Here is a 47,798-nt window from a genome sequence, read left to right on the forward strand (position 1 = left end):
GACTGCACGAAGCGCACAGACTGGCACGGCGGGGGTATCAACATGGTGTTTGCGGATGGTCATGCCCGCTGGGCGCCGCTGGGTGGCATCTACTACCGCAACTGGAAGCGGGATATGCCCGAGTGGCATCCGAACTGGAACAAGCCCATCACGCAGGACTGGTAGCTGTACCCGCAGGCAGGAAGTGTTTTCCTCCTTGTGTAAGAGTCATGTGACGCAAACATTGCACAGGGAGGACGAGCCATGGCGGTTAGGATCATCGGAGAGAACCTGCCGAACATCCCGTGGGAAGACAAGCCCAAAGGCTATTCCGGGGTCATGTGGCGCTACAGCAAAAATCCGATTATCCCTCGCAACCTGCTGCCCACTTCCAACAGCATCTTCAATAGCGCGGTGGTGCCGTATCAGGGCGAGTTTCGGGGTGTGTTCCGCTGCGATGATATGCGCCGCTACATGCAGTTGCACGCGGGGCGCAGCAAGGATGGCATCCACTGGGAAATCAACCCCGAACGCATCCACTTCGTGGGGAAGGCGGCGCAGGAGCTGGGCTGGGAGTATGGCTACGACCCGCGCGTGGTATGGATCGAAGACCGTTACTGGGTGACGTGGTGCAACGGCTACCACGGACCCACCATCGGCGTGGCGTGGACGCAGGATTTCGAGACCTTCCACCAGCTGGAGAACGCTTTCCTGCCCTACAACCGCAACGGGGTACTGTTCCCGCGCAAAATCAATGGCAAATACGCCATGCTGAGCCGTCCCAGCGACCGCGGGCACACGCCTTGGGGTGACATGTTCTATAGCGAAAGCCCCGACATGATTCACTGGGGATGCCATCGGTTCGTGATGGCGCCTGCGGGCGGATGGCAGAGCACGAAAATCGGCGCAGGTCCCGTGCCTATCGAAACGACCGAAGGCTGGTTGCTTATCTATCACGGCGTATTGACCTCGTGCAACGGCTTTGTGTACAGCGCGGGGGCGGCGCTGCTGGATTTGGAGAAACCCTGGAAGGTAATTGCCCGGACTGCCCCCTACATCATCTCCCCACAGGAGCTGTACGAGTGCGTGGGCGATGTGCCGAATGTGGTGTTTCCGTGCGCCGCGCTGGCAGATGCTGCTACGGGACGAATTGCCGTCTACTACGGCGCAGCGGATACGGTGACCGGACTGGCGTTCTGCCTGGTGGACGAGCTGGTGGAGTTTACGAAGCAAAACTCGCTGGTGTAATCACCTGCCCCTCCTGTCGCCGTTGGCGGTGGGAGGGGGTGGTTTCTTGAGCCCGGTCACCTTTGTGTGCTACTATAGAAGTGCGAGGTGATAGGAATGTCCGTCAAGGTGATTCAAGCCGAGTATGACGGGAAGGTGCTGATACCCAGTGAACCACTGGACCTGCCTGCTGGTGCGCGGGTCCGACTTGTGGTAGAAGTGGAAGCAGATGAACAGTTGCGAAGGCTCCACCGTCTATGGAAATACTTTGAAGACCATCCTGTAGATGCCCCCAGCCTATCGGACGAAGACCTTCGGCGCGAAAACCTGTATGAGGAACGGGTATGAAAGCTGTGCTGCTGGACACAGGGGTTCTACTGCGGGAAAGGCATGTCACTGATGCTAAACATGCACTGGCGGTCAGAGCCATTGAAGGTTTGGTCAAAGCCGGCTGGAGCGTTCGTGTCGCTCCGCAATGCCTGCAAGAGTACTGGGCGGTTGCGACCCGGCCCGCGGAAGCCCGTGGTGGATTGGGATTGACCCCTGAGCGAGCGGCTATGGACATTGAGCAGATCCTTTCTGTGCACAACCTGTTGACCGAGACCCCCGACCTGTTTGATGAGTGGAGAAACATTGTTACTCGTTACCGGGTCAGCGGTCGCCAGGTTTGGGACGCCCGCTTAGCGGCAATCATGCGTCTGCACGGATTACGCCATTTGCTGACATTCAACCCACAGGATTTTCATCGCTTTGATTTCCTGCGTGCATGGCTTCCTGAATCGGTGGACGCTTTAATGCAAGAGGAACCCGGTTAACACAGGAACTGATTCGCACGGGCTGGAGTCTGCTGCTACACTATCAGACAGGTTTTGAGCCCTTCAACATCGCATCCAGCAGTTTCTCTGCGCCGTAGCGGACGGCGTCCGTGCAGGGCAGTCCCGTTTCCGCCTCCACCTGAGCAATCGCCGCTTGCGCCTCGGTGTCGGACAGGTGTGCGGTGTTCAGCGCGATGCCCACCACGGGGGCAGGCGCGAACGCACCCCCTGCCGAAGCAACCATTTCGTAAAGGCGCACCACCTCGGTGAGCGGCGGGATGGGCACATGCGGATAAGTGCGGATGTGCGTCTGCCCCGCGCGATGCACCAGAATCTGGTGCGTGGGTTGTGAGCCGCGAATCAGAGGTAGGGTCGCCGTGGAAGCAGGGTTGAGCAGCGAACCCTGCCCCTCGATAAACAGTATCTCATGCTCGCGCCCATAGCGCAGCACGACCGCTTCCACCGCCCCTGCCGCAAAATCCACTCGCACGGCGTCCAGCGGCACGCCGTCTCCAGCGATCATGATGCCCGTCTGCCCCGATGCGACAAACGCCGAGCGCAGTCCCCGTCGTTTTGCTGCCTGGTGTAGTTCAAGCGCCGCCGACATCTTCCCAATCGCCATGTCGGTGCCCACGGTCAGCACGCGCAGGCAGGACAGTTCTCGCGCCGCGCCGCTGCCCAGCTGCAAGCCAGACGGTTCTTTACGGATGTCCCAGACCCACTGCCCTTCGCGCAGCTGTGGCTGGATGTCGGGGTGATCTGCCATTGGGGTGTGCAGTCCGTTGACGATGCACAGTCCCGCCGCTACTGCTTCCTTCACTTCCTGCCACCAGGCTTGGGGGAGCGCGCCTCCAGGTGGTGCGATGCCGGTGACCAGTATCTGCGGCTGGTAGCGTAACGCCTCGCGCAGAGATGCCACAATCGGCACGTCGCGGGGGATGCCGGTTAACTGCGGGATGGAACCGCCAGCGCATTCCGCGTCGATGACCGCCACTATTTGGGCTTCGCTGTAGCGTAGCAATGCCAGCCCCGTCTTGCCGAACTGCCCGCGGATGCCCCCGTGCTGCAGGATGGCGACGCGATGCTCAGGCAGTATCCTCACGGCGTTGCACCCCCAAGCCGGGCAGGTTGTTCGGCATGACTCTACCGTCCTGCCATGTTGCTCCCACGAAGGGGTCGTCCACGAGATTCAGGTGGCTGTCCAGGTCCAGATGGTCTGCCAGCGGCGAAAGGTGCGCAGCAGCCGTAATGGAAAGACTGCTGTCGGAATAGCAGCCAAACATCACCTGCAGTCCGCACGCCCGCGCCGTATGCACCATGCGGTATGCTTCGCTCAGCCCTCCACACTTCATCAGCTTGATGTTCACTCCATGTACGCGGTCGGCAAGCCGCGCTACGTCCTTACTGTGGAAACAACTCTCATCCACAAAAACAGGCAATGGAGACTGCTGATACAGTTCCATGAGGGCGTCTTCCTGACCCTTTGGCAACGGCTGCTCCACGTACTCCACGCCCCGCTCCGCCAGCCAACGGCACATGGTGATGGCGTCCGGCAGACTCCACCCGCCGTTGGCGTCCACGCGCAGCGTCACTCCCTCGGGCGCCTCTTCCCGAACCGCCTCGAACATCGCCTGGTCTGCCTCGATACCGTCCGGACTGCCCAGCTTGACCTTCAACGCTTTCGCATCGGTGAGTGCGAGCCAGTCGCGCACGCGCTGACGCGCCACGTTGGGGGGATTGATGCCGATGGTCACTGTGGTGGGCACGATGCGCTCGCGCTGCAGCCCCCAGAGCCTCCACAGGGGCAGCCCCACCCGCTTGCCCAGCCAGTCATGCAGTGCAATGTCGACCGCTGCGCGCAAGGCGTGCGGTATGGCATGGGTTTGCAAAACCTGCTCGATATGCTGCCGTTCGAGCGGATGCAGCGGTTGCAGCAGGGTAACCACCTGCCCGGCTGCTTCGAGCAGGTGTTCGGTGTTCTCGCGGTACGCACCGATGGAGAAAGGCGAGGCTTCACCCCAGCCCTCGATGCCGTCCGCCTCGATGCGCAACCAGAGATTGGTTGTCTGGGCAGTGGTGCCCCGACTGATGGTGAGCGGGAATCGCTTATGCACCGTGAAGGCTTCGTACGACACGCGCATAGTGCCTTCAGTTTTCCACATGGAGGCAGCCGGTTCCTGCAGAAGGAGGTTACACTCGGTGTACAGAATACATTGACCAGAGTAACGAAGGAGGTGAGCGAGAATGCGCAAGGTCAAAGCGGCGATTATCGGCACGGGCTTTATCGGACCGGCGCACGTGGAAGCCGCACGCCGACTGGGTTTTGTGGATATGGTGGCGCTGTGCGAGAAAGACGAGGAGACCGCGAAGGCGAAAGCGGCACAGCTGAACATCGATCGGGTTTACTGGAACGTCGACGACCTTCTCGACGACAGGGAGATCGAGGTCGTTCACAACTGCACGCCCAACAATCTGCACTTTGAGGTCAACCGCAAGATTATCGAGGCGGGCAAGCACGTGATTTCCGAGAAACCGCTGGCGATGAACTCCAGCGAGTCGCGCCAGCTGGTGGAGATGGCGAAGAAAGCTGGTGTTGTACACGCGATTAACTTCATCTATCGCTACTACCCGCTGGTGCGCCATGCCCGCTCAATGGTGCAGCGCGGGGACGTGGGCGAAATCTACCACGCGAACGGCTCGTACACGCAGGACTGGCTGTTTCTGCCCACCGACTGGAACTGGCGTCTGGTGCCCGAGCTGAGCGGCGAATCGCGGGCGGTGGCGGACGTGGGCTCGCACTGGTGCGACTGCGTGCAGTATGTCACCGGGCTGAAGATTAAGCGGGTATATGCGCATCTGCACACCATCCACAAGACCCGCATGAAGCCCAAGAAGGAGCTGGAGACCTACGCGGGCAAGGTGTTGCAGCCGGAAGACTACGAGCCGGTACCCATCCACACCGAAGACTACGCGACGGTCGCCTTCGAGTTTGAGAACGGCGCGGTGGGCTCGTTCACCGTGTCGCAATGCTTTGCCGGGCGCAAGAACCGCATGTTCTACGAAATCTCCGGCAGCAAGTGCTCGCTGGTGTGGGACCAGGAGCGACCGGACGAGTTATGGGTGGGCTACCGCGAGAAGGCAAACGAGATTGTGATGCGTGACCCGTCGCTGTTGACGCCCGACGCACGTCCCTTTGCGCACTATCCGGGCGGGCATCCAGAGGGCTACCCCGATGGGCTGAAGAACTTCCTGTGGCGCGTATACTCGGCGATTGCCGAAGGGAGCAGCGAGTGGGACTTCAGCACCTTCGAGGACGGGCACATCGAGATGGCAATCGTCGACGCGGTGCTCGCCAGCCACCGCAGCAAGCAATGGGTGGAGGTTACTCCGTAACCGAGGAAAAGCCGGTGAGGAACGCTCCTCACCGGCTCGCGTTCACTTCCACTTTACCGTGCAGCCCACCGGCTCGGTCTCTTTGACCGGCGGTTCCTGACCGTTCAAAAGGGCGTTCAGGGCGTCGCGGAGATACTGCTCCTTCACGTCAGCAGGGTTCTCCCAGTTGTCGTCCAGTCGTCCGTGGTAGCGCAGCACGCGATTCGAGTCGAACACGAAGAACTCCGGCGTGCGCGTTGCCCCGTAGGCGCGGGCGATTTCCTGCGACTCGTCGTGCAAGTAGGGGAAGGGATAGCCTTTCTCCTTTGCCCTCTGCTGCATGTGTTCGAAGCTGTCCTCAGGATACTTCACCGCGTCGTTCGCGTTGATGGCTACGAACGCCACTTTGTCTGCAAACTCCTTCGCCAGCGCGATGGTGCGGTCTTCATAGGCTTTCACATACGGACAGTGGTTGCACCAGAACACCACCACCAGCACCGGCTTGTCGGCAAAGTCGGCAGGGGAATAGGTCTTGCCGTCCACGCCCGGCAGGGCGAAGTCCACGATGGGTTTACCCAGCTCCAGCGCCATGTGTCTTGTCCTCCTCCTGTTTGACTTGACGAATGACTTCCCGAAGCATCATTCGCGACGGAAGGGGGGAAAGCCTGCCGTCCTCGTGCCGGAAGGTGCGGCAGGTGAGGCGGTAGGGCAGATGGGGCTGCGGGTCGACCTCCACTCCGTTGAAGCGGATGGTCGGCGAGCCGATGAAGCGATGTCGCTCCGCCTCTTCCTCTGTCTCGATACGGATGACCTCTATCTCCGCGTCCACGCCCTCTGCCTCCAGCGCCTCGCGCAGCAGTTCCATCGCCCGCTCATGTGATGGGCAATCCGGGTAGTAGAGTAGAGTGACCTTCATGACCGTTTTGCCTCTCCCTCTTTGTTATACCCCAAAAGGTGCTGGCATTGTGGTATGAGATGCTGCCCGATCAGTCGGAAGTCGCGGGCAACAGGTGACAATGCGTGTCTCTCTTGCCCGCCCGCGCTCCATCGTGATACAATAGGCTTGCATTCCCGAAACGGAGGCGACGGATGAACGAGAAGGAAGCGCGACAGATTTGTGAGAAAGCGCTTGCCTTGAGCGAGGCGGAACATGTGCAGGTGAACCTGACAGGCACGCGCGAGGCGTCTACCCGCTATGCCAACAACGAGATTACGCAAAACGTCGCGAAGGCGCAAACCACCCTGCGCGTGCTGTGCGCGTATGGCAACAAGGTCGGACGGTGCAGCACGAACCGTCTGGATACCGATTCCATCCGCGAGGCGGTGAAGCGCGCGGAGGAGATGGCGCGGGTTGCGGAACCCGATACCGAGTTTCTTCCCCCGCCGGAGCCTGCCGTATATCGCCCGGTGCCGGCGTACGCGGACAGTACCGCACACGCCACCCCCGAGGACCGCGCCCGTGTGGTGCGTCAGGTGATTGCCGAGGCGAACGCGCGCGGTCTGAAAACGGCGGGCAGCTTCGCCACCAACACTTACGTCAGTGCCGTTGCCAATAACTGTGGGCTGTTCGGCTTCCACACCGCCACGCAAGCTTCGCTCATCTGCACGATGATGACCGAAGACGGCAGCGGCTGGGCGGAGCAGACGCATGAGGATATGGTTACCATTGTGCCGCAAGCAGTTGCGCGGCGGGCAGCGGACAAGGCGGAGGCAGCGCGCCATCCACAGGAGGTCTCCGCCGGCGATTACACCGTGGTCCTGGAGCCCGCGGCGGTCGCGGAGCTGCTTGCCTATATGGCGTGGAGCATGGACGCTAAGGCAGCGGACGAGGGAAGGTCGGCGTTCTCCGGCAAAGAGGGAAGCGCAGTCGGCAATGCCCTGATAACCCTGCAATCTCTGCCCACGCATCCAGAATGTCCTGCAGAACCGTTCTTTGAGGACGGGATGCCCACGCCGGACGTCACGTGGATAGAGAACGGTGTTCTCAAAACGCTGGTTTACAGTCGCTACTGGGCGCAGAAGCAGGGCAAGCCCTTCACCGGCTATCCGTCCAATCTCATCCTGCAGGGCGGAAGCCATTCGCTGCAGGATCTTATTGCACAGGTAGATGATGGGCTGCTCATCACCCGTTTCTGGTATATCCGTTACGTAGACCCCATGCAGCTGCTGCTGACCGGTATGACGCGCGATGGGGTCTACCGGATACAGGGTGGTAAGGTCACCCACGCGGTCAAGAACCTGCGGTTCAACGAAAGCCCGCTGGTGGTGATGCAAAACGTGCGATTGCTGGGTACACCGCAGCGGGTGGAGGGCAGTATGCTCGTGCCGCCGATGGTGGTGGAGAATTTCACCTTCAGCAGCACGACCACCTTCTGAGGAGGGCACAAAGGGAGACCGCCTTTGCGTAACGAAACATGGTATGCATCCAAAAAGTGAGGAGGAGCCATGAACAGAATCTGGCTGAATGGCATCGTAACCGTCTCGGTATCTCTATCGGTGGTCGCTGGTGCCTGGGCGCAGGCAAAGTCCACCGCACAGAAGCCTGCAGCTGCGCCCAAGCCTGCACAGAAACCGGCTGCGACCAAAAGCGCCGCATCTGGAGCCCAGACTGTGGTCGGACGGGTGGGCAATTCGGTCATCACGCGCGACGATCTGCTGAAAACGCTGGAAGCCTGGTACGGTCCACAGGCGGTGGAGGAACTGATTTCGCTCAAAGTGGTGGAGCAAGAAGCGAAGAAGTACGGGGTAACCGTCACCCCGGCGGAGATCGGGCAGCGCTACAATGAGGCGATTGATGGGATGCGCGCCCGTGTGCCACCCGGCGCGGATGTGACTGTGGAGCTGGCGAAGCAGGGCTGGACGAAGGCGCACATGGAAGCGGTGCTGCGGCGTGCGCTGTTGCTGGAGAAGCTGGTCGCTCGCACCGTGCGGGATACGGACTTCATCCAGGCGCGGCATATCCTGATTCAGCCCCAAATGCCCACCATCACGCCCGACCAGAACGTGAGCGCGGAGGAGCGTCAGAAGATGTTTGCCGAGGCGCGCGCCAAAGCAGAGGACGAAGCCAAAGCGAAGGCAGAGAAAATATACGACGAGATCAAGGGAGGTAAGGACTTCGCCGAGGCGGCGAAGGAGTACTCGGACGACCGCTCGAACAAGGATAAAGGCGGCGATTTGGGAGCCTTTGCGCGGGGCATGATGGTGCCTGAGTTCGAGCAGGCGGCGTTTGCGCTGAAGCCGGGTGAAATCAGCCAGCCCGTGAAAACGCCCTACGGCTGGCACATCATCAAGGTAGAGAAGCTGGGCAAAGACATTCCGGCGGTGGAGAAAGCGCGGTTGACGCAGATTATCGTGCGGCAGCGCATGGCGCAGTACTATCAGGACCTGTTGAAGCGGGCGAACGGGCAAAACCTGCTGTTACCGAAGCCATCGGCATCCGGACAGCAGCCTGCGCCGTCTACTCAGACCGGACCGGGTGCTATACCTGTACCCCCGCCGCCGAGCAGATAAAACGGATGTCGCCACCGGAGGACGTGCTTCGTCGGGATGACGGAGCGCATTCCTCCGGTGAGGGCAATAGCGTTCCACAAACAACCGTATCGGCTCATTAAATCTACCTGGTGTGAGGAGGAGCAACCATGAGCAAGCGCAAGCTGAACGTGGCGCTAATCGGCTACCAGTTTATGGGGAAGGCGCACAGTAACGCCTATCGGCAGGTTGCCCGCTTTTTCGATGACCTGGAAGTGGAACCGGTGATGAAGGTTATCTGCGGGCGTAACGAGGAGAACGTGCGCAAAGCCGCGCAGAAGTACGGCTGGGAGGAGTACGACACCTCGTGGGAGCGCGTGGTAGAGCGCAAGGACATCGATCTGGTGGATGTGTCGGTACCCGGCAACATGCACGCCCCGATTGCCATCGCGGCGGCAAACGCGGGCAAGATGGTGCTATGCGAAAAGCCGCTGGCGAACACGCTGGCGGAAGCGCGGCAGATGTATGAGGCGGTGCAGAAGAACAAGGTGCCCAATGCCCTGTGTCACAATTATCGCTTCGCACCCGCCGTGCAACTCGCCAAGCAGTTGATTGACGAAGGGCGCATCGGCAAGATTTATCACTTCCGCGGTACCTACTTGCAGGACTGGATTGTAGACCCCAACTTCCCGCTGGTGTGGCGACTGCAGAAGGAGGTTGCCGGGTCAGGAGCGCATGGCGACCTGAACGCACACCTGATTGACATGGCGCGTTTCCTGGTCGGAGAAATCGCCGAAGTATCGGGTATGATGGAGACCTTCATCAAACAGCGGCCGAAGCTGGCGGCGTCCGATGACCGTTTGGGCGGAGTTGCCAGCAGCGAAATGGGCGAAGTAACTGTGGATGACGCCGCGCTGTTCCTCGTACGCTTCGAAAACGGCGCCATCGGCAGCATCGAAGCCACCCGCTTCGCGCTGGGACGCAAGAACTACAACCGCTTCGAGATTAACGGAAGCAAGGGTAGCCTCGTTTTCAACATGGAACGCATGAACGAACTCGAGGTTTACCTGCAGGACGACCCACCACACATTCGGGGATTCCGTGTGGTGCAGGCAAGCGACAGTGTACACCCCTTCATGAGCGCGTGGTGGCCCGTCGGGCACATCATCGGCTACGAACACACTTTCATTAACCTCGTCTATTCTATGCTGAAGGCGTTTGACAAGGGCGAGGAGTTCAAGCCCAACTTCGAGGACGGCGTGCGCAATCAGGCGGTGCTCGAAGCGGTAGATGTCTCCAGCCAGCAGAGACGCTGGGTAAGCATCTCCGAACTGTAGACATGGTATGGGGCTCGCGGTTCCTGCAATGCCGCGAGCCCCTGGATGCTCCTCGTAAACAGAGTGGAGTTTGGCCTTCCAGAAGGATAAAGAGGCAGGACTCCCTTTCTCCTTCGCCGAAACAAAAGGCAACATCACCATAAAGGGGGTGGTTCCCATGGCGACCGTGGTGGTCAGCGTGGACTGCGCGGCAGCGAACCAGGGGCGATGTTACACGCCCGAGCTGGTGCGCGTTGCCGAAGAGTTCCACGTGCCCATGACCTGGCTGATTACCGTTTCGGCAAACGACCCAATGAGTAACGCCATGCTCTACCACGCGGAGTACCTGCATCGTATCCCCTCCTGGCACGAAATCGGTTTGCGCGTGCACTTTCAAAGTAACGGCACCCCGATTACCGACGGGCGTGAGCGTGGTATGTTGATTCAGGAGGGTAAGGACCTGCTCAAACAGTGCCACGTCAAACCAACGGCTTTCCGCGCAGCAGACCACATGCTGCAGGTTTCGGATTTGCGCTATTTGGAAGATATCGGCATAGTGGTGGACGGTACGGTGGCTCCGGGTGTTGTGTTCGAGGGCAGAGTAGACTGGAGCGATGCTCCCACTCAGCCCTACCGTCCTGCCTACGACGATCTCAAAGCGCGTGGTGACGCCAAATTGCTGCTGGTGCCAGTGGCTACTTATGGGGGGCAGCTTGCCAGTCTGGATATGGAATGGGATGCGCTGGAGAGCATTCTGGATTACCACCTGCGGAACAGTGAGGTCATCAGCATCACCGCGCGCGACTGGGCAAACGGGGTGGCGAACTGGCGACGGTGCGCCCAGTACCTGCGTGAACGGGGTTGCCGCTTCGTCACGCTGTCGCAGCTGGCTTCGGAATGGAGCAGGTAAAAGGGAGGTTGGGGGGCTACCACGCAATGTGGAAACCGTTTTCGACTCCTGTGGCATCCCCCCACTGAACTGATACATCGGTGACTCGCGCTGCAGGAGGACCCTGTTGGAGGAGGGAGAGCAGCTGGTTCAGTGTTTTCTCGTCGCCTTCCGCGACAACTTCTACCTGACCGGAGGGCAGGTTGCGCACTGTTCCGCTCACTCCCAGCGCGCGAGCGTATCGCAACACGAAGGCGCGATAGCCGACGTTCTGCACTCGCCCTGAAACCAGTACAACCATCTTTTTGCGCATGGCGGTTAAGTTACCCCGAAGGCTGCTTGCGCCTCGATAACCTCCTTTGCCACAGCGAGGCGTATCGGTTCATATTGTTCTTCGGGGATAGCCAGAAACTCCTTCACGGTGGCGTTCATCTCGTGCTGGATACCAGGTATCAACACACCTATCTCTGCCTGATTGACCAGACAGTTCGCGGCGTGTACGAGAGCAGCAACCTCAAACAGGTCCTGTTCCGCTTGCAGGGGAGCGTGGTGCAGGGCGATGCCAGCGCGGACAGTGGCAGGCAGGTTCCACTTTTCGGCGGCAAAATCACCCAGCTCGGCATGAGTGGTACCCAGCACCCGCGTTTCCAGCGCCAGCACATCCTCTTCTGTGCCAAGGGTTATCTCGGCACTGCGCGAGATGAAAACGTCCATATCTTCTGGCAGGAACTGATCGGCAATCAGCTTGCCGATGTCGTGGAGCGGTCCGGCGAGAAACACCTCCTCGTCCCATTTAGAGCGCTTGAGGCGAGCCAGCACCCTGCCCGCGATAGCGGTAGCCAGTGAATGCCTCCAGTACTCCTGCCGGTTGAAACGCGAATTGCGCTGACGCGCGTGCACCATGGCGTGGAAGGTCAGTGACATCACGATGGTGCGAATGGTGTTCAATCCGAGCACCGCGATAGCCCGACTGATGCTGGATATTCTCCCATTCCCACCGTAGTAGGCAGAGTTCGCCATGCGCAGTACTTTGGCGGCGAGGGCGGCATCCTGAGTGATGACCCGTTCGAAGTCACGAGTGGATGCCCTGGGGTCGTCTATCAGCCGCATGACCTGCACGGTAACATGCGGCAGGGGTGGAAGACCCACCGCGCGCGATATTCGTATGCCTAAAGCCTCCTTTGCGTTCACATTCTCCATTATCGGAAGCGAAGGCGCAGGTGTGCAGAGCGAACAGAGGGTCTTCCGGATAGAATCGCAGCCTCCTGTCTCTCAGTCTGTAGGATATTTCCATTGCGTCGCGAAATCCTTATCCAGATTCCTTGTGAGAGGTGAGGAGATGCAGCCTTCTGAAGAGGTTACTGCTAAACGCTGGTATCAGGGGTTAACAGGTTATCACTGGCTGGTATTATTTGTAGCGTCGTGCGGCTGGCTGTTCGATACGATGGACCAGTGGCTGTATGTGTTGTCACGTCAGCCGGCTCTGCGTGAGCTGTTAGCCCGCGAGGGTATTGCGCCTACTGACGCCAACGTGGGTTACTATTCAGGGATTGTGCAGGCGATTTTCATCGCCGGATGGGCGACCGGCGGCTTTTTGTTCGGTATTATTGGTGACCGTCTCGGACGCACCCGCACGATGGCGATAACGGTGCTGATGTATGCGGGTTTCACGGGCTTAAGCGGTCTCTCTCAGACATGGGAGCAGTTCGCCGTGCTTCGTTTCTTGACGGGGCTGGGTGTAGGCGGTGAATTCGCCGCGGGGGCGTCTCTGGTGGCAGAGGTGTTTCCATCGCACGCGCGGGCGACGGCTCTGGGCATCATGCAGGCGTCATCCGCGCTGGGCAACATGCTTGCGGGCGTCATTAACCTGACCGTTGCTCCCACCTGGGGATGGAGATGGGTGTTTGCAGTGGGGGTAACCCCGGCCCTGCTGGTGTTTGTCATTCGTCTATTTGTCAGGGAGCCGGAACGCTGGGAGGAAGCGAAAGAGCGTGCCCGTATGGAGAAGAAGCAGTTGGGCGCACTGAGCGAAATGTGGCACACGCCCCTTTTGCGGCGCAATCTGCTGGTCGGCATCGGGCTGGGGGCAGTTGGAATCGTCGGGTTCTGGGGTATCAGCACCTGGTCGCCCGACCTGTTGCGCAATCTGTTGAACCCCAACAACCTTCCAGAGCTCAAGCCGTATACAGACCGAATGGTGAGCTATGGTGCGATGGCGCAGAACGCTGGCGCGTTTTTTGGCAGCCTGTTTGCGGCGTGGCTGGCGCAGCGCGTGGGAAGGCGTTTTGCAATAGGAACAGCGCTCCTGTTGTGTTTGGTCATTGCACCCGCTACGTTTCACCTCACCCATTCATTCCTGACCGCGATGATTTTCTTCCCGCTGCTGGGGTTCAGTATGCTGGCGTTGCTGGGGTGCTACGCGGTCTACTTCCCGGAGATTTTCCCCACACGCTTGCGGGCAACGGGCACGGGCTTTTCGTATAATGTCGCACGCTACATCGCGGCAATAGCGCCGTGGACTTTCGGCACGTTGCGTGCGCACTACGGTATTGAGCAGGCGGCTACTATTATCTCAGCGGTCTTCCTGCTGGGCTATGTGGTATTGCGCTGGGCGCCAGAGACGAAGGGCAAACCGCTGCCCGAGTAGGGCTATGGTTTTCCCAGCAGCCACTGTCTGCTGCCGCGTTGCGCCTGGGCGAAGTGCCGAAATCGCCAGCCGCCGATGGATGCCTCTGGAACACCGGCGCGACGGATAGCAACCGTCAGGGGCGTGCCGTCCGCTGCGACTGTGCGGATGAGCAGAGCGGTGTCGTTCTCTTCTACCTCCATCTCTGCCGGTGGACGGCGCGTCTTCCGGTATGGTCGCACCACGGTGAGCGTGAACACCTCGCTGTGTGGGCGGACGGTGCTGGCTTCCACGTGCCACTGGTTGGGAAAACCGCCGCGACCGACGGAGCGAAGGTATTCAGCATCTGGGGGAGGGGTGTATCCGTCCCACTGGCGCATCCGCAGCGGCGATGGGGCAATGTAATGGATGTATGCTCCTGCCTGCTCACGCTCGATCCTCAGGCGTTGCTGGCGTGGTTCCACCTCGAAAGGCGCGAGCGCGTGGAGCATCCATGCAAAGCGGCGCGGTTGGTCCGCAACCGCTTCGTCCACGAAAACGACCAGGTCGGGCTTCACGAAGACCACATGGCGGACGTAGTGACGCAGTTTGTCCGCGTAGGCTCTGGTTGCTTCACCCGCAATATAGTCCGCGCCCGACTGCAAGTCATCAGCGATAATCCTGCCAAAGGGGTCTGGCGAGTGGGATACCTGTCCTTCGCCATCCACCAGCATGGCGTTTTGGGCAACCGTGCTCCAGCACCACTGCGTGTGGAACGGGCTACCGTGTAAGTCGCGGTATACACAGTTGGTCAGCAGGCATTCGCCATACGCATTGAGTGTGAAAGAATTGTGCGGGTCGTGTCCGTGGCTTTGCCTGCCAAAGGGGCTGCTCTTAAACCGTATCTGTACGTTGTCGCGGGAGTCCATCAGATTGCTATTGAGTACGGCTACCCCGATGCCGCGGAACACTCTGGATGGCGGCAGGTCGCGCGGCGGTTTAGGAGCCACGCTGGGCAGAGTATTCCACAACAGGTTCAACACCGGTTCGCTGGATTGCAGCTGGATGTTCCACTGTTGTGTCCACCATTTCCAGTAAGGATTACCCATTTTGTGGGCAAAGTAGGCAGCGAAGCTCCAGCCCGATGAAGGGTGACCGTGCGACAGGTCACCGAATCCCATGTCGGGCGAGCCGGGCGGGGCAGTATACAGGGCATAGTCGCCAGCGCGGTTGAAGAAGGGTTTGCGGAAGGAGTCGATGCCCAGCGCTTTCTCTGCTACCTCCGTCCACCAGACAATCTTGGACATGTATCCCGCCCAGTAAGACAGTCCCTCGTGCCAGCCGCCGTCATCGTCGCTCCATACCGGGTAAGCGGCGAAGAACTTGTGCACAGCATAGTCCAGCCACATCTCCGCTTCGGGGACCTCTCCGAGCAGGGCGATGGCGCATTCCGCCAGCTTGTGCCAGGTGCGGTTGCCATGGCTATCATAAGGGCGAGACAGGTGTCCGTTGCCTTCCTGTACCTCCCAGCTGCGCCAGGCGTCGGTGGCACGGCGCAGCATGACGGCTCGCACCCGTTCGCGTTCCTGCTCGGTGAGGGCGTAGTATGCCCAGTCGTAAGCGCGTGGCAGGCGATGCAGCATCGGCTTTGCCGCCTCACAGTTGATGGCAAAGTTGTTAGGTCCGTCGGGATCCCATGCGGCAAGGTGCATCACCCATCGACGGGCAGGCTCGGCATAACGGTTATCTTCTGTAAGCAGGTACAGAAACGCCAGCAGCTCTGCCTCCATACACGCTTTCACCGTTTGCTCGCGGTTTGACCACCAGTACTGGCGCGTTTGAGGGTCGCGTGCGCTGGCTTTAACGGCAGGCTCCGGCGTGGGACCCTCCCTGAGTAGTCGTTCCGCCTGCGTCTGCAGGTTTTGCAGGAACCGCCTGCCTTCGCGCTGAGACCATTCCCGCAGGGCAGGGAGGTCCGCCGCCCGCACGAAGAGCCGGGGATGGGCGCTGCCGATGCGCTCTTTCATCTGCGCAAGCGTGGGTTGCGGAAAGAGCACAGCCCGGGAGCTCACCGTAAACTCCCGTATCTGGCTCCACGAGGAGACCTCACCGTTGCGGGTGCGTATCCGATAGCGCCAGTAGTACTTGCCGGGCTTCAGAGGCTCATGATGGGTGTATACGCACCAGCGGTGCTTTTCCACAGTCACAGCGTCGCTCACATCGCGCCGTGTCGCCCACTGCACGTCGTAGGATGCCGCCTCGCGGCGGTGTATCCATGTGAGCGAGGGCGGGTTCACCGCCACGGTGCTGCCGTTCTCTGGACGGTAGCCCCACTCGCCGGGCATGGGTTGTCTGTCCGGAGCTTGCATCGAATACCTCCCTGTTACCACTCCGCGATGGAGCCGTCGTCGTGATGGAAGAAGCCGCTGCCCGGGTCGGGCTTGGGAGCGAGCGGGTGTTCGCGCAGGTAGTCTTCGTCTACCTCGACACCCAGTCCGGGTGCGGCGGGCACGTCGATGTAGCCTTCACGCACGGTGAAGGGATTCTTCAGGTAGCCGTCGCCGAGGTGCACGAACTCCTGAATCACGAAGTTCGGTGAGCAGGCAGCGACCTGCAGACACGCGGCAAGGTTCATCGGTCCGTATGGGTTATGGGGCGCCAGCGCAACGTAGTATGCTTCCGCCATTGCGGCGATGTGGCGGGTTTCAAAGATGCCGCCGCAGATGCACGGGTCCGGCTGTAATACCTGAGCGGCTCTCTTCTCCAGCACCTCACGGAAACCAAAGCGGGTAAACAACCGCTCACCGGTCGCGATGGGGATGACCGCTTTGCTCGCGACAGATGCCAGCGCGTCCACGTTTTCGGGCAGTACCGGCTCTTCGATAAAGAATGGGCGATAGGGGCGCAGCTCATACTCCAGCTGCGTGGCAATGGCTGGGGTGGCGCGACCGTGAAAGTCCAGCAGGATATCCACTTTGTTCCCTACCGCTTCGCGCGCGGCTGCCACCAGCTCCACCGCCGTTTCAATGGCCATGGGGCTTTCCAGCGGATGCAAGGCAGGCAAAGGACAGAACTTGACGGCGGTGTATCCTTCCTCCACGCGCTGGCGCGCTTGCTCGGCGATTTGGGTCGGCTCGTAACTGCCGATGTGCCGGTAGACGCGGATACGCTCGCGCACTTTACCCCCCAGCAACTGATATACCGGCACGCCCAGCCTTTTGCCCTGAATATCCCAGAGCGCCATCTCGACGCCGCTGATGGCTGCGTTCAGCACGGGGCCGCCCCGCCAGAAGGCATGACGATACATCCGCTGTACCAGATGGATGATACGGGCGGGGTCTTCACCCAGTAACACGTGTTCGTAAGAGCGCACCGCCTCCGCAATCACGAATGCCTTGTCGCCAAGGCACTCGCCCCAACCGGCGATGTCCTCATCCGTGCTCACTTTGACGAACAGCCAGCGCGGCTCGACCGCAAAGGTTTCAATATTTGTGATACGCACCTCAGTGACTCCCCTGGAAACATCGCTAATCTTTTCCACAGACTCGCGCGTTCTCCTCTTGCCTGCTCTGCGTCTTTTCGGTAGAATGTCATCTGAAAGGTTTAAGTTCAAGGAGGGTTGGTATGTCTGTCCTGCGCTTTCCTGATGGATTTCTGTGGGGAGCCGCAACTGCTTCCTATCAGATAGAAGGTTCTCCGCTGGCTGATGGCGCCGGAGCTTCTATCTGGCATCGTTTCTCCCACACGCCGGGCACGACGCATAACGGAGACACCGGTGATGTTGCCTGCGACCATTACCGTCGGTGGCAGGAAGATGTCGCGCTCATGCGCGAAATGGGCTTGAAAGCGTATCGTTTCTCTATCAGCTGGTCTCGCGTTCTTCCCGAAGGCAAAGGTGCGGTCAACCCTGCAGGGCTGGATTTCTACGACCGTCTGGTAGATGCGCTGCTGGAGGCGGGCATCCAGCCGATGATAACGCTTTATCACTGGGACCTGCCGGGGGCGTTGCAGGACCTGGGCGGCTGGGCGAATCGTGAAATCGTCAACTGGTTCGGCGACTACACGCAGGTTGTGGCGCAGCGGCTTGGCGACCGGGTGCGCCTGTGGGCGACGCTTAACGAACCCTGGGTGTTTACGTTTCTGGGTTACGTACAGGGCTATCATGCGCCCGGCATGCGTGACCTGTGGGCGGGGCTTCGTGCCGTACATCATGCCTTGCTGGCGCACGGCGAGGCGGTTGCCCGTATGCGCACCATTTTGCCGGAGCAGGCTCGGGTGGGCATCGTGCTGAATCTCGCGCCACAGCATCCTGCAACCGACGGCGAGGAAGACAGAGCCGCGGCGGAGCGGGTACATACGATGAACAACGCCTTGTTTATGGAACCGCTGATGAAGGGTAATTATCCTGCACTGGCGGAGCAGATGTTCGGTTTCGCGTGGCCCAAGGTACAGAGTGGAGACATGGAGCGCATTGCTCAGCCTATCGATTTTATCGGCGTCAACTACTATTCGCGGGGCATTGTGAAGCATGGTGAGCACGGCTACCTGCGGGCGGAAGGCGTTGGCAACGAGGGCGCCCTGTATACCGACATGGGCTGGGAGGTGTATCCGGACGGGCTTTGCGAGATTTTGCAGTGGGTTCACTCCGAAGCACCGCAGCTGAGCCTGTACGTGACCGAGAACGGGGCGGCGTTCCGTGACGAATTGCAGGATGACAGGGTGGCTGATGGACAGCGGCTGGAGTACCTGCGCCAGCACTTTATGCAGGCGCACCGGGCGATTCAGGATGGTGTTCCGCTGAAGGGGTATTTCGTCTGGTCACTCATGGACAACTTCGAGTGGGCATACGGTTACTCCAAGCGCTTTGGCATCGTCTACGTGGATTACGCCACCCAGCGACGTATCTGGAAAGACAGCGCACGGTGGTATCAGCAGGTCATCGCGGCGAACGCCGTGGAGTAGCGTCGTCTCTTCGTTACTTCAGGAGGGCGAACCTTCTGGTGAGCCGAAAAACACGCCAAACGGCTTGGAAGGAGTCTAGCCCTCCTTGAAGTCGTCCTACGATGTGTTCTCCAGTGCGAACGAAGCTTGCTCGTGGTAATCGTAGGACTCTATGCGGAAGCTACCCGTAAAATGCTTCGCCCGCACATGCAGGTACGCCGAGAAGGTGCACCTCTCGTGTGTGGCAGGGAAGCCGGGCCATGGTCCCAGCAGTTGTCCGACGGTCAGAGAGCCGGATGCTTGAGCCGCAGCAGGTGGTTCTCCAACGTCTGCAGTGCCAGAAGAGAAGGTGCCGCCCGGGCCGTTGAGTCCGCGTCGCCACGTGAGCGAATAGGACATCATGAAAGTGTTGTTGGGGTTGGATACGCCTCGGGGATGGTAGGCGCGGAATCCTGCCGACACATTCGTCCCTTCCGGTCCGCTGATGAATTGACACTCTTCGCTGCTCGGGATGCCGTTCCGCCGGATGTCCACGATGTCCCCCTGCACCGGGGTGTTGTCTATCCAGAACACGCTCACCACATCGGCAAAGGGCACATTATCGGTGGAGTTGGTGTCGCCCTGCCGCCAGCGGCGGAACTGGAAGTTACGGGCGGTGCCCGGGTCGCTGGCTGGAGCGGAGCTGGGTTTGATGCGGTTGCCGGAGGCGTCAAACAGCTCCAGAACGAGCATGTATCGTCCTGGATTGAACAGGGTAGTGTTCCACACCTGGTGATATTGCCCGCTCAGCCAGTAGTTGCCGCTGCTCCAGTAGGGTATGCGAACCAGTCCCACCTGCCCCCCGACGTCTGCCGGGTTCGCCGAGAGGGCTTCGGCAGTGACCTTCCATTCGCCTCCGACAAACACGAAACGGTTCCATGCCACCGGAGCGTCAAGGACAGTCGCGCTACCAGCGGGCGCGCCGCTGCTGTCGACGGGCACCACCGACAGGCGGTAGTACTTCGCCACAGGTTCCATCTCCGGAGAAATCCAAAGCCGGATGCCCAACGAGCCTCCCCATGGACAATCGGGCGCGTAGGAGGTGGTGAACGTACCGGAGGTGGCACTCAGTGCACCGGTTCGGGATAGGCCGGTTTGTGTGGGGAAGTTAAAGTGGCGCGAGCCGGGACTACCGATGTACTCCACCATTGCGAAAGGTATCCCTTCAGAAGGTGGTGGGTCGCCCGGTGCGGAACCGCACACCAGCGCACGCCAGTGCCAGGTGCGGATGTCTGCAGGTTCTCCCGCTGCAAACCAGTTGTGCGATGCCACGCCGTCGTAAACGGTGACCCAGCTGCCCTGAATGCGCTGACGCACCTTGAAGGCGAAGGTGGTGTGGCAGGTTGTACCGGATGGTGTGAGCCTTCGCGGGCGCAGGTAGCAGAAATCAAACCTTCCGCCCGGCTGCAGAGGGGTTTCGCCCACCTTGCGCATGGAACAGGTACAAATCAGTCCCGTGAGATAGGGACGAGCCAGCACATACTGCTCCGCCTGCTGGGTGCTCATGCCGGCGAGTGCCACATAATCTGCGTACAGGCGTTCGGCGGGCATCGCGGCAACCTCTGCGGGTGCAGTCGCAAGCCGTCGGCGCAGGTCAGCCACCTGCGAGCGGATACCTTCCTGTATCTGCGGTCGTACCGCCTGCCGTAGCGCTGTCAGCTCCAGCCGCTGGGTAAGTCTGCCGAGATTGCTCACCACAAACGGACTGGGGTCAGGACCGGGCGGAAAAGGACCCGGTGGGTCCACCGGCAGTGGGTCGGGTAGCGGGATGGGAATGACTTCCAGGATGTCCCGCAGGCGGTCTAACAGGTCAGGGATACGTATGCGGGTGCAACAACATACCCGCTCGTAAATCTCCACGATGCCGTCACACAGGGGCAAACAGTGTACGGGCACGAGGGTATGCAGCTCTGGCTGGTACGTCAGGCTTTTGAGCGTGATATTACGCGACAGGTTCAGCCCGGAAACCAGGTCTATCCTGTCGAGAATGTCCCACCACCATGGGCGACATTTACGGGCAGTGCCGTTGACACACACGAACTCGAACAGGAACCGTTCCCAGATGTCCCGTCCGATGATCAGTCCACGCTCCCGCCAGATGGGAAAGGTCACATCGGGGCGAAAGGTAACCAGGCTTTCAGCGGTCAGTTGCGCGAGGTCGGTAACGTCGGGCCCCAGCGCGATAGCGGGTAGTCTTTCCCACTCTGCCTGTACATCGAGGCGGTCTTTATCGACGCGGGCGAGCTTCCGCACCGGTTTACCCACCAGGTCTACCTCGTAAACGGCGATTGCCGGCGCGGTCTCCTCTGGCTTGATGCCAGCAATCTGCACCCGTGCGCTGAATGCAGCCTTCGCACGCTGCGTCTCCTGTCCTTCCTTCATGCAAATCGTCTCCTTCCCGAGCAAAGATTAGGGTGGCTACGCGGCTACCCTGTTAGAAATACTTGCATTTCATCTGATTTTTGGTCACCCACTGCGTGCTTTTTCCGCCAGAGCCTTTTCCAGCTTGGTTCTCACTCGAGTGAGGCGTTTGTGCACGGCGGTCTTGCTGAGGTTGAGCCTTTGGGCGATTTCCCGTTCAGTAAGCTCTTCCTGGTAGTGCCAGAGTATTAACTGGCGTTCCTGATCGGAGAGTGAGCGGAGTAGAGTCTGCAGGTCACAGCGGTCCTCGCATTGCTGGAAGGGCTTTTGCCATTCAGGGTCTACCGGCTCTATTGGTTCTCCGGTGTCCCCATCACATCGCAGAGGCGTTGTGCTGACGCTCCATCGCCAGGCGAGACGGTGTTCCTGGCGAATCGCCTGTACTGCCCTGAGGAAGGCGTATACGGGGAAGGAGACGTTTGCGTTCGGTTTGTAGGAAAGAAATGCGTTCCATACTGCCATCGAGGCTATCGATTCGCACTCTTCCCGCCAGTAGGCTGTTTCATAACCGGGTGGAGTCTTCCACCTCTGCGTTCGGCGCAAGGCATGCTGCGCAATCTGCCTCAACTGGGGAAGCATCCGCGTGTACTCCTTTTTTTCCTCCTCGCCTCGAGGCAGAGGGGACGTGTCTTGTGGAGATTCTTTCATGGCTCTCCTCCTCAACATTCAGATACGCAAAATACCTGGGGATTACCTGTTTATCGGTAGGGGAAACAGGTGGATTTTTGAAAAATGCGCTCCGCCGCCTCCCCGGAAAAGAGGTCGCGACCGAGCGCGTTTCTTCAGCGCTCGTCGGCTCGCGCGGAGCGCTTGCTCTGAAGGTTACAGCTGTGGCCTGGTATTGGAAATGGTAACCTCTCTCATGATGTCGTACTGCTGGATTTTGCGCACCACTTCCATGCCCTGAACCACCTTGCCGAATACCGCGTAGTCGCCGTCCAGCTGGTGTTGAGGACCCAGACAGATGTAGAACTGACTGCCTGCACTGTTCTTATCATCGCCCTTGCGTGCCATTGCGACCGCGCCGTCCTCGTGTTTGAGTCCGGTTTCCTCAAACGGGATGGTGTAGCCGGGTCCGCCGGTTCCGTTGCCGTTGGGGTCGCCGCCCTGTACCACGAAGTCGGGCACAACGCGATGGAACGTCAATCCGTTGTAGAAGCCCTGCTTTGCCAGCTTGATGAAGTTGCCGGCGGTATTCGGGGCTTTCTCCAGGTTGAGCTCGATCACGAATTTGCCTTTGCCCTCTACGTCCACGATAGCATAGGCGACCTTACCGGGTGGCGCAGGCGCAGCGGGTGCCTGCGTTGCCTCCTCTTGCTTGGGCGCCATGGCAGCCTCTCCAGAGGGTGTCTCTTTCTTAGTGCAGCCGACAAGACTGCACGCGATAGCCGCCATCAAGGCGAGTGCCCAGGTAGTTTTCATCTCGAACCTCCCTCTCCGAGTGTGGTCACTATACGGTACATCTCTAACGCCTGCTCTTTGTTCAAGGGACGGAGGTTAAGGACACTGTATGCCAGTCCATCGCTCTCTACGTATGCTTTTGCCGTGACGAGGCTGTGGACAACCGCTTCCTCGGACAGTCCTATCTCTTCCGGACGATAGCGTATGCCCAGACGACGGACGAGGCCAGCGACCCACTCCAGGCGGTTCTGTTGTAGCTGCGCCATGAACAGCACACCGAGACTGACCAGCTCCCCGTGCACGTAAGCGCGTGGGTACAGGTGTTCCACGTTGTAAGTCCAGAAGTGCTCCGAACCCTCTTCCGGTCGGCTGCTACCCGCAAGGCGACACAGGCGCACTTCTTCCGCATATAACTCCACGAGTGTGCGAATGCCTGTTTCTGTGACACGACGAATGTCGTCTGCCGCCTGAGCCAGCGTGTCGAGCAGTGCCCGACTTTTTGTCGCAATGGTTTCGTCGTATGAGTCCGCACCCGCTACCGCTGCGGCACGCCAGTCCCAAAGGGCAGTGTGTATCGACAGGATGTCGCCTGCGCCAGCGCGGTTGAGCGATGGAGGTGCCGTTTGAATCAGCGAAAAGTCTATCAACACCTGTTGAGCATACACTTCGCCGAGATAGTGTACGCGGCCATCGCGTCGAACCGCGATGGACTCTGTGAGAAAGGCGTCCACTGAGATGACTGACGGCGCCAGATAGAGAGGTACGTTCCGCATCCACGCGATGTATTTGGCAGTATCTATTGCCACCCCGCCGCCGATGCCCAATATCGCACCGGCAGGAGGTAGGCTCTCCGCGATATGTACGAGATGGGATTCCTCCAGCGAAGTGGCTTCCACCAGATATGCCTCCGCACCCGACAGAAGCGAGGCAATAGTTTCACGCAGCGGGGGCGCTACCAGAACGAGCCAGCCCTTATGTGCAGGAAGACCATCGGGGATGAGTTGCTTTCCGTAGACGATTTCAGGTTCCATCGGGAGACAATGCCTCTATCTCTTCTAATCGCAAACGGTGTCCGTCGTGCAGGGCGTATGGGAACTTTGCGTAGCTGGCGGAGACGCCGAAATTGCCGTCTGCTCGTATTGCCAGCACCGCAGCGTGCGGTGGTACGCCGTTTTCATCGGGGCGTTTACGCATCAGATAACGGATCGCCTTGTCGCAGGCCTCCTGTGCGCTCATGCCCTGTTCCATGAAGAAAACCACACGGGCGCACAGCGCCACGCGGCTAATCTCGTCCCCGTTGCCAGTGGCAACCGCCGCGCCGACCTGCTCATCAGCATACAATCCAGCCCCAACGATGGGGCTGTCGCCGACACGTCCGGGATATTTCCATTTCAGCCCTGATGTGGAGCAACCGACTACGATGGTATCCGGTGTCCAGATAATCATACCGACCGTGTCGTGGTTGTCCTCTACATCGGCGGGAGGAGCCTGTGTTTCGCGCCACCGCAGCCACTGTTGGGAAGCTTCTGGGGAAAGCGTTTCCTCCTCGGCAAAGCCCTGTTCGCGGGCGAACTCCGCTGCGCCTTCGCCGACCAGCAACGCATGGGGTAACACCTCCATCACCCGCCGCGCCACCGAGATGGGACGACGAAAGCCGCGAAGGGCGGCGACCGCTCCAGAGCGATGTCCACGAGCGTCCATGATGGCGGCGTCCAGCTCCACGTAGCCCGCACGGTTGGGTAAACCGCCATAGCCGACAGACTGCACGCTCGTGTCCAGTTCGACAGCGTTGATACCCGTTTCGAGAGCGTCGAGGGCGGAAGATCCCAGCTCCAGCATGTGGAAAGCACGTTCTACCGCCAGTTTACCGAAATTCCAAGTGGCAGTGAGCAGTACCTGGCTCATACCATCTCTTCCTCCCGCTCAGTCAGTGCCCGCACCACGCGCTCGACCAGTCGGGTGGTAGACCGCCCCTGAACCAGGGTAACCGTTACGACCTGTCCCCCGTATGAGCGCACGAGAGGAGCTTCCACAATACTATCGGGCCTGTAGTCACCGCCCTTCACGTAAATTTCCGGACGCAACAGGTCGATAACCGCCTCGGCAGTCAACTCCTCGTAAACAGTAACGTAATCCACACTCTCCAGCGCAGCCAGCATTTCAGCGCGCTCGTCCTGTGTGACGAACGGACGAGGACTGCCTTTCAGCTGGCGTACCGAATCGTCACTGTTGATGGCTACCACTAGGTAATCACCTAATTCGCGTGCTTCCTGCAGGTAGCGGATGTGTCCTATGTGCAGAATGTCGAAACATCCGTTGGTGAACACGCATCGTTCACCGCGATGGCGACGTTGATCTACAATCTGCGCCAGTTCGCGCTGTTCTTTGATTTTGTCAGCAGCTCTGCGTAGCAACCTAAATCTCCTCCAGGTACATTTCTGTAGCACGGACGATGCGGTCAAACCACCCACCGGATGGGTCAACCAGCGGTATCCACCAGAAGGTGGGGCGATGGTCAGTGTGTACGAGCCCTTCTGAGACCAGGATGGCCTGTCGCACCAGCTCCATTTTGCGCAGTTCCGCCTGTCGTTCGATCTCTGCCACCCTCTGGCGGGCCCGCTGGTTCTGCTCACCACGCTCCAGCAGCTGGCGCTGAGGTTTCAAGCGGGCGACCTCTGCCCGGGCTTCAGCTATCCATTCGCGCCGTTGCTGCAGTTCTCTGTCGAAGCTCTTGCGAGCCTCCTCGTGGCGACGAATCTCCTCGTGGATACGTTCTACTTCCGGTCCGGTGGTGATGTCCCGTTGCGCCAGCTCCCACAGCCTCTCTTTCAGGGGCATGATGGTCTGCCGATAGTTTTCGCCTTTTGCCCGCTCAATCCTCTGGTACTCCTGTTTCCACTGTTCTATCTGTCCGTAGAGAGCGTGGATACGCTGGTGAATCTCTTCCGCCTGTCGGCGCAGGTCGCGCAGCAGGCTCATGTGCCTGTCATACTCCTCGCGCAGAGCGCGCCATTGTTCGCCCTCTCGCTCCGAAAGGAACTCCAGCACCTCACGCGGACTGGTCAGCTGGCGAATCGTTTCCAGCAATGCCTTTTGTTCAGCTACCACCTCGCGCCAGCGGAAGGAGAACTCGTTGGTGCATATCTGACGCTTGCCGAAGGCGTTTGCCAGATGGTCGGGCAGGTTGAGCGTTGCGCATATCTCGCCACCCATGGTGTCCCATGTGGGGTAGACCAGCCTCAGGATGGGATGGAGGTTCCACTCGACGCCGTGCTCGCGCAGATACTGGTTCATCTTTCGCGTGCGCCAGATGTAAGGCGAACCGCCTTCGTTCATCACGAACAAGAACTCCCGCGCCAGCATGGAGACCAGTGTCACCGCTTTGCCTACCAGAGTAACGCCCGAATCAAAGTGCTGCTGGAGCACCTGAGCGAGTTCTGCAACGGAGTGTGCAGGTCGCTCCAGAGGAATGGTGATGGGGTCTTCGGTTTCGATAACCAGCCATCTATCGGTAATGCGAACGGTTCCACGTCCGCGCTGGGGAACAATCAGGTCAAACGGGATGGCGCCCTCCCCAAAACGTTCCAGCGTGTAGATTTCGGAGTCCGCCACTGCGAGATTGTACGCCTCTTCCGCGACGGCACGGGTCTGAGGATTCAGGAAGATGTCCGCCAGCTGGAAGCGAGGCAGGCTGGAGGTTTCGGGAGACAGTTTCAACAGATTTGCAGAACAGTTTGTGGTGACGTTGTCCACAGGCGCGCCGAGCATGGCAAAGAAACGGGGGAACAACCATTGATATAGCGCGCTCAAACACTGGTCCGGATACTGTCTGGCGAACTCATTGATCCAGTCGAGAATCCGGTCTGCCACTGCGACGCGGGCTTTCTCGCGATGCTCCGGGGATAGCATCTTCAGGCTCTCCTCAAAGCCCCACTGCAAGAGCTCCAGCAGTGGCTCCTTCACATGGTTCAGGCAGACCTCATGCACGATCACGGAACGATATCCGGTGTGAACGAGCCCACGCCAGCCCCATGCTTCGGTCATACGGTCTGTAAATGTTTGCTCGCCGTCGGGATGCCATTTAGCCACCTTGTCGAACGCCACACCAGCGTTCACGTATCGCTGGCGGGTGGGAATCACCTCCGCGCCGAACAGACAGGATAACTCACCAGCAGCGGACCACAGGTCGCGCGTTGTCCCGTCGTTGTGCGGCAGTGTGATGATTTCACGGTCGGTCTGGACGGTGCGAGGGAGTTTTGCGAAATAGTCCGTGCAGTGCACGCACAGCAAGAAAGGAAAGCGAAAGCCTGCCTCTTGCGCCAGGCGGTTAAGCACTGCTTTCATCGGCTCGTCCCAGAAAACGGTTTGTCCGAGAGCGAGGAGGGTGGCGTTAGGATAGCGTTCCTGCAGTTCAGACAACACTTTCGTGACGGATGGATGCATATTCATTACGAAGTCTCCCATCATTTTCCGTTGGCGACAATAACAGCGTTATGATTATAGTCTATCCAGAGGGGCACAGGCAAGGGTCTTGTGGAGGGAGTACTCCCCTCTCTGCGCAGGAGAGGGGAGGATACTTACAGAGTTACCCACGCGCCTCCCTCTTGCTGGGAGCGATTGCTGGCATCCAGAATGCGCACCACTTCGAGTGCTTCCTGGGGCGACACTGGCGATTGCGTCGTCTTAAAAAACTGCACTGCCATTTTCATCAGGTTCAGGTAGAAGCCGTTATAGTCTTTGACGGTCTCCACGTGGTAGGTGTTGCCGACCTTTGCACCAAAGACCCAGGGGAACACGTTCCACATGTTTTCGCAGTCATGCACTTCCACCATGGCGCGTCGTCCATCCGCGTACTCGATGGCGAGGAACCGGCTGGCTGGTGTACCGACATCAGCCACTCGCGTTGCGCCGGTGCCCATCAGCCCCACGATGAGCGCGACCGTATGCACGCCGTAACCCATCCACTCGCCCATGCCGCGCGCGAAGGCTTCGGAAATGGTGCCGCCGAGCTGAGGGCGCATGGCTTCCAGTTCCACGGCGAACCGCAGGGCACTGGAAGAGGTGATCGGCGTGCCATACTGCTGTGCCATCTGCACGATTTTCTCAGCGTCGGGCAGGATGGGGGAGAGCAACTTGTCGATGAAAGTCGGTTTGCCTGCAGGCAGCACCTGTTCACACAACGCGAGGTGGTCTGCCAGATTATCCGGCGCCAGCACCATGATGACGTCTGCGGATTCTATTACCTCCGCAATGGAGCCTTTGCGCTCCACACCATTTTTGGCGCACCAGTCCTCTCCTGTTGGATGGCTTTCCCATGCAGCAACCACCCGCACATCCTCGCTGGCAAGGTCTTCATGGAGCAGCTTCAGGAAGGTATTCGCGTGAAAGTTGTTCAGGTGATGGTCTACAAAGCCAATTTTCAGCATATCGTCCTCCGGTTCTGTTTTTTCGGGCAGTTTCCAACTTCTGCGTTGCTGGAACACCCTCCTGCTGAGGTTATTCAATCCGTTTGCACAAGTGAACTGGTTTTGATATACTTTATCTAGAGTAAGCAAAATCACGGAAGCGGGTGAACACGCGATGGGAAAAGCAGAAAGGGATTACGAGTACGCGGTGCGTGTGTCCAGCCTGTTCGCACAAATCATGACCAAGAGCCTGAGCGAGCGGCTGGTTGCGGAGTTAACCCATGAGGAAATCACCCTGCCGCAGTTACAGGCGATGCGCTATATCTGGCTGCATCGCAACGCGACGGTTGGCGAGGTGGCAGAGGGGCTGGATATCAGCTATCCCTCGGCAACCAACATGCTGAACCGGCTTGTTCGCAAGGGATTGGTGACGCGGCATGGTAACCCCGCCGACAGACGTTTCGTGGAGGTTCAGCTTACCGAAAAAGGTGAGCGTCTGACGCGCCAGGTTGAGGAAGAGCGGACGGCCCGTCTGAAGCAGGTACTGGATGAAATGTCGCCAGAGGAGCGGCAAGCGCTGATCGAGGGGCTCACGGCGTTTATCCTCACGGCGGTGGCAAACGACAAGCAGATGATTGAGGAAATCTGCCTGCGCTGTGGGGTTCAGGCAAACGGCAAGTGCCCGATTAGCGAGACGTATCCTGCTGTTGGTTGTCGGTAGTCCTCCGATGCAGTTACCGGTCTATCTGGACCATTCGGCGACAACGCCCGTGGCATCGGAAGTGCTGCAGGCGATGCTACCGTTCTTGGAGCGCGCTTATGGGAACCCGTCTGCTATCTACACGTTAGGGCAGGAAGCGCGAGAGGCGGTCGAGCGCGCCCGCGAGCAGGTTGCCAGACTGGTCAACGCCGATGCCGACGAAGTGTTCTTCACCAGCGGCGGCACCGAAAGTGACAACTGGGCAATCAAAGGTGTTGCGCGGGCATGGGGTGAACGCAAGAATCACCTGATTACCACTCCCATTGAACATCATGCGGTACTGGAGGCGTGCGAAGCGTTGCGCGAGATGGGCTGGGAGATTACTTTTGTGCCTGTGGATGGCACCGGGCTGGTAGACCCCGACGATGTACGCCGTGCTATCACACCGCGCACAGGGCTTATCACGGTCATGCACGCCAACAACGAAGTGGGCACTGTCGAACCCATTGCAGAGATCGGTGCTATAGCCCGCGGGCACGGTATACCGTTCCATACCGACGCTGTACAAACGGTGGGCAGGGTACCGGTGGATATCGAAGTGCTGAACGCCGACCTGCTCACTATTTCCGCGCACAAGCTGTACGGGCCTAAAGGAGTGGGCGCGCTCATCGTTCGTCGCGGTACGCCGATACGGCCTTTGCTGGACGGCGGCGGTCAGGAGCGTGGGCGGCGCGGCGGGACCTACAACGTGCCGGGCATTGTGGGGCTGGGAGCAGCCGCAGAGCGGGCGATGCGTACTGGCGCTGAAGAGACGGAGCGCATTCGCTCTCTGAGAGACCGGCTGGTGGCGGGTATCATGGAGCGCGTGCCCGATGCTATCCTGACAGGACATCCGGTACAACGGCTACCCAACAACGCCCACATCGCCTTTGCCGACGTGGAGGGCGAGTCGTTGGTGTTGTCGCTGGATGCGGTGGGTATCTACTGCTCGGCAGGGGCGGCCTGTTCATCGGGAGACGCTGAGCCTTCGCATGTGCTGGTGGCGATGGGCATTGAGCCCCGTCTGATCGAGGGTTCGGTGCGATTTACTTTGGGCAAGGATAACACGGAAGAACAGATAGACTACACGATTGAGCAGGTAGCAAGGGCGGTGCAAAAGCTTCGCTCGCTACGGGTTCGGGCGTAGTTCGGCGGGAGGTTCACCCCACACGGAGATGCTGTCTTTCAGCATCGCCTGCCAGGTAGACCATACCGATTGAAACTCCTCCTCGGTCAGTACCTGCGGCTCCAAACCGCGCAGTCCGAAGGTGCGCTTGACAATAGCGAAGGCGTCGTCGCGCGGTGTGCCAGCGTAAACTACCAGAACGTCGATATCGCTGAAGGCAGTGTAGTTACCCCTGGCATATGAGCCGAACAACACCACCCAGCGCACCGGCAGGTTCTGTAGCAGCTGAGGTATTCTGGCGCGGAGTAACTCCAGTACCTCTTCTCGGGTATACTCAGGCGAGAAGACCTTCACGGAACTCGAGGATGGCTTGCGCATAGTCGGCTCTGCGCTGCGTTCCATTATCCTGCTCGAACCAGTTCCTCATCGGCGACCGCCTGCTGGAGTTTGCGCGCCTGATCCTCGGCGATGAGCGCGTCCACGAAGGGCTGAATGTCGCCGTCCAGTATCTCCTGAAGGTTATAGATGGTCAGTCCGATACGGTGGTCGGTCACACGCCCCTGCGGATAGTTGTAGGTGCGGATTTTCTCACTGCGGTCTCCTGTGCCGACCTGCGATTTGCGGGTGGCGGAGCGCTCGGCTTCCAGTTGCTGCCGTTGAAGGTCATAGAGGCGCGTGCGTAGCATACGCAAGGCTTTTTCGCGGTTCTGCAGCTGGGATCGTTCGTCCTGACACGTGACCACGATGCCCGTCGGTTTATGCAGGATGCGCACGGCGGTTTCGTTCTTCTGCATGTGCTGTCCGCCGGCACTGCCTGCGCGGAAGGTGTCTATTTCCAGGTCTTCGGGATTAATCTCCACCTCCACCTCTTCCGCTTCAGGGAGAACGGCAACGGTGGCAGCGGATGTATGGATGCGTCCGCTACTCTCGGTAACGGGTACTCGCTGTACCCGATGCACGCCGCTTTCGTATTTCAGCGCACTGTACGCCCCCTTGCCTTCGATGAGCATGACGATTTCCTTATACCCGCCGATGCCCGTTTCCTGGACATCCAGAATCTCATACTTCCAGCCGCGGCGCTCGGCGTAGCGCATGTACATCCTCGCCAGCTCTGCAGCAAACAGAGCGGCCTCCTCCCCGCCTGTACCGGCGCGGATTTCCAGGAGCACGTTGCGCTCGTCGTTAGGGTCTTTGGGCAGGAGCATGAGTCGCAGCTGATGCTCCTGTTGTTCGCGCAGCTCTTTGAGCGTGTTCAGCTCCTCCTGCGCGAGGTCGTGCATCTCCGGGTCGTCCAGCAGAGCTTCTGCCTCCTCGATGCGCTTTAGCGTGGTTCTGTATTCGCGAAACGCCTGCACCAGCGGTTCCAGCTCAGCGTGCGCTTTGCCCAGCCTTTGCAGCTCCTTCGGGTCAGAAGCAACTTGCGGGTCGGCAAGAGCCTGTTCTATCTGTTCGAAACGCTTTTCAACCTCTTCCAGGCGCGATAACACGGGTGATACTCTCCTCCTTCCGCAACAGAATTATATCCTGAAAGGGGGAGAGATGCAAAGTCTGTCGACTCATCGGCACGGAGCACGTATAATGGATTACACCAGTAACCTTTCGCCTGTTGCGCATGTCGATACTGATGAAATGCAGTGTAGGGGGTGACGTCATGGCAGACGCTCAGCAATGGCTGGAAGAGGGAATGGAACTGTTCAAGCAGGGGCGTTACGAAGAGTGCATCGAGCGCATGTACTGGGTGCTTCAGAAAGATGCACAGCACTATACGGCATGGTTTTATGTGGGGGCGGCGTACGCTCAGATGCATGACTACGAGAACGCCGCCCATGCTTTTTTCAAAGCAGCCGAGATACAACCCGATTCCTACCGGGCGCACTACAACCTTGGCGCGGCTTACGAAGCACTGGGTTCCTATATGGAAGCCGAAATGGAATACGAGCAGGCGCTGCAGCTGAATCCCGAATATGAGAACGCGAAAAAGGGTCTCATGCGGCTGCGCCAGCTGCATCGGGAGACCTACCGGAAGTCGCCGTGGGACCAGCCTCAGCAGCCACAGGTTTGAGCAGGTAACTCAACAGCGCGGTAGAGTTCGGCAACCTCTTCTGCGGTGAGGTATCTCCAGGCACCAACCGGCAAGTTGCGCAAGGTGAGCGGTCCGAACCGCTCGCGGTGCAGGCGCACAACCGGATGTCCGACCGCCTGACACATGCGCTTGACCTGTCGCTTGCGCCCTTCGTGGATGGTCAGGCGAAGAAGGGTCGTCTTGCGGTCGGTGAGGTAGCGTACTTTCTGCACCTGCGCCGGGGCAGTGATGCCGTCTTCCAGCTGAACGCCTTTCTTCAGACGACAGATGGCTTCCTCTCCGGCCTCTCCGCGTACCTCCACCAGATAGGTCTTCGGTACGCCGTAGCGTGGGTGCATCAGGCGGTGAGCAAGGTCGCCATCGTCGGTAAGAAGCAGCGCACCTGTGGTATCCGCGTCCAGACGCCCGACGGGAAATACAGGCGCGCTAACCCCCTGCAGCAGGTCCGTCACCGTGCACGTGGCATGTGGGTCGCGGCGGGTGGTCATCACGCCTGCAGGCTTGTGCAGAAGGATGTAGGTGTGCTGTTTCGGCAGTTGTAGCCGCTTGCCGTCTACCTCGATGACGTCGGATTGGGGATTTGCCCGTGTGCCCAGCTGGGTGACCACCTGTCCGTTCAGGCGCACTCGCCCCTGCAGGATAAGCTGTTCACACGCCCGTCGCGAGCCATAGCCCGCCTGCGCCAGGATTTTCTGCAAACGCTGCAACTGATTGCTCATGTTCTGCATGTGAACTACGTTTCGGTATCGGGTTCCACGCGTACGGCTTTCGCGAGATGGTGGTCTATGGCAATCTGTGTGAAGCCGATTTGCAATACGTAGACTGGGAAACGTTGAACCACTTTCACACGGACACCTGGTACCACGCCCAAAGCCAGCAGCTTCTGTGCGATGGTATGGTCATGCAGTCGCAGCTCGCGCACGGTGCCCGCTTCACCCACGCGCAGGGCAGTCAGCGGGAGAGTATCTTCAGCGGACTCCTCCGGATGTCCACGCTGGCGGTGGCGTTTGCGCATGGACTATTACCTCTTGCGTGTGTCCGCTTCGGTGGCACGTCGCGCCCGCCAGCGGCGTAACCACTGTACCACTGCAGGCTCTTGAGGTTGCTCATAGCCACAACGCGGACATTTGGTCAGATGGCACCCGCTGAACAGTCCGCAGCCCCGGCAAACCTGGGCTGCCTCTTCCTGCTCGTAGGTGTAACCGCAGAAAGCACATTTCATAGCTGCACTCCGAGTGACTGCAGTATCAGATTCATCAACGTTCCCACTGTGATGGCAAAGAGAAAGATGATGGCGGAAATCGCCAGGGCTGTTTTCAGACCCCGCTCTTTCTTCATCATGAGAAACTGCGCGATACAGGGCAGGAACAGGGTCAGCGTGACAGCGCTTACCAGCAGCTGGCGTCCGCTCAGCGCGCCGTGCTCCTGCAGGTGGTAAAGCCCGGCCGCACCGTAGTCGCGCCGGAAGAAGCCGAACAGGAAAGCAGAAGCCGCCTCGTCGGGCAAGCCCATCAGATGCACCACCGGCGTGAGCGCACGCAGGGCGAGGTCAAAAAGCCCTGTCATTTGTCCGAGCCAGATAACCACGCTCGCGAAGATGAAGAGAGGAAACACCTCGCGCAGGTACCAGTGCATTCGGGCGTAGGTTTTGGTGAGTACGTTAGAAAGTATCGGCAGGCGCATCGGCGGGATTTCGATGTAGAAGGTCGCTGGGGTGCCCGGCAACACTCGCGCCGTCAGCCAGCCAATGAACAGGAAGACACTAACCAGCGTTGCCGTCCATATCAACAGCGCGCCTGGGTGCGATGCCAGCAGCGCCATAATCACTCCCAGCTGCGCCGAGCAGGGGATAGCCAGCGCCAGCAGGAAGGTAGCAATGAGCCGTTCACGCGGGGTTTCCAGAATGCGCGTAACCATCGTTGCCATTGTGTCGCAGCCGAAACCCAGCACCATTGGGATGACCGCGCGTCCGTTCAACCCAATCTTTTTGAACAGTCGGTCGATCAGCATCGCCAGGCGGGGAAAGTAGCCGCTGTCCTCCAGTATCGAGAACATCAGGAAGAATGTGCCCACAATGGGCAGAATGAGAGCGACCGCATAGGTGATTCCCAGTGTGAAGATGCCGTACTCCCCAACGAACAGTTCCTGAACAGGTACGAAGGGGATGATTGCTTTAACCCAGTGCGTGATGAACGGATTGATGTAGTTACCGAACAGCCCGTTCTCCAGCAGGTCCACCAGCGTGCCTCCGCCGAACACGCCCACAAACTGATACAGACCGTAGTAGAGCACCAGTAGCAGGATGGGGATGCCGGTGAGGGGTTGCATACAGACCCTGCCCACCCATTCAGCCAGACCGCTGCTTGTTGTGGAAGGATGTCGCACCACTTCATGGGCGATAGAATGGGCAAGGCTCTGGCGGTGAGCGAGTATCACCATGCTGAGCGGTTCGCGATAGTGTTCCTGCGCTCGCCGAATATGCTCGGCGATGGCAGCGAAGCGCTCCTCGCCCTCCCGCTGGCGCACCAGTTCCTCTATCTCTTCGTCATACTGTAACAGCAGCAGGGCGACGGCTCGTCGGCTGAGGTTGTAACCCTCGCTCAGCAGAGCCTCGATGGCATCGGCTGCTTCTTCAATCGGCTGGGGATAGGCGATAACTCTGTCCGCCGGAAAGATACTCGCTGACAATGTGCTTCAACTCCTCGATGCCTCGTCCTGAAATCAGCGAGGCAGGTATCACCGGAATGCCCAATCGCTTTGCCAGTGCATGGTGGTCGATGTGCAGATGCAGTCTTTCTGCCTCGTCCATCATATTCAGCAACAGGACGACCGGCAGACCGGCTTCCAGCAACTGCAGGGTCAGCGATAGCATCCGGTTCAGGTTTTTGGCATCCACGACATGAACCACCACGTTCGGACGTTCCTTGAGCAACAGGGCACGTGCTACCCGCTCCTCCTCGGTAATTGGGGAGAGGGAGTACATGCCCGGCGTGTCGATGACCTCGCAGGTAATGTTGCCAATCCGTGCCTGCCCACGTGCGACTTCCACTGTGGTGCCCGGATAGTTAGAGACCACCACGTATCTACCGGTCAATCGATTGAAAAGCACGCTCTTGCCCACGTTGGGGTTTCCCACCAGCACCACGCGGGCATGGGTGGTTTGCGATGGCTGGGCGTTCATTTTGCCTCCCTCACCCACACATATCGGGCGACTTCCGGGCCAATGGTGTGCTGCATGCCGTCCACGTTAATCTGGATCAAGCCATCAAAAGGCGTGCGGTTCATTACCTCTACCTGCGCCCCTGGCACCAGTTGTAGCTGCTCTATATATTCCAGAAATTCGCGCCGTTCGTCGGTGATTTTTATCACCAGCAACTCCATTCCTGCTTCAGCATCGCTCAGCCGCCACGAACCATCGTCTACCGTGGGGTCAATCGGATTACCGTGTGGGCATGTGGAAGGATAATTCAGCGCAGCCGCTATCTTGTCGGCAATTTCGGGCGCGATGTAGTGCTCCAGCTTGCAGGCGAAATCGTGAACATCGTTCCATGGTAAGCCGATGATGTCCGTTAACAGCCGTTCCGTGAGCCGGTGGATGCGAAGGAGTCCCTGCGCAAGGTTTCGTCCCTCTTCGGTGAGAAGGATACCCCGATACGGCGTATGTTCTACAAACCCCAGCTCCGCGAGCCGCTTGAGCATAATACTCGCGGATGCAGGCGACACCCCCATGTATTGCGCCACTTCGTTCGTCGCCACCCGCCCGACTTCTTCCTGCAGGCGGTATATGCCCTCGATGTATTCCTGTATGGTTTCGTTGACCTGTCCCTCGCGCGTTGCATTCGGACGGCACACTTCAGGTACTCTGAGCTGAATGGCTGTACGGCTGCGCACTTCTTTTGCCTTTCCTTTCAAATTTTTGTCCCGCTAAAATTATACATCAGGGTTCGTCTAGACATGAAGTAGATATTCGTGCACGTTTTATTTTCCGATACAAAAATCGCTGAAGATTCGCTCCACGATGTCTTCGGTGGCTGTATCCCCCGTGATTAGTCCCAAAGCATCGATGGCTGCGCGAAGGTCCACCGCGATGAACTCAGCCGGTATGCCCTCTTGCGAGCTCCGCTGTGCGCGCTGGAGGCTTTCCATTGCCGTCTGTAAGGCAATCTGGTGTCGCTCGCCGGTGACAATCGCTCCTTCAGGCATCAGCCAATCACTGCCGAGCAGCTGTTCAGCGATAGCGTCGAGCAGCTCATGCAGTTTCCAGCCGGTGAGTGCACTGACGGTTAACACGCGAGCGGCGTACTGCTTTTCCAGTTGCCGGCGAAGTGCCGCAAGAGCCTCTTCCGGCAGCAAATCGCACTTGTTCCACACCAGCAGGGTACGTTCGGAGGGAAGGCGCGCGAGCAGGTGTTTATCCTCGTCGGTGAATCCTTCCGGTGCGGAGAGCAGGAATAGTATCAGGTCGGCGTCCCGCAGGGATCGGTGCGTGCGCTCCACCCCGAACCGTTCCACCGCATCTTCGGTTTCACGCAAGCCGGCAGTGTCCCACAGCTGCGCGGGGATGCCGTGTATCTGGATGCTTTCCCGGATGACGTCGCGGGTGGTTCCCGGGATGTCGGTGACGATGGCGCGTTCTTCACCCAGCAGGGCGTTCAGCAGGCTGGACTTGCCCACGTTCGGCCGACCGACAATGACCACCGTCGCCCCTTCGCGGGTGAGCCGTCCGTAGCGGGCGGTGGAAAGCAGTTTCTGGCAGCGCGCAATCAACTGCTGCAGCTGTTCGCTCAGGTAGTCGTAATCCATTTCACCAAGGTCGTCTGAGAAGTCGAGGTAAGCTTCCACCAGCGCGAGTATCCCCACCAGTTCATCGCGGATGGCATGGATGGCTCTGGATAGCTCCCCTTCGTGCTGGCGGATGGCGAGGCGCTGTGCGCTCTCGGTGCGCGCGCGAACGAGGTCGGCGACCGCTTCCGCCTGTGCGAGGTCCAGCCGTCCGTTCAGGAAGGCGCGGAGAGTAAACTCCCCGGGTTGGGCGAGGCGTGCGCCCTGCTGCACAGTCAGCCTCAGCACACGCCGCAACAGCACCGTTCCCCCGTGACAGCTGAACTCCACCACATCTTCGCCCGTGTAGCTGCGCGGGGCGCGGAAGGTGAGCAGCAGCGCGCGGTCGATGTGTTCGCCCGTGTCGGGGTCTACGACCGTGCCCACGTAGATGCGATGGCTTTGCACTTCTGCAGGAATGGGTCGAAACACCTTTCGCGCGATGTCGAACGCCTGCGCGCCGCTGACACGCACGATCCCGATGCCGCCTTCACCGGGCGGGGTGGCGATAGCGGAGATAGTGTCGGTTGCAGGTAGCATGGCGGAACCTCGAGGCACAAAAGTGGCGGAGCGGGTGGGATTCGAACCCACGAGGCACGTTTTGCGCGCCCACACGCTCTCCAGGCGTGCGCCTTAGACCACTCGGCCACCGCTCCCCGCAAAAGCATTATATCATATTTGCATCGCCCTCACAAACGAGTGAATCGTGAAGGATATGGCATCAAGAGCGCACCATTAGGGTCGCCGGGTAGTTGGAACCCGCCAGGGGCATGGTGCGGATGGTAATGGTGCGCTTCTGCCCGGGTTGCAAGCGGATGCGTGTGATAGAAAACTCCTTCGGAGGGAGCGCGCGTTGCACGCCGAGCACCTCGCCGCCGATGGCGAACACAGCGCCTGCCTCGCCGCCGCTGGGCTCGAAAGCCAGTTCGACAGCGCGCACCTTGTCGGTCGGGTTGACCAGCTCCACACGCACCTCATAGACGACCCCATAGTTGCCGTCCAGCTTGCGTTGCTGAGTGTGATTGCGCACCGCTTGCTCGCCAATGCGGATGAACTGCCAGCGTTGCCCAACCACGTAAGTAGCGGTCAACACTTTGTGACTGGTGAGGTAGATGTGTTCGGTGCTGGCAGCGTGCTGTCGCTCTTCAGGCGTGAGCGGACGAGGAGGCAGGAAACCCCAAACCATCGTCGTACCCGCGAGCGGTACCGGCTGGTTCTGATACGCCTGCATTGCCACTTTCAGCACGCATGGAGCCGGTGGTTGTACGCCCTCTATCGGCAGCAGGCGCAACTGAAGTACCCCGCTGGCTGTATCCAGCGGGCGTATCTTTTGCGTCAGCAATACCACCTTACTCTGCGGTGGGATGGTGACGGTATGTCCCATGTTATTCATCAGGGCACGCAGGAACAGTTCGCCCGCAACGTAACCCACGCGGACAGTGTCGCGGAAGGGGGTGCTTGCCGCACCCATGACGTGTGCGACGCGCGGGGTGTCGGTGGGGTTCAGCAGCTCGATCTGCAGCAGGCCGTCCTGCGCCATGCCGTTCATGTGGTGGTAGAGTAATCGCGCTCCCTGTGCTTCGGTAACCTCACCGGCGAACAGTGTTTGCGGTCTCTGCACCCGTTCGGGGTCGTTGCTGATCATAAGAAGTACCGGCTCGTTAGATGTCAGTGGGCGGTTTACCACGCTGACCTTCACTTCTTGCTCGCGCGGGATATAGCCCGGGCCGCTGGTACGCACCTGCACGCTCGCGGTGGCAGACTGCCCCACATCGGGTATGCCGCCCAGCCGGATGGGGGAAGACATCTGCACCTGTGCTCCCGGTTCCAGCTGTGCCGCGCGCACAATCGCAGACTCCACCGCCTGCCTGATGAAGCTGGCAGGCAGACCGATTCCCGTAACCACCACCGGTTCGTTTAGTTTGACATCGCCTGCATACTTACGGACAGTGACCATAAGCGGTACCGACAGTTCCCCAACGGAGACAAGTACCTGCTCACGCCCCACCGCACGTCCGGTAACGCGCAAGGTGCGTCCATCGCCGACCACCGCCGGGTCCGCTATGCCGTCGTCCGGCGTACCTGTAGGGGCAACGACCACCGTTCCCTCCAGCCAGCCGTTCACGCGCACGGTGCGCGACTCGCCCAGCGGCACCAGCAGTTCGCTGGTGCTGAGACTCAGCGGAGGGATGGCGAGGCAGTGTCGGAGTGAACTCGCCCATGATTGAGCCAGACGGAGAGGCGTTGTTCCGGCGGCGCGTGCGTCGGCTCGGGTAGCATAGAGCAATACGCCGCCACCCATCGTTACCGCTGCCCGCCGTCGTTCGGTTTTCACACCGACATGTTGTGCGCCCAATCCTCGCGCGACGGCGGCTTGCAGTCGCTCTGCGGCGATTTGCGCTCTCCGCTCCGGTGGGAGCTCGCCGTTGGCGACGCGAACGCGGATGGCTATGGTGCGGTTGACTATCAGCGTACTTCCCTGCACCTCCACACGCGGCAAAACCTGCGCGTGCGCGGTGGTTGCTGTCACCAGCAGAAACAGCAATGTGGTCATCCACGCGCGAATATTCTCCTGTACCATCACCATCTCCTCAGAACGTTTATCAATCATAATGATTCTCGGCAAGGAGGCGCAGAATCTCGTCGCGCTGGGGGGGAACCACCCCCACATGGCGCACCACGCTTCCTGCCGCCGCGTTCGCCAGACGGGCGGCGGTGCGCCAGTCCGCGCCAGCTGCCAGCGCACAGGTAAGTGTGGCAATGACCGTATCGCCTGCGCCTGCGGTATCGTATACCTCCACCGGCATGGCAGGCACGTGTAACGTGGGAGAGTCTTCTGTAGAGAGCAGTATGCCCTGTGCGCCCAGTGTGATTGCCAGTGCCTGTAAGCCCAGCATTTCCCGCCACTCGCGCGCTGCAGAGGTTATCTGGGGCAGCTCCTGCAACTCCGTGCCGTTGCCCAGGCTGCTGGCAAACGCCTGCGCTTCAAGCAGGTTAATAGATGCCAGTTTGGCACCGCGCAGGTGGCGCAGGAGAGGGGGTTTGGGATTTGCCATCACCGGCACATCGGCGGTTGCACACCGTGCTATCACCTCGCGCACCAGTGATGGCGTCAACACCCCTTTCTGGTAATCCGAAAGCACCACCGCACTGGCACGTGGCAGAACGGTCTCCAGCCTGCGCAACATCTCCCCCCGTATGGCTTCCGAAAGGGGATGTCGTTGTTCCCTGTCCAGACGTATCACCTGCTGGCTGTGGGCGATGACGCGCGTCTTGCTGGTGGTGATGCGTGAGGCATCCACCAGAATACCCCTCACATCCGCACCGCTCTCCGCCAGACGAGCGGTCAAGGTGCGACCCTTCTCATCATCGCCCACTACGCCAAACACACTCGCCTGCGCGCCCAGCGCAAGCAGGTTGTTCACCACATTCGCGGCTCCGCCCGGCACGAAGCTCTCTGAAGTCCACTCCACCACGGGTACCGGAGCCTCCGGCGAGATACGCCGCACGATGCCGAACACATACTCGTCCAGCATCAGGTCGCCGATAACGATAAGCCGCAGCTCCTGAAAGCGTTGCAGGATATCCTGATACTGCGCGACAGATACCACCTCTCTCCTCGCCTGTCTACAACCTGTTGTCCGACCATTCGCCGCGTGAAGGGCGAATCCCTGCCGCCCATGCGATGGACACCATATAGTCGCCATCGCTGACAAAAAGACAGGATAAACCGTATGGTGTAGCCAAATGGATTATGATCTCTCCGGAGGGTGCGAGATGCTGGACAGTTTTCGCGTGGCACGATATCGGTTTACACTGGATTGCCTCTCTCCCATCGAGTTCCGCACATTTGCGGGTTCCACCTTGCGCGGGGCGTTCGGCAGTGTCTTCCGCCGGCTGGTGTGCATCACACGCGCACCGACCTGCGAGGGATGCCTTCTTCGTCATCAGTGCGCCTACGGATATGTGTTTGAGACAGCCCCCGCGCCGGATTCCCAGCGGTTGCGCCATTATGACACGGTACCTCGTCCCTACGTGTTCGATGCACCTGCGGGCGATAGCCTTGCCGTTGCCGAGGGAGAACAGCTGGAGTTCGGGTTAACGTTGATTGGGCGGGCAGTGGATTACTTTGCTTACTTCGTGTTCACCGCGCAGAAGCTGGAGGAAAGCGGGCTTGGGGCGGGGCGGCAGGAAGGCAAAGGACGGTTTCGGCTGACGCAGGTGGAGGCGCAGCGAGCCGACGGTCAGTGGGTGTCCGTTTTCCGTGCGGATCAGGGGTTGGACATGCTGCGGGTACCGTTGATTATGGGGAAGGACCTGGTGGCGCGGGCGCAAGGCTTGTCACCGCACCGTTTGCATGTCCACTTTCTCAGCCCGACGCGACTCCGCTTCGAAGGCAAGCTGACCGACGAGGTGGAGTTTCATCATCTGGTGCGGGCGATGTTGCACCGCCTCTCAGGTCTGCTGTACTTCCACTGCAGTGCAGAACCCAGCTGGGATTTTAGTGGCTTGATTACGTTAGCGCAGCACGTACGCACCGTTCAGAAACGCATCCAGTGGGTGGAGCAGGAACGCTATTCGCGGCGGCAGCGTCGCCGTCTACCGATGGGCGGATTCATGGGGGAGATGACCGTCGAAGGCAATTTGGAACCTTTCCTGCCGCTGCTGGTAGCGGCGGAGTATGTGCACCTTGGCAAGGGCACTGTGATGGGTCTGGGCAAGATACGCATCGTGAGTGAGGAGGGAAGCGAGCATGACTGAGACCGAGATGGACCTGTGTCTGGCTGCGCTATTGCACGACGCGGGCAAGGTCAGCCAGCGTTTCGGGGGCGACTATCGCCAGAAGCACGCCGCGATGAGTCAGGACTTCGTGCGTTCGCTGTCAGGCTATCTGGGCGAGGAACGCGCCCGGCGGGTGGCAACGCTGGCGGGTGCACACCACGATACTCCCACCACCCGTCAGCAGAAGCTGCTGCATGTGGCGGACAAGCTGGCGGCGATGGAAAGGCAGAGCGAGCCGCGCGAGCGTCTCGACAGCGACGAAGCCGCGCTGGTGTCGGTGGCAAGCCGCGTGGAGTTTCGCGCTGACAGGGGAGAAGACCGCTACCACCCGCTGGAACCGCTGGACGAGGAACTGAGCGCGCTTTTTCCATCGTCGGATAGCCGCGTGCAGGCGGGAGCCTATCAGCAGTTGTGGCAGGACTTTGTACAGGAGGTCAACGCACTGCCGCCGTTCCACCCGATGCATCTGCATACGCTGCTTTCGCTTATCCGCAAGTACTGGGCGTTTGTACCGTCGGCGACGCCGTGGGAATGGGTTCCAATCCGCACCGTTCCCGACGTGTCGCTGTACGACCACACGAAGGTAGTTACCGCCATCGCCGCGTGCCTGATGAAGCTGGACGCGCAGAGCCTGCCCGACGCGCGACTGGACCAGATCATCACGCTGCTGCGGCAGTTCGCGCAGGAGGGGGTACCGGATGTGGTAGAACAGGTGGAACGCGGGCGCGCCCCGCTAGCGCGGTTTGTGCGCATCGATATCGGGGGTATCCAGTCCTTCATCTTCCGTATCGCGCGTCCTGAATCAGACACCGGAGGCGTCGCGCGGCTGCTGCGGGGAAGGTCGTTCTTTGTGGCGATGCTGGCGCACGCGCTGGCAGAGCAGGTCATTCGCGTTTGCGATGTGACCCCTGCCAACATCCTCTTCTGCGGGGGAGGAACCATCGACCTGCTGTTGCCCGCAACGGAGAGTGCGCTGACCGCTGTGCGCCAGACCCTTCAGGAAGTCCGCAAGTATCTGCTGGAAACCAGTGGCGGGCTATTGAGCCTGCAGGCGGCGGTGATAGACCTTTGGGCGCACGATTTCGGCAACTTTGGCGACATATATATCCGGGTAGCGGAGAGACTTACCGAGGAGAAGACGCGCCGCAGCTGGAGCCTGATTCAGGAGATGGGCGAACGCCTCTTCATCTCCGAGCAGGCGATGCCGCACCCGTGTCCGTCCTGCCAGATTCTTCCGTCGCCGCAGGGGGCGCTGTGTCCCGAATGCCAGATGCATCAGCGAATCGGCGCGAAACTGCCCGATACGCACAGCCTCGCCTTCGTGTGGGAGCCTGCGCAGGCACACGATACCGCGCTGACGTTCCCACCGCTGAACATGCAGGTGCGCCTGCTGAACGCGCAGGAGCGCGAACAGCTAGTACAATCGCCCCCGGCGGGCGACGTGCTGCTGGTGCGCCTGAACAGCCCCGACGACTTCATCTCGCCGTGTCCGGCAGACGCCGCTATCGGCTTCCGCTTCCAGTTCGTGGCGAACCGCGTGCCGACCTGCGGTGGCGTCCTCATCCCGTTCGAGCCGATGGCGGAGCTGGGCGAGGGCGCGGCGCGGCTGGGCGTGCTGAAGATGGACGTGGACTACCTCGGCGCGGTGTTCGGCATGGGAGTCGAGCCTCCCACCATCAGCCGCCTCGCCACGCTGAGCAGCGCGTTCGAAGCCTTTTTTGGCGGGTGGCTGAACCACCTGTGCCTGCAGGTCAGCGAGGAATGGGCGCAAAGCCTGCCACGCCCGCCGAAGGTAGATGCCACCTCGGGCGCGTTCTACACGCTGTACGCGGGCGGCGACGACGTGTTCGTTATCGGTCCGTGGGAGGCGACCATCCGTCTGGCGCAGGCAGTGAACGACGACTTTCACCGCTTCGTGGGCGAGAACCCGAACCTCACGCTGTCCGGCGCGGTGGTGTGTGTGAAGCCGAAGTTCCCTGTGCCGCGCTTTGCCGAGCTGGCGGAAGAAGACCTCGCCCGCGCCAAACGGGGCACCGATACAAACCCCCTGTCGCGCGGCGACCACGTGTGCCTGTTCGATACCGTCGTCTCGTGGCAGGAGGGGCAGCAGCTGGTGGCGTTCGCCAAGGACCTGTACCGCGCCGTACAGCACAGGCAGGTGGCGAAGGGGTTCGTCTACTTCCTGCTGCGTTTGCACGAGGAGTTCTTCCGCGAACCGCAGCAGCCCAACCTGCAGTGGATACCCCGCTTCCATTACCAGTTGGCGCGGCGCGTGCCTCCCGAAGTGGTGCAACAACTGCGCCTTCTGGAGCGCATCCCTCGCGCCATGCCTAACATCCGAATACCTGTCTCTATCGTCAGTCTCAAGATGAGGGAGGATTGAACACCATGAACAAACCAGAAAAACCCAACATCCAACAGGTCATCGACCGCATCAAACGGCTCAACCGCCTGAGCGAGCTGGACGTGAGGGAGTTCGCCCTGGAGGGGGGACTGGCGGACCAGGTGGTGCAGGCTATCGGAACCGCCAGCCTGAAGCCCACCCAGCTGCGCAAGGTGTTCCACACGCTGAAAACGATGCAGCGGGATGTAGACCGAGCGAACCGCTCTGACCCGTTCGACAGCGCGAAACTGCTTCAGCTGATGCCCACACTGGCGTACGCGGTGGGCAGGGAGCTCATCCCGAAAGACTTTTACCAGCTCCTGCGGGAGGTGTTTAAACCGGAACGCCTGCCTACCAACGCCGATTTCCTGAGGGCGTTCGAGTTCGTGGAAGCCATTCTCGCCTATCACAAGTACCGCTCATGAGGGAAGGAGGAGACACGATGAATCAACCAGCACTGGAAGGCAAGTACATCATCAGCGTGCAGCTGGAGGCGGTCACGGGACTGCACATCGGGGGCAGCACCACCGGCTTCGAGATTGGTGGGGTGGATAACCCCGTCATCCGCGACCCGCTCACCGACGAACCCTACATCCCCGGCTCCTCGCTGAAGGGCAAACTGCGCCACCTTACCGAATGGAGTTTGGGGCTGATCGACCGACACCCCAAGCACAAGGTGTACGGCGCGTACCACTGCAGTGAACTGGGGCAACCGCGCCCCAGCAACAACGGCGCAGAACGCTGGGACAAAGCCTACCTCGTGGGCAGGCTGTTTGGCGTGGCGTCGGACGATTCACAGGTACGGCAGACCGCCGGTCCCACCCGCCTGACGGTGCGCGATGCCTTTCTGGTGGAAAGCGCACGCAAGGAGATGCAGCAGATACTGGGGGAGGGTATCTTTACCGAGCTGAAGACCGAGAACTTCCTCGACCGCATCACCTCGGAGGCGAACCCGCGCACGATGGAGCGCGTGCCCGCGGGCGCGCGGTTCTGGGTGCAGATGGTTCTCGACCGCTACGCGGGCGACGCCACCGACCTGTTGAGGCAGCTGTTGGCGGCCATGCGCCTGCTGGAGGACAGCTCGCTGGGGGGCAGCGGCTCGCGAGGCAGTGGGCGGGTGGCGTTCCGCCAGCTGCGCGTCATCTGGCGCGGGCTGGACTACTACCTGCAGGGCGCGCCCGAGCAGACGCTGTTCCCCAACGGCGAGATGAACGACGAGGAGAAAAAACAGGCGGCAGCCACGCCCCTCCGCTTCCTGCAGAACAACGGGGCGTTCGAGCGATTCTTCGGCAAACGGACGGAAGGAGGGTAGCCCCATGCCCGGCGTTTGCGTGAAGATGACCCCGTGCGGGGCGGTGACGGGCACACCGCCGCCGTCTCCCACGCTGTTCAGCGCGCTGTGCTGGGCAACGGCGGTGCTGTACGGGCACAGCGAAGCGCAGGCGATGGCGGAGGAACTCACCTGCACCGGCGCGTTCCCTCTACTGCAAGCCGACGACGCGTGCCTGCGCTTCTATCCCATGCCCGTACTCGCCCTGCCCGTCCACCGCCTGTCCGACCGCACACTGCCCAGTAAACAGCGGGTGACCCGCAGCCTCAGCCAAGTCAAGCGGCTGAAAGGGGCGCAGTATCTCAGCGAGAGCCTGTTCGTCCAGTTCGTGCGGGGCGAGTGGAACGCCGACAGGCTGTTGCAGGAGATGGAGGCAGAGCGTCTGGTGCTGCGCGGCAGCTGCCTGTTACCCCGTGAGGAGGCGCAGCAGTTCGGACTGGGGCGGGGCAGTCGCGCCCTGCTGACCACTAAGGACATCACCCATAACGAGATCGACCGCTGGACGCTGGCGGTGGTGGAGGGCAGGCTGTTCCTGCGGGAGGCGACCTTCTTCGCGCCGCAGATGGGGCTGTGGTTCGGCGTGCATGTCCAGTCGCAGAAGGGCATGGAACGTCTGCCCGCCCTGCTGCGCTTCCTCAGCGATACCGGCGTGGGCGGCGAGCGCACCTCGGGCAAAGGGCAGTTTCAGTTCCACCTGTGGGAGGTCGCCCCCGCGCCTCCTGACCCCCCGACGCCCCGCTCGTGGGTGAGCCTGAGCCACTACCTGCCCACCCCGCAGGAGCTGCAGGGCTGGAACACGCCGCCACGCTATCAGCTCATCCACTGGCAGGCGAAATACGAAGCAATGTATACGGGCGGACTGGCGGTATACAAACCCCTGCGCCGCCTGTTTGCGCCCGGCAGCGTGTTCCCCTTGACCCAGACGCAGGAGGTGTACGGACGCGCCGTGCCCTCCGGCGAGCGGCTGGGGCACACGGTGTGGGTGTGCGGGCGCGCGATACCCGCCTTCTCCGGAGGTGAAGCATGAAGCACGAAGTGTACACGGTGAACGTGCAGGTGCAAACCCCCGTGCATGTGGGCAGCGGCGAGACGGTCAACGCCCTCAGCTACCTGCGGGTGAAAGACATGCTGTACGTGATAGACGACAACCGCTGGCAACGGTGGTTGGAAGGGGCGAACGTCACCTCGCGCTTCCTGCAGTGGATGGATAGCGTGGCGCAGGTGCTGGGCACGCCGCAGCAGAGGCAGATGTCGCTGACGCGCTTCCTGACCGACAGCCTGCGCCGGCAGGACGTGGAGGCGGTGGCGAAGCAGGTGGCAGCATATTCACTGCGCATGGAGGAGTGCGGCGAGCCAGACGCCGTACGCGGCTTGAAGGCACACCTGCGCGACGCCCGTCGCTGCGCCTACCTGCCCGGTTCATCGCTCAAGGGGGCCATCCGCACCGCCCTGCTGGAAGACCTGCTGCTGGAGGATAACCGCCTGGAACGCTACCTGCAACAGCCCCTACAAGAGCGGTTGAAGACCGCAGCAGGCGACCGCCGACGCCTGAAGCGTGAGGTGCGCGACGTGTGGCAACAGATGGAGCAGGCTCTCCTTCGGGGCGGCAGGTCGAAAGCCAACTTCGACCTCCTGCGCTTCGTGATGGTGTCGGATGGCGAGCCTTTCGCGCACGAGCAGGTGAGCCTGCGTCTGGTGCGTTCGGAGGGGACGAACCGCCCCACTCACACATGGCTGGAGATGGTGCGCCCTGGAGCCAACACGCGCTTCACGCTGACGCTGGTGCCCGACGCCCCCCTGAAGCCGCTGGGGCTGGACGACGCGCTGGGCGAATACCTGTTGTGGCAGACGCTGTTCGAGGTGCTGTACGAGCGGGCGGAGCGCAGGTTGCAGCGTGAACTGCGGTATCCTTATCCTGCCGCGGTGAAGCAGGAGCTGCAGCGGTTGCAGTCGCTGAACCGCCGCGACACGCCCCTGCTGTGCGTGGGTTGGGGGCAGGGCTATCTGGGCACGACGGTGATGGGGCTGGTGCGCGACGACTTGCCGCAGGATTATGCGCAGATGGTACAGAATATGCGGGAGGCACTGCCGCGGCGGGGTCAGGGGGTTCAGCCTTCAAACTTCCCGAAGACGCGGCGGACGGTGCGCCAGCGTGACGAGCAGGCGGTCTGCACGCCTGGATGGGTGCAGTTGCATTTAAATGAGACGTAGAAAAAGCGTTTTAATGACAAAAAGTCGGGCGCGAACCTCGATTGATCACGGCTCAAGCGTGAGGTTCGCGGGTGGCGACGGCGGTCGAATCGCAAAACCCCGTGTTGCCAGCGGGCAACGCGGTGAGTTGTCTTGCACCTTGGCAAAATGTACTAACAAAAATGGGGCAAAATGTCGAATTTACCCCTGTTTTTGACATTGCAACGCCTGCCCCGACCAATAGGGGACTGAAACATAGATAAGCAAGCCCCACGGCGCAACGGGTATGAATTGCAACGCCTGCCCCGACCAATAGGGGATAGGACTTACGCCGTTGCGATAGGCACCTGACGGGCCATGCATTTTTCAACGACTGCGGACCCGATTTACTGTCATGCTGAAGTCTATGTTGTTTGTCAAGGGCTACCAGCCGCTACCCCCCCACAGCGGGCATATACTCAGACAC

45 protein-coding genes, 1 tRNA gene and 1 pseudogene are annotated in these 47,798 nt (G+C 60.2%); 20 read left to right on the top strand and 27 right to left on the bottom strand.

The features are described from left to right. The 4 genes from K6U75_13185 to K6U75_13200 form a co-directional block, all read left to right on the top strand. The coding region (locus K6U75_13185) for a hypothetical protein (protein MCL6475993.1) at positions 1–165 on the top strand (165 nt) is incomplete at its 5' end. 78 nt (positions 166–243) lie between these two features. Beyond that, positions 244–1,227 (top strand): glycoside hydrolase family 130 protein, encoded by a 984-nt coding sequence (locus tag K6U75_13190; GenBank protein MCL6475994.1) that lies wholly within the window; start codon positions 244–246, stop codon positions 1,225–1,227. Positions 1,228–1,323: 96 nt separating this feature from the next. Beyond that, positions 1,324–1,554 (top strand): antitoxin family protein, encoded by a 231-nt coding sequence (locus tag K6U75_13195; GenBank protein ID MCL6475995.1) that lies wholly within the window; start codon positions 1,324–1,326, stop codon positions 1,552–1,554. After that, on the top strand, positions 1,551–2,021 hold the full coding sequence (locus tag K6U75_13200) for a PIN domain-containing protein (GenBank protein ID MCL6475996.1): 471 nt from the start codon (positions 1,551–1,553) through the stop codon (positions 2,019–2,021). The genes K6U75_13195 and K6U75_13200 overlap by 4 nt, the downstream gene beginning before the upstream one ends. Before the next feature lie 43 nt (positions 2,022–2,064). Here the strand turns inward: K6U75_13200 and K6U75_13205 are convergent, their stop codons facing one another. Both K6U75_13205 and K6U75_13210 read right to left on the bottom strand, forming a co-directional pair. Beyond that, complete coding sequence (locus K6U75_13205) at positions 2,065–3,123, bottom strand: DUF1611 domain-containing protein (protein MCL6475997.1); 1,059 nt, start codon at positions 3,121–3,123, stop codon at positions 2,065–2,067. Continuing rightward, complete coding sequence (locus tag K6U75_13210; GenBank protein ID MCL6475998.1) at positions 3,107–4,162, bottom strand: dipeptide epimerase; 1,056 nt, start codon at positions 4,160–4,162, stop codon at positions 3,107–3,109. The genes K6U75_13205 and K6U75_13210 overlap by 17 nt, the downstream gene beginning before the upstream one ends. A 103-nt stretch (positions 4,163–4,265) precedes the next feature. On the opposite strand from K6U75_13210, the gene K6U75_13215 reads away from it, so the two are divergent. After that, complete coding sequence (locus K6U75_13215; protein MCL6475999.1) at positions 4,266–5,414, top strand: Gfo/Idh/MocA family oxidoreductase; 1,149 nt, start codon at positions 4,266–4,268, stop codon at positions 5,412–5,414. Positions 5,415–5,456: 42 nt separating this feature from the next. Here the strand turns inward: K6U75_13215 and K6U75_13220 are convergent, their stop codons facing one another. Beyond that, on the bottom strand, positions 5,457–5,984 hold the full coding sequence (locus tag K6U75_13220; protein MCL6476000.1) for a thioredoxin family protein: 528 nt from the start codon (positions 5,982–5,984) through the stop codon (positions 5,457–5,459). Continuing rightward, entirely contained in the window at positions 5,965–6,309 is a 345-nt protein-coding gene (locus K6U75_13225) for a DUF2703 domain-containing protein (protein ID MCL6476001.1), read from the bottom strand. Before K6U75_13225 ends, K6U75_13220 begins: the two co-directional genes overlap by 20 nt. 173 nt (positions 6,310–6,482) lie before the next feature. Here K6U75_13225 and K6U75_13230 point away from each other — a divergent pair, with 173 nt between their 5' ends. From K6U75_13230 to K6U75_13245, 4 genes are all read left to right on the top strand, one after another. Then, positions 6,483–7,769: a TldD/PmbA family protein gene (locus tag K6U75_13230; protein ID MCL6476002.1), complete on the top strand. Its 1,287-nt coding sequence runs from the start codon at positions 6,483–6,485 to the stop codon at positions 7,767–7,769. A gap of 69 nt (positions 7,770–7,838) precedes the next feature. Continuing rightward, positions 7,839–8,903, top strand: a complete 1,065-nt coding sequence (locus tag K6U75_13235; protein ID MCL6476003.1) for a peptidylprolyl isomerase — start codon at positions 7,839–7,841, stop codon at positions 8,901–8,903. Positions 8,904–9,031: 128 nt separating this feature from the next. Then, on the top strand, positions 9,032–10,198 hold the full coding sequence (locus K6U75_13240; protein ID MCL6476004.1) for a Gfo/Idh/MocA family oxidoreductase: 1,167 nt from the start codon (positions 9,032–9,034) through the stop codon (positions 10,196–10,198). A 157-nt stretch (positions 10,199–10,355) separates the two neighbouring features. Beyond that, positions 10,356–11,087 (top strand): hypothetical protein, encoded by a 732-nt coding sequence (locus K6U75_13245; protein ID MCL6476005.1) that lies wholly within the window; start codon positions 10,356–10,358, stop codon positions 11,085–11,087. Between the two features lie 16 nt (positions 11,088–11,103). Here K6U75_13245 and K6U75_13250 read toward each other — a convergent pair whose 3' ends face one another. Continuing rightward, positions 11,104–11,379 (bottom strand): acylphosphatase, encoded by a 276-nt coding sequence (locus K6U75_13250; GenBank protein ID MCL6476006.1) that lies wholly within the window; start codon positions 11,377–11,379, stop codon positions 11,104–11,106. A 5-nt stretch (positions 11,380–11,384) separates the two neighbouring features. Next, positions 11,385–12,257 carry an HDOD domain-containing protein gene (locus tag K6U75_13255; GenBank protein MCL6476007.1) on the bottom strand — a complete coding sequence of 291 codons (873 nt, stop codon included), beginning with the start codon at positions 12,255–12,257 and terminating at the stop codon, positions 11,385–11,387. 148 nt (positions 12,258–12,405) lie between these two features. Between K6U75_13255 and K6U75_13260 the strand changes: the two genes are divergently transcribed. Beyond that, complete coding sequence (locus K6U75_13260; protein MCL6476008.1) at positions 12,406–13,713, top strand: MFS transporter; 1,308 nt, start codon at positions 12,406–12,408, stop codon at positions 13,711–13,713. Between the two features lie 2 nt (positions 13,714–13,715). Here the strand turns inward: K6U75_13260 and K6U75_13265 are convergent, their stop codons facing one another. Next, entirely contained in the window at positions 13,716–16,040 is a 2,325-nt protein-coding gene (locus K6U75_13265; GenBank protein ID MCL6476009.1) for a DUF4962 domain-containing protein, read from the bottom strand. Positions 16,041–16,054: 14 nt separating this feature from the next. Next, positions 16,055–17,173: a galactonate dehydratase gene (dgoD, locus tag K6U75_13270; protein ID MCL6476010.1), complete on the bottom strand. Its 1,119-nt coding sequence runs from the start codon at positions 17,171–17,173 to the stop codon at positions 16,055–16,057. 122 nt (positions 17,174–17,295) lie between these two features. Between dgoD and K6U75_13275 the strand changes: the two genes are divergently transcribed. Then, on the top strand, positions 17,296–18,633 hold the full coding sequence (locus tag K6U75_13275) for a beta-glucosidase (GenBank protein ID MCL6476011.1): 1,338 nt from the start codon (positions 17,296–17,298) through the stop codon (positions 18,631–18,633). A gap of 96 nt (positions 18,634–18,729) precedes the next feature. Here K6U75_13275 and K6U75_13280 read toward each other — a convergent pair whose 3' ends face one another. The 8 genes from K6U75_13280 to K6U75_13315 all read right to left on the bottom strand — a co-directional run bounded on the left by K6U75_13280 (position 18,730) and on the right by K6U75_13315 (position 27,899). Then, positions 18,730–21,033: a hypothetical protein gene (locus K6U75_13280; GenBank protein MCL6476012.1), complete on the bottom strand. Its 2,304-nt coding sequence runs from the start codon at positions 21,031–21,033 to the stop codon at positions 18,730–18,732. Positions 21,034–21,117: 84 nt separating this feature from the next. Next, on the bottom strand, positions 21,118–21,720 hold the full coding sequence (locus K6U75_13285; protein ID MCL6476013.1) for a sigma-70 family RNA polymerase sigma factor: 603 nt from the start codon (positions 21,718–21,720) through the stop codon (positions 21,118–21,120). 174 nt (positions 21,721–21,894) lie between these two features. Then, positions 21,895–22,467 carry a peptidylprolyl isomerase gene (locus K6U75_13290; protein ID MCL6476014.1) on the bottom strand — a complete coding sequence of 191 codons (573 nt, stop codon included), beginning with the start codon at positions 22,465–22,467 and terminating at the stop codon, positions 21,895–21,897. Between the two features lie 23 nt (positions 22,468–22,490). Next, positions 22,491–23,504, bottom strand: a complete 1,014-nt coding sequence (locus K6U75_13295) for an iron-containing alcohol dehydrogenase (GenBank protein ID MCL6476015.1) — start codon at positions 23,502–23,504, stop codon at positions 22,491–22,493. After that, on the bottom strand, positions 23,494–24,378 hold the full coding sequence (locus K6U75_13300; protein MCL6476016.1) for a N(4)-(beta-N-acetylglucosaminyl)-L-asparaginase: 885 nt from the start codon (positions 24,376–24,378) through the stop codon (positions 23,494–23,496). Before K6U75_13300 ends, K6U75_13295 begins: the two co-directional genes overlap by 11 nt. After that, a complete protein-coding gene (rfaE2, locus tag K6U75_13305; GenBank protein MCL6476017.1) occupies positions 24,375–24,887 on the bottom strand; it encodes a D-glycero-beta-D-manno-heptose 1-phosphate adenylyltransferase in 513 nt (170 codons plus the stop codon). The genes K6U75_13300 and rfaE2 overlap by 4 nt, the downstream gene beginning before the upstream one ends. A gap of 1 nt (position 24,888) precedes the next feature. Further along, positions 24,889–26,922, bottom strand: coding sequence for a hypothetical protein (locus tag K6U75_13310; GenBank protein ID MCL6476018.1), 2,034 nt, complete (start codon positions 26,920–26,922; stop codon positions 24,889–24,891). A gap of 128 nt (positions 26,923–27,050) precedes the next feature. After that, the gene (locus K6U75_13315) at positions 27,051–27,899 is read right to left on the bottom strand and encodes a Gfo/Idh/MocA family oxidoreductase (protein MCL6476019.1); all 849 of its coding nucleotides are present in this window, start codon (positions 27,897–27,899) and stop codon (positions 27,051–27,053) included. Between the two features lie 154 nt (positions 27,900–28,053). Here K6U75_13315 and K6U75_13320 point away from each other — a divergent pair, with 154 nt between their 5' ends. Beyond that, entirely contained in the window at positions 28,054–28,599 is a 546-nt protein-coding gene (locus K6U75_13320; GenBank protein MCL6476020.1) for a MarR family transcriptional regulator, read from the top strand. A gap of 7 nt (positions 28,600–28,606) precedes the next feature. Next, the gene (gene nifS / locus K6U75_13325; protein MCL6476021.1) at positions 28,607–29,764 is read left to right on the top strand and encodes a cysteine desulfurase NifS; all 1,158 of its coding nucleotides are present in this window, start codon (positions 28,607–28,609) and stop codon (positions 29,762–29,764) included. Here nifS and K6U75_13330 read toward each other — a convergent pair. After that, a complete protein-coding gene (locus K6U75_13330; GenBank protein MCL6476022.1) occupies positions 29,747–30,121 on the bottom strand; it encodes a nucleotidyltransferase domain-containing protein in 375 nt (124 codons plus the stop codon). The genes nifS and K6U75_13330 overlap by 18 nt on opposite strands. A 23-nt stretch (positions 30,122–30,144) precedes the next feature. Next, entirely contained in the window at positions 30,145–31,230 is a 1,086-nt protein-coding gene (prfA, locus tag K6U75_13335; protein ID MCL6476023.1) for a peptide chain release factor 1, read from the bottom strand. 164 nt (positions 31,231–31,394) lie between these two features. Here prfA and K6U75_13340 point away from each other — a divergent pair, with 164 nt between their 5' ends. Further along, positions 31,395–31,805, top strand: a complete 411-nt coding sequence (locus tag K6U75_13340; GenBank protein MCL6476024.1) for a tetratricopeptide repeat protein — start codon at positions 31,395–31,397, stop codon at positions 31,803–31,805. Here K6U75_13340 and K6U75_13345 read toward each other — a convergent pair. From K6U75_13345 to K6U75_13385, 9 genes and pseudogenes are all read right to left on the bottom strand, one after another. Further along, on the bottom strand, positions 31,787–32,554 hold the full coding sequence (locus tag K6U75_13345; GenBank protein MCL6476025.1) for an rRNA pseudouridine synthase: 768 nt from the start codon (positions 32,552–32,554) through the stop codon (positions 31,787–31,789). The genes K6U75_13340 and K6U75_13345 overlap by 19 nt on opposite strands. A gap of 5 nt (positions 32,555–32,559) precedes the next feature. After that, positions 32,560–32,841 carry a ferrous iron transport protein A gene (locus tag K6U75_13350; GenBank protein MCL6476026.1) on the bottom strand — a complete coding sequence of 94 codons (282 nt, stop codon included), beginning with the start codon at positions 32,839–32,841 and terminating at the stop codon, positions 32,560–32,562. Between the two features lie 6 nt (positions 32,842–32,847). Further along, a complete protein-coding gene (locus tag K6U75_13355; protein MCL6476027.1) occupies positions 32,848–33,048 on the bottom strand; it encodes a hypothetical protein in 201 nt (66 codons plus the stop codon). After that, positions 33,045–35,007: pseudogene (gene feoB / locus K6U75_13360) on the bottom strand (ferrous iron transport protein B). Before feoB ends, K6U75_13355 begins: the two are co-directional and overlap by 4 nt. After that, complete coding sequence (locus K6U75_13365) at positions 35,004–35,717, bottom strand: metal-dependent transcriptional regulator (protein ID MCL6476028.1); 714 nt, start codon at positions 35,715–35,717, stop codon at positions 35,004–35,006. The pseudogene feoB and the gene K6U75_13365 overlap by 4 nt, the downstream one beginning before the upstream one ends. A gap of 87 nt (positions 35,718–35,804) precedes the next feature. After that, complete coding sequence (mnmE, locus tag K6U75_13370) at positions 35,805–37,187, bottom strand: tRNA uridine-5-carboxymethylaminomethyl(34) synthesis GTPase MnmE (protein MCL6476029.1); 1,383 nt, start codon at positions 37,185–37,187, stop codon at positions 35,805–35,807. Positions 37,188–37,210: 23 nt separating this feature from the next. Then, positions 37,211–37,303 (bottom strand) — tRNA-Ser (locus K6U75_13375). A gap of 65 nt (positions 37,304–37,368) precedes the next feature. Beyond that, on the bottom strand, positions 37,369–39,258 hold the full coding sequence (locus K6U75_13380; GenBank protein ID MCL6476030.1) for a hypothetical protein: 1,890 nt from the start codon (positions 39,256–39,258) through the stop codon (positions 37,369–37,371). Then, positions 39,251–40,258, bottom strand: a complete 1,008-nt coding sequence (locus K6U75_13385; protein ID MCL6476031.1) for a D-glycero-beta-D-manno-heptose-7-phosphate kinase — start codon at positions 40,256–40,258, stop codon at positions 39,251–39,253. The genes K6U75_13380 and K6U75_13385 overlap by 8 nt, the downstream gene beginning before the upstream one ends. Positions 40,259–40,424: 166 nt before the next feature. Between K6U75_13385 and cas6 the strand changes: the two genes are divergently transcribed. Genes cas6 through csm5 form a run of 6 tightly spaced genes read left to right on the top strand, consistent with a single transcriptional unit; the run spans position 40,425 to position 47,353 of the window. Beyond that, positions 40,425–41,408 carry a CRISPR system precrRNA processing endoribonuclease RAMP protein Cas6 gene (gene cas6, locus K6U75_13390; GenBank protein ID MCL6476032.1) on the top strand — a complete coding sequence of 328 codons (984 nt, stop codon included), beginning with the start codon at positions 40,425–40,427 and terminating at the stop codon, positions 41,406–41,408. Beyond that, a complete protein-coding gene (cas10, locus tag K6U75_13395; protein ID MCL6476033.1) occupies positions 41,401–43,812 on the top strand; it encodes a type III-A CRISPR-associated protein Cas10/Csm1 in 2,412 nt (803 codons plus the stop codon). The genes cas6 and cas10 overlap by 8 nt, the downstream gene beginning before the upstream one ends. A 5-nt stretch (positions 43,813–43,817) precedes the next feature. Beyond that, positions 43,818–44,237, top strand: coding sequence for a type III-A CRISPR-associated protein Csm2 (gene csm2 / locus K6U75_13400; GenBank protein ID MCL6476034.1), 420 nt, complete (start codon positions 43,818–43,820; stop codon positions 44,235–44,237). 17 nt (positions 44,238–44,254) lie between these two features. Further along, a complete protein-coding gene (csm3, locus tag K6U75_13405) occupies positions 44,255–45,124 on the top strand; it encodes a type III-A CRISPR-associated RAMP protein Csm3 (protein ID MCL6476035.1) in 870 nt (289 codons plus the stop codon). Positions 45,125–45,128: 4 nt separating this feature from the next. Further along, a complete protein-coding gene (locus K6U75_13410) occupies positions 45,129–46,169 on the top strand; it encodes a hypothetical protein (protein MCL6476036.1) in 1,041 nt (346 codons plus the stop codon). Then, the gene (gene csm5, locus K6U75_13415) at positions 46,166–47,353 is read left to right on the top strand and encodes a type III-A CRISPR-associated RAMP protein Csm5 (protein MCL6476037.1); all 1,188 of its coding nucleotides are present in this window, start codon (positions 46,166–46,168) and stop codon (positions 47,351–47,353) included. Before K6U75_13410 ends, csm5 begins: the two co-directional genes overlap by 4 nt. The last annotated feature ends 445 nt before the right edge of the window (positions 47,354–47,798 follow it).

This window comes from Bacillota bacterium, assembly GCA_023511455.1.
GTDB lineage: Bacteria > Armatimonadota > HRBIN16 > HRBIN16 > HRBIN16 > HRBIN16.

Coding starts and splice junctions, on each gene's coding strand:
- K6U75_13355 (MCL6476027.1), bottom strand. CDS start 33,048: ATGAAATGTGCTTTCTGCGGTTACACCTACGAGCAGGAAGAGGCAGCC.
- K6U75_13290 (MCL6476014.1), bottom strand. CDS start 22,467: ATGGCGGCTATCGCGTGCAGTCTTGTCGGCTGCACTAAGAAAGAGACA.
- K6U75_13280 (MCL6476012.1), bottom strand. CDS start 21,033: ATGAAGGAAGGACAGGAGACGCAGCGTGCGAAGGCTGCATTCAGCGCA.
- K6U75_13350 (MCL6476026.1), bottom strand. CDS start 32,841: ATGCGCAAACGCCACCGCCAGCGTGGACATCCGGAGGAGTCCGCTGAA.
- K6U75_13265 (MCL6476009.1), bottom strand. CDS start 16,040: ATGCAAGCTCCGGACAGACAACCCATGCCCGGCGAGTGGGGCTACCGT.
- K6U75_13195 (MCL6475995.1), top strand. CDS start 1,324: ATGTCCGTCAAGGTGATTCAAGCCGAGTATGACGGGAAGGTGCTGATA.
- K6U75_13300 (MCL6476016.1), bottom strand. CDS start 24,378: ATGAGCCAGGTACTGCTCACTGCCACTTGGAATTTCGGTAAACTGGCG.
- K6U75_13215 (MCL6475999.1), top strand. CDS start 4,266: ATGCGCAAGGTCAAAGCGGCGATTATCGGCACGGGCTTTATCGGACCG.
- K6U75_13250 (MCL6476006.1), bottom strand. CDS start 11,379: ATGCGCAAAAAGATGGTTGTACTGGTTTCAGGGCGAGTGCAGAACGTC.
- cas6 (MCL6476032.1), top strand. CDS start 40,425: ATGCTGGACAGTTTTCGCGTGGCACGATATCGGTTTACACTGGATTGC.
- K6U75_13200 (MCL6475996.1), top strand. CDS start 1,551: ATGAAAGCTGTGCTGCTGGACACAGGGGTTCTACTGCGGGAAAGGCAT.
- K6U75_13240 (MCL6476004.1), top strand. CDS start 9,032: ATGAGCAAGCGCAAGCTGAACGTGGCGCTAATCGGCTACCAGTTTATG.
- K6U75_13345 (MCL6476025.1), bottom strand. CDS start 32,554: ATGCAGAACATGAGCAATCAGTTGCAGCGTTTGCAGAAAATCCTGGCG.
- K6U75_13330 (MCL6476022.1), bottom strand. CDS start 30,121: ATGCGCAAGCCATCCTCGAGTTCCGTGAAGGTCTTCTCGCCTGAGTAT.
- csm5 (MCL6476037.1), top strand. CDS start 46,166: ATGAAGCACGAAGTGTACACGGTGAACGTGCAGGTGCAAACCCCCGTG.
- nifS (MCL6476021.1), top strand. CDS start 28,607: ATGCAGTTACCGGTCTATCTGGACCATTCGGCGACAACGCCCGTGGCA.
- K6U75_13340 (MCL6476024.1), top strand. CDS start 31,395: ATGGCAGACGCTCAGCAATGGCTGGAAGAGGGAATGGAACTGTTCAAG.
- K6U75_13295 (MCL6476015.1), bottom strand. CDS start 23,504: ATGGAACCTGAAATCGTCTACGGAAAGCAACTCATCCCCGATGGTCTT.
- K6U75_13275 (MCL6476011.1), top strand. CDS start 17,296: ATGTCTGTCCTGCGCTTTCCTGATGGATTTCTGTGGGGAGCCGCAACT.
- csm2 (MCL6476034.1), top strand. CDS start 43,818: ATGAACAAACCAGAAAAACCCAACATCCAACAGGTCATCGACCGCATC.
- K6U75_13235 (MCL6476003.1), top strand. CDS start 7,839: ATGAACAGAATCTGGCTGAATGGCATCGTAACCGTCTCGGTATCTCTA.
- K6U75_13230 (MCL6476002.1), top strand. CDS start 6,483: ATGAACGAGAAGGAAGCGCGACAGATTTGTGAGAAAGCGCTTGCCTTG.
- K6U75_13410 (MCL6476036.1), top strand. CDS start 45,129: ATGCCCGGCGTTTGCGTGAAGATGACCCCGTGCGGGGCGGTGACGGGC.
- K6U75_13285 (MCL6476013.1), bottom strand. CDS start 21,720: ATGAAAGAATCTCCACAAGACACGTCCCCTCTGCCTCGAGGCGAGGAG.
- cas10 (MCL6476033.1), top strand. CDS start 41,401: ATGACTGAGACCGAGATGGACCTGTGTCTGGCTGCGCTATTGCACGAC.
- K6U75_13245 (MCL6476005.1), top strand. CDS start 10,356: ATGGCGACCGTGGTGGTCAGCGTGGACTGCGCGGCAGCGAACCAGGGG.
- K6U75_13190 (MCL6475994.1), top strand. CDS start 244: ATGGCGGTTAGGATCATCGGAGAGAACCTGCCGAACATCCCGTGGGAA.
- mnmE (MCL6476029.1), bottom strand. CDS start 37,187: ATGCTACCTGCAACCGACACTATCTCCGCTATCGCCACCCCGCCCGGT.
- csm3 (MCL6476035.1), top strand. CDS start 44,255: ATGAATCAACCAGCACTGGAAGGCAAGTACATCATCAGCGTGCAGCTG.
- K6U75_13380 (MCL6476030.1), bottom strand. CDS start 39,258: ATGATTGATAAACGTTCTGAGGAGATGGTGATGGTACAGGAGAATATT.
- K6U75_13310 (MCL6476018.1), bottom strand. CDS start 26,922: ATGAATATGCATCCATCCGTCACGAAAGTGTTGTCTGAACTGCAGGAA.
- K6U75_13320 (MCL6476020.1), top strand. CDS start 28,054: ATGGGAAAAGCAGAAAGGGATTACGAGTACGCGGTGCGTGTGTCCAGC.
- K6U75_13260 (MCL6476008.1), top strand. CDS start 12,406: ATGCAGCCTTCTGAAGAGGTTACTGCTAAACGCTGGTATCAGGGGTTA.
- K6U75_13210 (MCL6475998.1), bottom strand. CDS start 4,162: ATGCGCGTGTCGTACGAAGCCTTCACGGTGCATAAGCGATTCCCGCTC.
- K6U75_13315 (MCL6476019.1), bottom strand. CDS start 27,899: ATGCTGAAAATTGGCTTTGTAGACCATCACCTGAACAACTTTCACGCG.
- K6U75_13225 (MCL6476001.1), bottom strand. CDS start 6,309: ATGAAGGTCACTCTACTCTACTACCCGGATTGCCCATCACATGAGCGG.
- K6U75_13220 (MCL6476000.1), bottom strand. CDS start 5,984: ATGGCGCTGGAGCTGGGTAAACCCATCGTGGACTTCGCCCTGCCGGGC.